Origin of the sequence: Rothia sp. HMSC068E02, assembly GCF_001813565.1 — a bacterium.
Classification (GTDB): Bacteria; Actinomycetota; Actinomycetes; order Actinomycetales; family Micrococcaceae; genus Rothia.
Genome location: NZ_KV812882.1, coordinates 655,100 through 712,770 on the forward strand (window position 1 = coordinate 655,100; position 57,671 = coordinate 712,770).

At 60.3% G+C, this 57,671-nt stretch carries 40 protein-coding genes and 1 tRNA gene; 33 read left to right on the forward strand and 8 right to left on the reverse strand.

Annotation, left to right across the window (positions count from 1 at the left end; all coding sequences use genetic code 11):
- A partial coding sequence (locus tag HMPREF2919_RS04310; protein ID WP_049355181.1) for an LPXTG cell wall anchor domain-containing protein occupies positions 1-755 on the forward strand: 755 nt, incomplete at its 5' end.
- 83 nt (positions 756-838) lie between these two features.
- Positions 839-1,579: a sirohydrochlorin chelatase gene (locus HMPREF2919_RS04315; protein WP_065423850.1), complete on the forward strand. Its 741-nt coding sequence runs from the start codon at positions 839-841 to the stop codon at positions 1,577-1,579.
- A 138-nt stretch (positions 1,580-1,717) separates the two neighbouring features.
- On the opposite strand, the gene nirD is transcribed toward HMPREF2919_RS04315, so the two are convergent.
- A complete protein-coding gene (nirD, locus tag HMPREF2919_RS04320; protein ID WP_060824684.1) occupies positions 1,718-2,044 on the reverse strand; it encodes a nitrite reductase small subunit NirD in 327 nt (108 codons plus the stop codon).
- Between the two features lie 545 nt (positions 2,045-2,589).
- On the opposite strand from nirD, the gene nirB reads away from it, so the two are divergent.
- Together nirB and cobA are read left to right on the forward strand one after the other, a co-directional pair.
- The gene (gene nirB, locus HMPREF2919_RS04325; RefSeq protein WP_070666403.1) at positions 2,590-5,259 is read left to right on the forward strand and encodes a nitrite reductase large subunit NirB; all 2,670 of its coding nucleotides are present in this window, start codon (positions 2,590-2,592) and stop codon (positions 5,257-5,259) included.
- A gap of 1 nt (position 5,260) precedes the next feature.
- Positions 5,261-6,172, forward strand: a complete 912-nt coding sequence (cobA, locus tag HMPREF2919_RS04330) for a uroporphyrinogen-III C-methyltransferase (protein ID WP_049356776.1) — start codon at positions 5,261-5,263, stop codon at positions 6,170-6,172.
- A gap of 307 nt (positions 6,173-6,479) precedes the next feature.
- Here the strand turns inward: cobA and HMPREF2919_RS04335 are convergent, their stop codons facing one another.
- Together HMPREF2919_RS04335 and HMPREF2919_RS04340 are read right to left on the reverse strand one after the other, a co-directional pair.
- A complete protein-coding gene (locus tag HMPREF2919_RS04335) occupies positions 6,480-7,445 on the reverse strand; it encodes a DUF6318 family protein (RefSeq protein WP_070666407.1) in 966 nt (321 codons plus the stop codon).
- Positions 7,446-7,784: 339 nt separating this feature from the next.
- Entirely contained in the window at positions 7,785-8,738 is a 954-nt protein-coding gene (locus HMPREF2919_RS04340; RefSeq protein WP_070666410.1) for a DUF6318 family protein, read from the reverse strand.
- A 1,459-nt stretch (positions 8,739-10,197) separates the two neighbouring features.
- Between HMPREF2919_RS04340 and ileS the strand changes: the two genes are divergently transcribed.
- The 17 genes from ileS to HMPREF2919_RS04430 all read left to right on the forward strand — a co-directional run bounded on the left by ileS (position 10,198) and on the right by HMPREF2919_RS04430 (position 32,791).
- Positions 10,198-13,539: an isoleucine--tRNA ligase gene (gene ileS, locus HMPREF2919_RS04345; protein WP_070633991.1), complete on the forward strand. Its 3,342-nt coding sequence runs from the start codon at positions 10,198-10,200 to the stop codon at positions 13,537-13,539.
- A gap of 118 nt (positions 13,540-13,657) precedes the next feature.
- The gene (locus tag HMPREF2919_RS04350) at positions 13,658-15,328 is read left to right on the forward strand and encodes a bifunctional folylpolyglutamate synthase/dihydrofolate synthase (protein ID WP_070633992.1); all 1,671 of its coding nucleotides are present in this window, start codon (positions 13,658-13,660) and stop codon (positions 15,326-15,328) included.
- A 374-nt stretch (positions 15,329-15,702) separates the two neighbouring features.
- Positions 15,703-16,380, forward strand: coding sequence for a TenA family protein (locus tag HMPREF2919_RS04355; protein WP_049350103.1), 678 nt, complete (start codon positions 15,703-15,705; stop codon positions 16,378-16,380).
- 335 nt (positions 16,381-16,715) lie between these two features.
- Positions 16,716-17,384 (forward strand): vitamin K epoxide reductase family protein, encoded by a 669-nt coding sequence (locus HMPREF2919_RS04360; protein WP_070633993.1) that lies wholly within the window; start codon positions 16,716-16,718, stop codon positions 17,382-17,384.
- Positions 17,385-17,694: 310 nt separating this feature from the next.
- Entirely contained in the window at positions 17,695-17,934 is a 240-nt protein-coding gene (locus HMPREF2919_RS04365; protein WP_005505761.1) for a hypothetical protein, read from the forward strand.
- Positions 17,935-18,514: 580 nt separating this feature from the next.
- Positions 18,515-22,357 carry an Rne/Rng family ribonuclease gene (locus HMPREF2919_RS04375; RefSeq protein WP_070666413.1) on the forward strand — a complete coding sequence of 1,281 codons (3,843 nt, stop codon included), beginning with the start codon at positions 18,515-18,517 and terminating at the stop codon, positions 22,355-22,357.
- Between the two features lie 526 nt (positions 22,358-22,883).
- Positions 22,884-23,195 (forward strand): 50S ribosomal protein L21, encoded by a 312-nt coding sequence (gene rplU, locus HMPREF2919_RS04380; protein WP_005505764.1) that lies wholly within the window; start codon positions 22,884-22,886, stop codon positions 23,193-23,195.
- A 41-nt stretch (positions 23,196-23,236) separates the two neighbouring features.
- A complete protein-coding gene (gene rpmA / locus HMPREF2919_RS04385; protein ID WP_005505766.1) occupies positions 23,237-23,494 on the forward strand; it encodes a 50S ribosomal protein L27 in 258 nt (85 codons plus the stop codon).
- A gap of 194 nt (positions 23,495-23,688) precedes the next feature.
- On the forward strand, positions 23,689-25,296 hold the full coding sequence (gene obgE / locus HMPREF2919_RS04390) for a GTPase ObgE (RefSeq protein ID WP_005507851.1): 1,608 nt from the start codon (positions 23,689-23,691) through the stop codon (positions 25,294-25,296).
- Between the two features lie 380 nt (positions 25,297-25,676).
- Positions 25,677-26,426 (forward strand): nicotinate-nucleotide adenylyltransferase, encoded by a 750-nt coding sequence (gene nadD, locus HMPREF2919_RS04395; RefSeq protein WP_049350106.1) that lies wholly within the window; start codon positions 25,677-25,679, stop codon positions 26,424-26,426.
- A complete protein-coding gene (locus HMPREF2919_RS04400; protein WP_049356787.1) occupies positions 26,419-27,468 on the forward strand; it encodes a hypothetical protein in 1,050 nt (349 codons plus the stop codon). The genes nadD and HMPREF2919_RS04400 overlap by 8 nt, the downstream gene beginning before the upstream one ends.
- A gap of 66 nt (positions 27,469-27,534) precedes the next feature.
- Complete coding sequence (gene rsfS, locus HMPREF2919_RS04405; protein WP_005505774.1) at positions 27,535-27,972, forward strand: ribosome silencing factor; 438 nt, start codon at positions 27,535-27,537, stop codon at positions 27,970-27,972.
- Positions 27,973-28,214: 242 nt separating this feature from the next.
- A tRNA-Ala gene (locus HMPREF2919_RS04410) sits at positions 28,215-28,287 on the forward strand.
- A 129-nt stretch (positions 28,288-28,416) separates the two neighbouring features.
- Positions 28,417-29,376: a cation diffusion facilitator family transporter gene (locus HMPREF2919_RS04415; RefSeq protein WP_070666416.1), complete on the forward strand. Its 960-nt coding sequence runs from the start codon at positions 28,417-28,419 to the stop codon at positions 29,374-29,376.
- 372 nt (positions 29,377-29,748) lie between these two features.
- A complete protein-coding gene (locus HMPREF2919_RS04420; RefSeq protein ID WP_070605326.1) occupies positions 29,749-31,149 on the forward strand; it encodes a glutaminase in 1,401 nt (466 codons plus the stop codon).
- 399 nt (positions 31,150-31,548) lie between these two features.
- Positions 31,549-32,472 carry a polysaccharide deacetylase family protein gene (locus HMPREF2919_RS04425; RefSeq protein ID WP_371326256.1) on the forward strand — a complete coding sequence of 308 codons (924 nt, stop codon included), beginning with the start codon at positions 31,549-31,551 and terminating at the stop codon, positions 32,470-32,472.
- Positions 32,473-32,518: 46 nt separating this feature from the next.
- The gene (locus tag HMPREF2919_RS04430) at positions 32,519-32,791 is read left to right on the forward strand and encodes a hypothetical protein (RefSeq protein WP_239662317.1); all 273 of its coding nucleotides are present in this window, start codon (positions 32,519-32,521) and stop codon (positions 32,789-32,791) included.
- Positions 32,792-32,914: 123 nt separating this feature from the next.
- Here the strand turns inward: HMPREF2919_RS04430 and HMPREF2919_RS09355 are convergent, their stop codons facing one another.
- From HMPREF2919_RS09355 to HMPREF2919_RS04440, 3 genes are all read right to left on the reverse strand, one after another.
- The gene (locus HMPREF2919_RS09355) at positions 32,915-33,406 is read right to left on the reverse strand and encodes an excalibur calcium-binding domain-containing protein (protein WP_080977152.1); all 492 of its coding nucleotides are present in this window, start codon (positions 33,404-33,406) and stop codon (positions 32,915-32,917) included.
- Positions 33,407-33,707: 301 nt separating this feature from the next.
- Complete coding sequence (locus tag HMPREF2919_RS04435; RefSeq protein ID WP_049362743.1) at positions 33,708-34,448, reverse strand: DsbA family oxidoreductase; 741 nt, start codon at positions 34,446-34,448, stop codon at positions 33,708-33,710.
- A 192-nt stretch (positions 34,449-34,640) separates the two neighbouring features.
- Complete coding sequence (locus HMPREF2919_RS04440; protein ID WP_070506153.1) at positions 34,641-35,771, reverse strand: polysaccharide deacetylase family protein; 1,131 nt, start codon at positions 35,769-35,771, stop codon at positions 34,641-34,643.
- 178 nt (positions 35,772-35,949) lie between these two features.
- Between HMPREF2919_RS04440 and HMPREF2919_RS04445 the strand changes: the two genes are divergently transcribed.
- The 10 genes from HMPREF2919_RS04445 to HMPREF2919_RS04490 all read left to right on the forward strand — a co-directional run bounded on the left by HMPREF2919_RS04445 (position 35,950) and on the right by HMPREF2919_RS04490 (position 51,579).
- Positions 35,950-37,059: an App1 family protein gene (locus HMPREF2919_RS04445; RefSeq protein ID WP_060824702.1), complete on the forward strand. Its 1,110-nt coding sequence runs from the start codon at positions 35,950-35,952 to the stop codon at positions 37,057-37,059.
- Positions 37,060-37,833: 774 nt separating this feature from the next.
- Positions 37,834-38,058 (forward strand): glutaredoxin-like protein NrdH, encoded by a 225-nt coding sequence (nrdH, locus tag HMPREF2919_RS04450; protein WP_005505794.1) that lies wholly within the window; start codon positions 37,834-37,836, stop codon positions 38,056-38,058.
- A gap of 74 nt (positions 38,059-38,132) precedes the next feature.
- Positions 38,133-38,663 (forward strand): class Ib ribonucleoside-diphosphate reductase assembly flavoprotein NrdI, encoded by a 531-nt coding sequence (gene nrdI, locus HMPREF2919_RS04455; RefSeq protein WP_049342045.1) that lies wholly within the window; start codon positions 38,133-38,135, stop codon positions 38,661-38,663.
- Entirely contained in the window at positions 38,636-40,816 is a 2,181-nt protein-coding gene (gene nrdE, locus HMPREF2919_RS04460; protein ID WP_049345554.1) for a class 1b ribonucleoside-diphosphate reductase subunit alpha, read from the forward strand. Before nrdI ends, nrdE begins: the two co-directional genes overlap by 28 nt.
- A gap of 147 nt (positions 40,817-40,963) precedes the next feature.
- Entirely contained in the window at positions 40,964-41,941 is a 978-nt protein-coding gene (gene nrdF, locus HMPREF2919_RS04465) for a class 1b ribonucleoside-diphosphate reductase subunit beta (RefSeq protein ID WP_005505797.1), read from the forward strand.
- A 323-nt stretch (positions 41,942-42,264) separates the two neighbouring features.
- Positions 42,265-43,308, forward strand: a complete 1,044-nt coding sequence (locus HMPREF2919_RS04470; protein WP_070666419.1) for a zinc-binding dehydrogenase — start codon at positions 42,265-42,267, stop codon at positions 43,306-43,308.
- A gap of 233 nt (positions 43,309-43,541) precedes the next feature.
- Positions 43,542-45,254 carry a formate--tetrahydrofolate ligase gene (locus HMPREF2919_RS04475; RefSeq protein ID WP_005508799.1) on the forward strand — a complete coding sequence of 571 codons (1,713 nt, stop codon included), beginning with the start codon at positions 43,542-43,544 and terminating at the stop codon, positions 45,252-45,254.
- Between the two features lie 1,348 nt (positions 45,255-46,602).
- Positions 46,603-47,376 carry an MBL fold metallo-hydrolase gene (locus tag HMPREF2919_RS04480; RefSeq protein WP_049350116.1) on the forward strand — a complete coding sequence of 258 codons (774 nt, stop codon included), beginning with the start codon at positions 46,603-46,605 and terminating at the stop codon, positions 47,374-47,376.
- Between the two features lie 140 nt (positions 47,377-47,516).
- Positions 47,517-50,405, forward strand: a complete 2,889-nt coding sequence (uvrA, locus tag HMPREF2919_RS04485; RefSeq protein WP_070642446.1) for an excinuclease ABC subunit UvrA — start codon at positions 47,517-47,519, stop codon at positions 50,403-50,405.
- A gap of 28 nt (positions 50,406-50,433) precedes the next feature.
- The gene (locus tag HMPREF2919_RS04490) at positions 50,434-51,579 is read left to right on the forward strand and encodes a GNAT family N-acetyltransferase (RefSeq protein ID WP_070666422.1); all 1,146 of its coding nucleotides are present in this window, start codon (positions 50,434-50,436) and stop codon (positions 51,577-51,579) included.
- Between the two features lie 186 nt (positions 51,580-51,765).
- Here the strand turns inward: HMPREF2919_RS04490 and HMPREF2919_RS04495 are convergent, their stop codons facing one another.
- Both HMPREF2919_RS04495 and HMPREF2919_RS04500 read right to left on the reverse strand, forming a co-directional pair.
- Positions 51,766-53,247, reverse strand: coding sequence for a glycoside hydrolase family 1 protein (locus tag HMPREF2919_RS04495; protein ID WP_070666425.1), 1,482 nt, complete (start codon positions 53,245-53,247; stop codon positions 51,766-51,768).
- A gap of 193 nt (positions 53,248-53,440) precedes the next feature.
- Entirely contained in the window at positions 53,441-54,922 is a 1,482-nt protein-coding gene (locus HMPREF2919_RS04500; protein WP_070666428.1) for an anion permease, read from the reverse strand.
- 393 nt (positions 54,923-55,315) lie between these two features.
- Between HMPREF2919_RS04500 and HMPREF2919_RS04505 the strand changes: the two genes are divergently transcribed.
- Together HMPREF2919_RS04505 and HMPREF2919_RS04510 are read left to right on the forward strand one after the other, a co-directional pair.
- Positions 55,316-56,014, forward strand: a complete 699-nt coding sequence (locus HMPREF2919_RS04505; protein ID WP_070506180.1) for a lipoate--protein ligase family protein — start codon at positions 55,316-55,318, stop codon at positions 56,012-56,014.
- A gap of 67 nt (positions 56,015-56,081) precedes the next feature.
- Positions 56,082-56,972: a fumarylacetoacetate hydrolase family protein gene (locus tag HMPREF2919_RS04510; protein ID WP_070666431.1), complete on the forward strand. Its 891-nt coding sequence runs from the start codon at positions 56,082-56,084 to the stop codon at positions 56,970-56,972.
- Positions 56,973-57,671 lie beyond the last annotated feature (699 nt).

Sequence of the window (57,671 nt, forward strand, 5' to 3'; positions counted from 1 at the left end):
CTGAGCCGACCGTTGCTCCCACCGCTGAGCCGACTGCGGAGCCTTCTGCTACTGCAGAACCTTCTGTCACCGCAGAACCGACTGCTGAGCCGACCGTGGAACCCTCTGCAACCGCTGAGCCCAGCGTGACCGCAGAACCCACCGCAGCACCTTCGGAAGAGCCCACCTCGCCGTCTCTGCCGACCGCATCCGTGGCTCCTTCTGTAGCCCCGAGTGCTTCTGCAACTCCGAGCGCATCGGTGAGCGCTTCCCCGACCGCGGTTCCGAGCGTTCCCGCTGTGACCCCCTCGGTGAGCGCGTCTGCATCCGCTAGCGCGTCTGCTTCTTCGAGCGCTTCTGCGAGCGCATCGAGCTCCGCAAGCAGCTCCAGCAGCGCATCGGTGACCGCATCGGCTAGCGAGTCTGCATCTGCGAGTGCATCCGCGTCCGCGAGCGCTTCCGCAAGTGAGTCTGCATCCGCGAGCGCTTCTGCTTCTGAGAGCAGCACCGCTGACCAGAACGCAGCCGGCCACAAGGGTGGCTCCAACGGCGGTTCTGACGCAGGTTCCGGCGCCTCCGACAACTTGGGTGTGAGCGGCTCCAACGGCGGTTCCTCTAACGGTGGTTCTTCCGCAGGTGGTTCCTCGACCTCCGGTAGCTCCTCCTCGAAGCTGGCACAGACCGGCGCATCCGGCGCTATGTTCGCAGCAGCAGCTGGTGCTATCACCCTGGCTGCAGGTACCGCACTGGTCGTGGCACGCCGCCGCAAGAGCTAAAATTTAGCCTTCGTGCAACACCCCGTTTCGTCACTCGTGTTCATGAGTGGGGAAGCGGGGTGTTCCTTTCATACAATGGAAATATGACTATTCTGAATGTAATCGCAACCTCGCACGGCACCGACTCGGTCGCCGGTCGCGAGGCTATTACGCTGATTCGTGAGCAGATCAAGTTCCTGCTCGCGCAGCGTAACGACGGCGTGGAGTACCGTATCCACGCCGCATATGTGGATGTGGAATCTCCCAGCGTTGATGATGCCGCAGCCTCTCTGCCCAATGATGAGCCCTGCGTGATCGTGCCGATTCTGCTGTCGACCGGTTTCCACACTCAGGTGGATTTGCGCCGTGCCGCACGCAATAGCGGTATTGAGCGTATTAGTATTGGCGAGTCTCTGGGCCCGGATGCGCGCCTTGCCGCACTGACCCGCGCCCGCTTGGAAGAGGCTGGTTGGACTCCCGGCGACGGCCCTGTTGTGCAGGGTGCTGCGGGTTCTTCTCGTGCTGATGGTCGCGCGGACATGAGCCGTGCCGCTGAGCTGCTGGCTGAGGAACTGAACACCCCGGTGCATCACGGCTTCGTTGCCGCTATCGATCCGAAGTTCCACGAGGTGGTTGCTGAGCATCAGCCTAAGTTTGCTGCAACCTACCTTCTAGCGGAGGGTTTCTTCGCCGGTAAGATGCGCCGTGATGCTGAGTCGACCGGTGTGCCGGTGAAGGTTGCCTCGCCGCTGGTGAACGCGCAGGGTGGTGCTTCTGCTGCCGTGGTGGCGGAGTGCTTTATTGACCGCATGGATGCCGCTATTGCCCAGCTGGATGCCGCCTAGATGACTTAAAATCAGGCTAGTGCGCTCGCTGTTCACTCACCTGATTCGGGGCTTCTGAAAATCCATACAAAAAACCTCGGGACGTTATGTTCCCGAGGTTTTTTGTGTTGCTGTGTTTGAGTTGTGAAGTGTGAGTGTTTAGGCGGTCTTGAGGTAGACGTCGCCGTCGCGGACCTCTACGGGGTAGACCTTGATGGAGTAGGAGGGGTCGGAGAGGCACTCGCCGGTGGTCAGGTCGTAGACCTCCTTGTAGAGGGGGGAGGTGATGGTGGGGTTGCCATTCTTCTCGCCGACGATGCCGCGTGCGAGGACCAGTGCCTGGCTGTGCGGGTCGAGGTGGTCGCTGGCGAAGATGCCGTGCTTGGTCTTGTAGATGGCGTACTGGTAGCCGTCGACCAGGGCGACTTCACCCCAGTTTTCTTCGAGGTCAGATTCGGCGCAGATGCGTACCCAGTTCTCAGCCATGGGGGTTTCCTTTCGAAGTGGTGGTCTGCGCCGCGCGGGGTGCAGGACACAATAGCGGTTCGTGTGTTCTTTGTTTGGAGTTTACCTTATGAAACCCACATTTGGAAATGGGGCACGCGGAGGGTGCTAAAGGTTATTTTTACCCTAAAAGATGATCTCAAATTTCATAGATTAGCCTTACCTAATTTAATTTCAGGTAAGGTAAGAATACCCTATTTCAGCCCGATATTCCGCGGATTTTTTAGAAAATTTTCCCAAAAAATGCGGATTTTCGATGCCTCGACCCCGCGCTAGAGTGTACGATAAAAGTCGTAGTTTAAAACGCCTTTTGACTGCCTGAAGAAAACAACATAATCCCACACAAAAATGTTTCGTAATTTTCAGATGCATTCTAAAGAAGCGGGTGCTTCAACTACTCGGTACGCATCAGGTACGAGCCCAACGGTACGGAAACTAGGAGTTCCAATGCTGGGCACGATCCAGTCGCACACTGAGGGTAGATAAGTGCCATGAACTACCTGCATTACAACTAGGAAGGAAAATCCATGTCGCACACTCCCCGCAACATTCTCGTTGTCGGCGCAGGCCCCGCTGCGTGGCGTTTTGTACGCGCGTACCACGAAGGCGCTGAAGCTGCCGGTCGCGCAGCGGACACCATCACCGTCCTCAACGACGAGCCCTACATCCCCTACGACCGCGTTGCTATCGAGAAGATTTTCAAGGACACCGAGAAGGACCTGACCCTCGGTGATCCCGAACTGTGGAATGCAGAGAACATCAACCTGGTCAACAACTGCCACGCAGAGAAGCTTGACCGCACCCGCCGCGTTGTTACCGACACCGAGGGCAACGAGTACCCCTATGACGTGCTGGTCTTCGCAACCGGTTCCCGCGCGGTTCGTATCCCCATTCTTAACTCGGACGCCGCACACGTCTTCCGCACCATTGACGACGTGAAGAACATGGTCTCCGAGGTCAAGCGCCTGCAGTCCACCCTCGGCCGCGCACCCCGCGGTGTCGTCGTCGGTGGCGGTCTGCTCGGCCTCGAAGCAGCTGAGGGTCTGAAGGACCTGGGCGCAGAGCCCACCATCCTGGACGTGGCACCCTGGCTCCTCTCCGTTGAGGTTGACCAGGGCGGCGGTTACGCCGTGAACGCCCAGATTAAGGCAACCGGCATTGACATTGAGACCGGCGTGTACATCTCCGGTATCAACAAGGACGCTGACGGCAACGTCGTCTCCGTCTCCATCGCAGATTCTCCTTCTGAGGATGCAGAAATCCGCACCCTGCCCGCCGACATGGTGGTCTTCGGTGCCGGTATTCGCCCCAACGACGAGCTGGCACGCGACGCCGACCTGGCACTGGGCGAGCGCGGCGGTATTCTCGTCAACGACGCATGCCACTCCTCCGACGAGCACATTTGGGCTATCGGTGAGGTCGCCTGCGTGCTGGGCCGCACCTGGGGTCTGGTCGCACCGGCTAACGCTATGGCTGATGCTGTGGCAGCTAACCTGCTCAACGACAACGAAGAAGCTCAGGTTGAAGAGTTCGACATCGCAACCAAGCTGAAGTTCTCCGGCGTTCAGGTGGCTGGCTTCGGTGACCGCCGCGGCACCACCGAGGGTTGCCTCGAGGTTCTGTTCGCAGACCCCGCACGCGGCATGTACCAGAAGATCGTGACTAGCGGCGACGCAAAGACCCTGCTCGGTGGCGTGTTCGTCGGTGACACCGCTCCCTTCGACTCCCTTAAGCCCCTGCTCGGCCGCGAACTGCCCGCTGAACCGAACGTTTACCTGACCGCAGCTGGCGGCGGCGACGGCATCCCCGACACCGAACTGCCCGACGACGCAATCCTGTGTTCCTGCAACAACATCAGCTTCGGTGCTGTCCGCGAGGCTATCGTTGACGGCAACCACGATGTTGCATCCCTGAAGTCCTGCACCACCGCGGGTACCCAGTGTGGTTCCTGTGTTCCGATGCTGCAGAAGACTCTGGAACAGCAGATGAAGAAGATGGGTCTGACCGTCTCCAAGGCACTGTGTGAGCACTTCGACTTCTCCCGTGCGGAGCTGGCTGAGGCTGTGCGCCTGACCAACCTGGACGACTTTGACTCCGTTCTGGCACGCTTCGGCCGCGGTGGCGACGGCTGTGCAATCTGTAAGCCGACCGTTGCGTCGATTCTCTCCTCCTTCCGCAACTCCTACGTCCTGGACGCAGGCCGCGGTGGTATTCAGGAGACCAACGACCGCGCACTGGCGAACATGCAGAAGAACGGTACCTACTCCGTCGTTCCGCGTATTCCTGCAGGTGAGATTCCCGCTAAGAAGCTGGGCGTCATCGCAGAGGTCGCTGAAGAGTTCGGTCTGTATGTGAAGATTACCGGTGCGCAGCGTATCGGTATGTTCGGTGCTCGCCTGGAGCAGCTGCCCTACATTTGGGAGCGCCTGGTGGATGCCGGCTTCGAATCCGGTCAGGCATACGGTAAGTCCCTGCGTAACGTGAAGTCCTGCATGGGTTCGACCTGGTGCCGCTTCGGTGTTCAGGACTCTACCGGCATGGCAATCCAGCTGGAGAACCGTTACCGCGGTCTGCGTTCCCCGCACAAGTTCAAGTTCGGCGTTTCCGGTTGTAACCGTGAATGTGCTGAGGCACAGGGCAAGGACGTTGGTCTGATTGCAACCACCAACGGCTGGAACCTGTACCTGGGCGGTAACGGTGGTGCAAACCCCGCTCACGGTCGCCTCTTCGTCAAGGACGCCTCCAGCGAGGACATCATCCGCTACATTGACCGCTACCTGATGTACTACATCCGTACCGCAGACAAGCTGCAGCGTACCGCTCGCTGGCTCGAGGATCTGGATGAGGAGCACGGCGACGGTCTGGCACACCTGCAGTCCGTCCTCATTGAGGACTCCCTGGGCGTGTGCGAGGACCTGGAGCGCGACATGCAGCGTCACGTTGACTCCTACGAGGACGAGTGGGCAGCAACCCTGCGCGACGAGCGCCGTCTGCGCCGCTTCCGCGCCTTCATCAACGAGCCCAACGGCAGCGACGAGGGTTCGCACCTGTATGTGCTGGAGCGCGAGCAGATTCGCCCCGCAACCCCCGAGGAAATTGCGGCGGCAGAAGCTGGCGAGTCCAACACCGTCCTGCTGACCGGTGCCAAGATTCCCGTGGGCAAGCCCAGTGACCTCAACCCGGTCCCGGCAGCGTAGTATGTGCCCGAAGATTCCTCCGTTCCCGCCCCGCGAGTTCGCCACTATTGACGAAATCCTCGCGGGCGGGGCGCCCGGGCACACCCTGGACGATAGCGTGACGGAACGCGGCATTCTTCTGCCCGGCGAGCCTGCTGAGAACCCCGGCAAGGTCTACATTGTGGGTGGCGGCCCCGGTGCCGCTGACCTGCTGACCCTGCGTGCGGCGCGTGCCCTGAGCGAGGCGGACGTGGTCCTTCTGGATCACCTCGCCCCGCAGGAGTACGGCGAGTACGCGCCGAACGCCCTCATCGTTGATGTGGGCAAGGTTCCCGGTAAGCACGCTGTTCCGCAGTCCCGCATTCAGCAGCTCATGATTGATTACGCGCTCTCGGGTAAGACCGTGGTGCGTTTGAAGGGCGGCGACCCGTACGTGTACGGTCGCGGCGCTGAAGAGCTGGATGCGTGCATCGCCGCTGGCCTGGAGGCCGAGGTTATCCCCGGCATTACCAGCGCTATTGCGGTTCCTGCGCGTGCGGCGATTCCGGTGACCCTGCGTAAGGTGTCCTCGATTTTCACCGTCATTTCTGGTCACTCCGGCCTGTCGGAGACCGAAGTTTCGGCGGTTGAGGCGACCCTGCGTGCACAGGGCACTGTGGTGCTGCTGATGGGCGTTCGCACTCTGCCCGATACGGTGGCGTCTCTGCTCTCTCGTGGGATTGAGGCTGACACGCCGCTGGCAACCATCGAGAACGGTTTCTCGGAGAAGGAGCGTGTGACTGTCACGACCCTTGAGAACGCTCAGGTGGATTGCGCATCGGTTAAGGCACCGGCTATTACCGTCATCGGTGAGGTCGTGCATTATGCTCGCGATAATCAGAACCGCTTTGTGAGCGAGGTTCACGAGCGTCTGCGTGAGCGTTCCACCTCCTAGAAGGCGGCGCGCCAGGTAGCTATGCGCTAGATAGTCCAGCTACGCGCCAGATAGTATTGCACAGCCCCGCATCCTTGGTTTTCCTAGTTGCCAAGGAGCGGGGCTGTTGCTGTGCCTGCTGGTATTGCTGTGCTGTAGTTGCCACCTGCCGGGCGCTGAGGCGCTCGCTGGCGCAGTAGCGGGGGAGCGCTGCGGTACAGAAGCACAGGAACATACGAAAGCGGGGCGGGTATCAGTTGATACCCGCCCCGCTTTCATCAGGGGCGCTGCGCTCAAATCCTAATCTTGGAGCTTAGAATCTCAGAGCCTAGACCTTGAAATCGCTGCTGCTACCGGAGCTAGAGCCACCGGAGCTGCCGGAGCCGCCACCGCTAGACTTGCTTGCAGAAGCAGAGGGACCCTCAAAGACCTTGCGGAATTGGTCGCTGTACTCCGACACGAAGTACTCGCGGCTGGTCACGCGCCACTTGCCCTCGGCGTACACCACGTAGATCACGACATCCAGGGTGCTTGCCTTCTGAACCTCACCCGTGCCCTTCTGGTAGATGGTGTATTCCTTGACGACATCCCGGCAGGGGAACGCCACAACAGCCAAATCGGAAGAGGCAAGAGCCTTCGCATCGAGATCGTCACGGATGCTCAGCTTACTCTCGTAGTCCTTAGTCCAACCACCCGCAGCGTAGAGCTTAGCAATAGCCTTCAGATTGTTGACCAGACCGCTGTCAGCGCCGTGGACCAGACCCTTGAGGTACTGCAGGTCGCCGTTGTACATCGCAGCAATGTACGCGCTCTGGTAAGCAGCCAGGGTCTTGTAGGCGCCCTCGAGACTGACGGTACGCTGAGCCACCGTATCAATGACCGGGATCGGGACGTTCTTCGCGGGGGAGGTGTCGGTCGGCTCAACATAGTGCGCAATGGCGGGCTTGTACTCGTACTTGACGTCGCCAATGTACTTCTTATAGTCCTTCAAGAACTCGTCGGACGGAATAATCTTCGCGCTACTACGGCTTGACGAGGACGAAGACGAAGCGGAGGCCGAAGCCGAGGCAGACTCAGAAGGCGAAGCCGACACAGACGCCGAGGGGGAGGCGGAGGCGCTCGGGGAGCCGGAGAAAGTGTCGCCGCTACCGGTGGGGCGAATATCCTTGTTGAAGGCGCATCCTGCCAGGGCGAAAGCGCCGGCGGTCAGACCGCCCAAGAGCGCGGCGCGGCGGGTCAATCCGTTTCGGTCGTTAGCAGAGAAGCTGGTGTGTGCACTCGGCCGGAAGGACATGGTATCTCCTGAAAGTGGTTGATCGAGGTAGCTCGCTTCACAACGCTGTGATGCGTACGAAAGGATCCGCCTCATCGTTTTTGTATTGTGTGCGGTACAGGGGGGGTACCGGGATACGGGTGTGCCGGAGCGTGAACTGCGGCGGTATGAAGTATCCACTTCTTACTATAGAAGACTGGTTTTAAAACTTCGTCAAAAAACCCTGAACATTGTCTTTAAGACGCAATAACCCAAAGTCGGTGAGGTGCAGGGGGTGTACCGTCACGACTTTGGGCTAGTGCGTATGAAATTGATGAAACGGGGCTAGTTTAGACCGCGCCGGACTATGCGCATGCAGATTTAGACCTTAGTGGAGCCTCGGCCCGAGGACGAAGAACCGCTAGAACCTGCGGAACTGGAACCTCCGGAGCCAGAAGAGTCGGAAGAGCCCTTGCCGCCATTCAGACGCTCGTTCAGATAATCGTTGCCGATTCGCCACCACTTACCCTCGGTGTAGAGCATCACGTGCGGAATGGCTACCTGAGTAATCGCCGGTATCTTGCGCTCGGTGCCGTCCGGCTGATGGATGGCGGTGGCAGAATACTTGGCGTCCATCATGATTTCTACGTAGCCGTCACCGTTCTTCAGGGCGGTTCGAGGCTCCGTATTCCGCATGGAAATGCTGCACGTGAAGTCCATGTACCAGCCGTTCTGCTCATACAGTTCCTTGACTGCTTTAACCTCGTCGATGGCGCTCTTGTCTGCCGGGTAGGTCAGCTCAATCGCCTGATCTGCATAGTGGCCATCCTTGAGCGCGGTGATCTGAGCACTGTAGTAGGCACGCAACGTCTCGTAGGCGCCCTGGAAGGTCGGGTCCTCACGGTGCGGAACGGTCTTGAGAGGCTTAGGTACGTTCTTCGCAGGGGAAGAATCCGTTGCGGGCTGGTACTCGCCCATGTATTCGCCGGTCAGCTTCAGAGGGCCGGGGTACTTCTGCCAGCCCTCGACCAGCGCATCCTCGGAGACGGGTACGCGTGCCGCACTGGACGAGCTGCTTGTGGCATTTGCTGAAGCACTTGCCGAAGCGCTCGCGGAGGAAGTAGCGGTAGCAGATGCCGAACTAGATGCAGAAGGTGAAGCGCTCGCGGAAGGGGCGGGGGAGCCTACCTTAGCTTTTGCCTCTTCGCTCAGTGGGCGAATATCGGAGGCGCAACCAGCCATGAGGGAAACCGCGCCACCGAGTAGCAGGGTGCGGCGGCTTAAGAGGCGGGAAGTAGCGGAACGGGTACTCGAAGAGCGGTCGGGTGAGAGCATCGGTGAACTCCTTGATTTTTTCCGAGGCAGGCTCGGGGCACCCGGCGGCGGGCGCGTGGTTGTATGGCGTGTTGGGCGAGGTCGTGAAAGGGGGTGAAACTTCGGGTAGGTGCCGCGGTTTCAGACCCTGTCCGGAAGTGACCTCGGGTGTACCTCACGCCGTGGGCTAGAGGTACTGGTGAACTCATCTTTGAGACTGCTGTGGTCGCGCCCCGGTGAGAGGGTAGATGTTATCGAATCATCATTGATGTGTTACACGATTCATTTTAGACTATTTTGAGCTCAAAATGCACGAAAAAGCACCTTAGTAATCCCTGAGAGCCTATGGGGCATTCAAGATATCAATCACTGTAAAGTATTACGGCTGCCCCCTGCTGGTGAGGAGTTATGTGATGGAGGCGACTACTTGGCGAGGGGGTTGCGCGCATGTCGAGCTAAGTGATTTCGGTCATATTTATGACTTGAAAAATAAAAGAGCTGCGCCTCAGTATTTCCAAAAGGCGGGGGAGAGGAGGGTGTTTAGTTTAATCTTCTGACCGTAAGGAAGTCTTCAATAGTCCAGAAGAAATACCCGATTCAATAAGGGGAAACCCGCTCGGCAATCCCCAAATATGCACTCTATTCACCCGCTATGCATTGCTGAACCATCCGGAAAAACCGGTTCCCACACGGAATACTGAGGGGATGAAAACTTGCAGAGGTGAATATCTAGTGGAATTACATCGGTGTTCACCCCATATCTTGTGGTTGTACCGACACTAATCCCGCAGGCTCCCTTGAAAAAATTGAAACCCACTTAAAGCAACACGCAAGGAATGTAAAAACATACATCCTTAAACACGCCCGAGTGCGGGGTGGGGCAAGACCCCTTAAGCCCCCTACTCGCTCTAGATATCGCCGAACGAAGAACCATTCTGTTTTGCGCCTCCAGTATCGGTGCATTAGAAAAGTGCTGTTCAAACCCACACCCCGCGGGGTTGCATACAGACACAAAAGCCACATAAACTATTAGTGTTTGCAACGACCCGGCCATCACCGGCGAGCAATTCGGAAGAACGGACCGCACCTGCGGACACCCGCCAATCGCTGCGGCGAGGGTGTCTTAGCGGAAGAGATGTAGTCCCAGTAGAACCGGACGGTTAAGCCCGATATAGCTGTAATAAGCGACTGATACCCGCCCAACGCGCCGCTCTTCCGGTGGCTAGGTATCGCGGACATACACCGCGACGCCACGTAGCCCCGGGAGGGTTCGGTGCGTTGAGCTGTTAAATCAGTAAGCAAGGTGGTACCGCGCCGCATCCCGACCCCCGGCACAACCCGGGCAAGTCAGCGATGCCCAGGCGTCCTTGCACCCGTCATGTCAATCCTCACCCGCTGAAACGGTGGGACGACGAGTGCTACGTACCCTGTCGCCCCAACCTCTCAGCGTTGAGAACAACAGATAAGGGCGCACAAACACATGTCCCATGTTTACCCCAAGGCGAGCGCCTTCGAAGCCGCAGGAAGCGGCGTCACCGCATCGCCCAAGTTCCCCGCACTCGAAGAGGCAGTCCTCGACTACTGGAAGAAGGACAACACCTTCTCCGCATCCGTCGAGAACCGCCCCGCAGGCGAAAACGGCGAAAACGAATTCGTCTTCTACGACGGCCCTCCCTTCGCTAACGGCCTGCCCCACTACGGCCACCTGCTCACCGGCTACGCCAAGGACCTCGTCGCGCGCTACCAGACCCAGCGCGGCCACAAGGTAGAACGCCGCTTCGGCTGGGACACCCACGGCCTGCCCGCAGAACTCGAGGCAATGAAGCAGCTCGGCATGACCGACAAGCGCGAAATCCTCGAAATGGGCATCGACAACTTCAACGACGCTGCCCGCGCATCCGTGCTCAAGTACACCAACGAGTGGGAAAAGTACGTCACCCGCCAGGCACGCTGGGTCGACTTCGAAAACGACTACAAGACCCTGAACGTCGAGTACATGGAGTCCGTCATCTGGGCGTTCAAGCGCCTCTACGACAAGGGCCTGACCTACCAGGGCTTCCGCGTGCTGCCCTACTGCTGGAAGGACGAGACTCCCCTCTCCAACCACGAGCTGCGCATGGACGACGACGTGTACAAGGACCGCCAGGACCAGACCGTCACCGTCGCATTCCGCCTCACCGCAGACACCGCCCTCGGCGCTGACGAGAAGGTCGCCGCAGAACTCGACGGCGTCGAAGCACTCGCATGGACCACCACCCCCTGGACCCTGCCCACCAACCAGGCACTCGCCGTCGGACCCGAGATCGAATACTCCGTCGTACCCGGCGCAGGCAAGTTCGAGGGTCGCTCCTTCCTGCTCGCCTCCGAGCTGCTCGGCTCCTACGCCAAGGACCTCGGCTACGAAGGCGACCAGCCCGAAAAGGACGCAGACGCAGCCGTCACCGCACGCTACACCGGCTCCCAGCTCGAGCACGTGCGCTACACCCCGCTCTGGGACTACTTCGCAGACGCCGAAAAGTGGGGCACCGAAACCTCCTGGCAGATCCTCGTCGCCGACTACGTCACCACCGGTGACGGTACCGGCATCGTCCACCAGGCACCCGCCTACGGTGAAGACGACCAGAAGGTCTGTGAAGGTTACGGCATCCCCGTGATCCTCTCCCTCGACGAAGGCGCAAAGTTCCTGAACCTCTTCGCCGAGCCTACCGCCTCCGGCTCCACCGCCTTGGCTGAAATCGCGGGCGTGCAGGCATTCGACGCGAACCGCACCATCATCAACGCCCTCAAGGCAGACGATGTGCTGATCCGCGAGAAGTCCTACGTGCACTCCTACCCGCACTGCTGGCGCTGCCGCACCCCGCTCATCTACCGTGCAATCACCTCCTGGTACGTGAAGGTCACCGACTTCAAGGACCGCATGTACGAGCTGAACAAGCAGATCAACTGGATCCCGGAAAACGTGAAGTACGGCCAGTTCGGCAAGTGGGTTGAGAACGCACGCGACTGGTCCATCTCCCGTAACCGCTTCTGGGGCTCCCCGATCCCCGTGTGGGTTTCGGACGACCCGAACTACCCGCGCATGGACGTGTACGGCTCCCTCGAAGAGCTCAAGGCAGACTTCGGCCGCCTGCCCCTGAACAAGGACGGCGAACCCGACCTGCACCGCCCGTACATTGACGAGCTGACCCGCCCGAACCCAGACGACCCGACCGGTAAGTCCACCATGCGTCGCGTGGAAGACGTGCTCGACGTCTGGTTCGACTCCGGCTCCATGCCCTACGCACAGGTGCACTACCCCTTCGAGAACCAGGAATGGTTCGAGAACCACTACCCGGCAGACTTCATCGTCGAGTACATCGGTCAGACCCGCGGCTGGTTCTACGTGCTGCACGTACTGGCGACCGCACTCTTCGACCGCCCCGCGTTCAAGAACGTCATCAGCCACGGTATTGTGCTCGGCTCGGACGGTCAGAAGATGTCCAAGTCCCTGCGTAACTACCCGGACGTCTCCGAGGTCCTCGACCGCGACGGCTCCGATGCAATGCGCTGGTTCCTGATGTCCTCGCCGATTCTGCGCGGCGGCAACCTGATCGTGACCGAACAGGGCATCCGTGAGGGTGTTCGCCAGGTCATGCTGCCGCTGTGGAACGTCTACCACTTCTTCGCCCTGTACGCTAACGCCGCCAACAACGGCGAAGGCTACAGCGCAAAGCTCAAGTACGACTCGCAGCACGTGATGGACCGCTTCATCCTCGGCAAGACCCGCGAACTCATCGAGCAGGTCACCGCAGCGATGGACTCCTACGACATCTGGAACGCCTGCGAATCCCTGCGCCAATACGCCGACGCACTGACCAACTGGTACGTGCGCCGCTCCCGCGAGCGCTTCTTCAACGAAGATACCGACGCATTCGACACCCTCTACACCGCACTGGTGACCGTGTCGAAGGTCGCCGCATCCCTGCTGCCGCTCAGCAGCGAGGAAATCTACCGCGGCCTCACCGGTGAACGCTCCGTGCACCTGGCTGACTGGCCCGAGGCATCCGCCTTCGCTGACGAGTCCGACCTGCTGGCTCTTATGCAGACCGTGCGTGAGGTCTGCTCCGCCGGTTCGGCACTGCGCAAGGAAAAGAAGATCCGCGTGCGCCAGCCGCTGCAGAAGATGACCGTGGCGATCGCACCCGAGCAGTTCGCAGCCCTGGGCACCGCTTTCGGTGAGAAGGGCGCGGAGTACTTCGCGAACATCGTCGAGGACGAGCTGAACCTGCGCCAGGTGGAGCTGGTCAGCGCCGACACCGTCGACCCCGCCGACTACGGCATCTCCCAGCAGCTGAAGGTCAACGCACGTGCGGCAGGTCCGCGCCTGGGCAAGCAGGTGCAGGTTGCCATTAAGGCATCCAAGTCCGGTGACTGGACCGTGACCGAGGACGGTACCGTCCTGGTCGGCGTGGCAGCTCTGGACGGCGGCCTGGCTCTGGAAGAGGGCGAATACGAGCTGGCAACCGTGGTTGCCGCTGACGCTGAGGGTGCTGAGCACACTGCGGCTGCGGTTCTGCCCGGCGGCTTCCTGGTCCTCAACATTGAGCTGACCGACGAGCTGGTAGCCGAGGGTATCGCCCGCGACACCATCCGCGCTATTCAGCAGGCACGTAAGGACGCCGACCTGAACGTTGCGGACCGCATCAACCTGAGCATCGCGGCACCGGAGGAAACTCTGGCAGCTCTGCGCACCAACGAAGCACTGGTGACCGGTGAAACCCTCGCCGTGTCCCTGCAGCTGAGCGAAGCAGCCGAGCTGAGCATTAGCGTAGCCAAGGCATAAAACGCCTGAACCGTACGGCCGTCCCGTCCCTTGATTGGGCGGGGCGGCCCGTCGTCTATCCCGCCGCACGGCGGAGACTCGGCCGGTGCCGCAACCGGCTATCCCAGTGAGGAGAACAATGAGCGAGAAGAATTACCCCGCAATTCCCGATCCCGAGGGCGTGGAGCGGGTCTACGGCGAGCTGCTGGCGCGCGCCCCCGAAAATAAGATGGCCCCGCGCCTGGACGCTGTGGCGCGCGCCGTCGAAATCCTCGGCGACGTGCACCGTGCCGCGCCGGTCATCCACATCACCGGCACGAACGGTAAGACCAGCACCGCCCGCATGATTGAGGCGCTGCTGCTCGGCCACGACCTGCGTGTGGGCCGCTTTACCAGCCCGCACCTCGAAAGCGTCACCGAACGTATCTGCATTAACGGCGCGCCCGTACCGGACGCCACCTTCGTGCGCATTTGGGAGGAAATTGCCCCCTACCTGCAGATTGTGGACGCGGAGATGACCTCCCGCGGCGAGCCCGCCCTGACCTTCTTCGAGTCCGTTACCGTGCTCGCCTTCGCGATTTTCGCGGATGAGCCGGTGGACGTGGTGGTGCTCGAGGTCGGTATCGGCGGCACCTGGGACTCCACGAACGTTGCCGACGGCGTGGTTTCCGTGGTCACCCCGATCGGTCTGGACCACACCGACATGCTGGGCGAAACCCTCGCCGAGATTGCGACCGAAAAGTCCGGCATTATCAAGCCCGGCGGCTTCTTGATTTCTGCGGTACAGGACCCGGAAGCGGCGGACGTGCTGCTCGCCTCCGCCCGCGAGAAGGAAGCATCCTTCGCCTTTGAGGGCGTGGAGTTCGGCGTTGTCTCCCGTGAGCTTGCGGTCGGCGGTCAGCTGCTGACCCTGCGCGGACTGGCGGGCGAGTACCCGGATGTGCCGCTGTCCCTGCACGGTGCGCATCAGGCGCAGAACGCCGTGGTGGCTCTCGCCGCCGTGGAGGCGTTCTTCGGCGGTCAGCGTCAGCTGCCCGAGGACGTGGTGCGTACCGCGTTTGAGACGGTGCGCTCGCCGGGCCGTCTGGAGGTTGTGCGCACCGAGCCGCTGACCATCCTGGATGCGGGCCACAACCCGCACGGCGTGCGTGCGTCCGCGGCTGCGCTGACCGAGGCGTTCAAGCTGTCGCACCTGCATTCCGTGGTCGGTATTTTGGGTGAGAAGGATGCTCTGGGCATGTTTGAGACCATGCGCGAAGAGTACGTTGACGCTTCTGACGGTACCTTCCGCCTGTACCTGGCGGCGTCGGATTCGCCGCGTGCGATTGCGCCGGAGCGTCTGCACGAGCTGGCGCTGGATGCGGGTCTGGATGAAGACTCGATTGAGGTGTTTGAGCACCTGGACGAGGCGATTGCCACCGCCATGGAGAACGCCCTCTTTGAGCAGGAGTCGGCGGGCGTGCTGATTACCGGTTCGATTACGGTCATTGGTGAGGCGCGTACCCTGCTGGCGGCGCATGAGGAGGCGAAGACCCCCGGCGCTGAGGCTGAAGAGCTGCCGGATGAGCTGGGCGCCGAGGGTGCCTATGCGGGTTCTGCGGGTGCGGCGTCGGCTTCGACTCTGGCTGCCGCGGCGGCTGCGGCTGCCTCTGCTGAGCCGGATGAGCTGCTGGACGGCATCATGGCTGAGCTGGGTGGCGAGTCTGCGGCGGGTTCTTCGCTGGAGGATTCGCTGGGTCTGCCGCTGGGCGATTCGTACACCGATGATTTCTTCGGTGATGATGATTCCGAGGACGATGCGGATCACTAAGGCGACCCGTTGAGGTTGCAGAGATGAGGCGGGGTGCCGCCCTCCGGTTGGTTGTACTGGCTGGGGGAGTGGCACCCCGTTTTTTCGCGCCTCTGCCCTCGTGCTCCCACTCGAACGCATGATTTCTCACGTGTTCCCATGGGCTCTCATCTAACCCCAATCGTGCGAGTTTGACCGGCATCATCCGCTCTCACCCATCCAAAAAATCGAAAAGAACGAAAATTTGTGGGCACCGGGGCGCAAAACCGGGCGCGCCTTGGCGTCACGGTGCTATATTCGCTGAGGCGCCGGCCCCAACGCCTGAGGCCGCACCAACACACCCGCACACATACGCATACCAGCGACGGTATGCCACATAGTGAAAGGCACCCATCATGCCCGCACCCTTCACCGATTTGATTGGCACCGATTCGTTCACCGAGTCCCTACGCCAGGAGAACCTCGACACCTGGCTTGCCGCCACGAATCACCGCTTTGTTGCTGAGCTTTTTGACGGCTCGATTGCCCCGCAGGTCATGGCGGGGTACCTGGTGCAGGACTACCGCTTCCTCGATACCTTCCTCGCCCTGATTGGTGGCGCGATTGCTAACGCTGATACTCTCGCGGGTCGCCTGCGCTTGGCGCAGTTTGCCGGCGAGATTGCGGGCGATGAGAACACTTACTTCCTGCGTTGTTTTGAGACTCTGGGCGTGACCGAACATCAGCGTGACTCCATGCCCGATACGGAGGCGACCACCGGCTTCAAGCGTCTCTTCCTCGACGCGGCGGCTAGCGGCAGCTACGCGGCGATCCTGTCGGTGCTGGTGGTTTGCGAGGGCCTGTACCTGGATTGGGCGTCGAAGGCTCCCGCCAAGCGTCCCGAATCGTTTGTGCACCACGAGTGGATTACCCTGCACGACTACCCGGAGTTCCGTGAGCTGGTTGATTTCCTGCGCCGCGAACTGGACCGTGTGGGCCCGTCGGATGCGCAGCGTGCCCGCGAGTTCTTTAGCCGCGCGGTGGAGCTGGAGCAGCTGTTCTTTGACGAGTCGTACACCCACCCGCTGCCCTAACGCACTGCCCTCACGTGCCGTCTGTGCGCTCCACGGTAGTTGCCGTGGGAGCCGCCGCGCGTCGATGAGGCGAATGCCATAGAAAACATGCGCACCATGCCCCGGAAGGTCCCGCCCGCCGCTACGTTGCGGGCTCCTTCCGGGGCTTTTGTGTTTAAGGTACGTCACAAAAATGCGCCTATTTGCATGATTTGAGGCGTCATATAGTAAATGTAGAAGCTAATGGCGTGCTATTGAGCAATGTGAGAGGCTAGGATAAATGGGGTACTGCTTCCGGGGTGCTGGCTATGCCGCGCCGGTGAGTACCACCGTAAAACACTATCTAAAGGAGTCGTATGAGTACCGCCGCATCGAGTACTACCGAGCCCGTCCACGCTGAGGCTGAGAACGAAGCGCAGCACGGGCATGCGGGAACCCCGGGCGGCTACTCAGACCGACAGCTCGGATTCTGGCTGGTTGGCGCCGGCCTGATTGCACTCATTTCTTCAGCGATTCTGGTGTATGAGCGGCTGCAGATTTACATTGATGCCGGCCACTCCACGGTCTGCGATATTAACGCCCTGCTCAGCTGCGGCACGGTGATGCGCACCCCTCAGGCGGAAGCGTTCGGCTTCCCGAACCCGTTCATTGGTCTGGTGGGCTTTTCGATTGTGGTGACTATCGGTGCCGCGATTATGGCGGGCGCACAGTTTAAGAAGTGGTTCTGGGTGTGCATGAACATTGGTTTGGCGGCGGCGACCGCATTCATTATGTGGCTGTGGTACCAGACGACGTTCCAGATCAACGCCCTGTGCCTGTTCTGCATGATCGTGTGGGTTATGACCATCACGCTTTTTGTGAAGACCACGGTCCGCAATATTTCGGCGGGTGTTATTCCGGCGTCGCAGTCGATGCGTGAGAGCGCGCGCGGCTGGTCGTGGTTTGCGATTAGCCTGTGGCTGATCCTGATTTTCGGCATCATCGTGATCCGCTTCTTTGAGGTCATTGTGAATATGATGCGCTAAGCATTTGAGGGCTGATGCCCCGAACATGCAACGCCCCGGTGCCTGTTGGTGCCGGGGCGTTGTTGCGTCTGCGGGTGGGTGAGGCTGCGCAGAATATGCCGGGCTGGGGCGCTGGGCTGGGGCGCCGGGTAGTGGGGAGGCGCCGGTGACCCGAGCCGTGAAGTCAGCGGGGAGCCGGCGCGGGTGCGTATAATGGTCAGGTATATTCTTGAGCGGCGTCAGCCGCAGCCGTCCGCGGGGTTTGCCTGCGGCGTTGACTGCCTGCCGTTCTGCTGGACACTAGATTCTTGATACCCCTTCGAGGAGAACCGTGAAGACTGCCGGAATTGCCGCAATGGGCGCTGCTGCTGTTATTTTTCTGACTGCCCTGCTGTTGCTGACTGCCGGTCACTTCTCGCTGCTGTGGGTGATTCTGCTGGTTGTTTCTCCGTTTGTTTTCATTCTGGGCGTTCCGTTTGCGACCGGTTCCGGTCCGGAGTACCTGCCGACCGACCCGAAGCTTGCTCAGCAGGCTCGTGAGGCGCGCGATGCGGAACTGGGTCTGGACTAGCCCCTCCTCTGAAAGTTTTTTGAAGCCGGGTGTGCGTAGTGGTACGCCCGGCTTTGCCGTACCCGCTAGACGGCCGCCGCAGTGTGCCCGCAGTAATGTGCCCACGCATCCGGCTGGGGAGGAGTGGTACCCAGATAGGGTGCCGGGGTGGCTTAGAGGTACCCTCTACCGGGTATAATGGAACACGGTGTCTTGTGCGCCCCGCACGCGCATAAAGATCCCCACCAACGCATCGAGGGAGAGTACCCGAAGAGCGCCGGCTATAAGCCGCGGAGCATAACTGTCGCACCGCGCGGGCCGCCCGCCTCGGCGAAGAAACCCGAAGACCGGCAGGGCACCCAGGAAGGGTGTGAGCGTGCCGTGCTCGAGAGCGAGGTGGCTGTGACCGTCGCGGCGCGCTCTGCGTTCCGCCCGCTCGCCCCCTACGGCAGAAGCACTGAACGAGATAGTGCCCGGTAGCGCCGATGAACGCGTGCCGTAGGGTGAGGCTTGAGCCGCGGTGACAGCAACTAGGCTTTGCGCTGTATGCGCGCTGTTAAAATCCTTGCGGTGCGGAGCAGGGTGTAACGAAAGAAGATTAATGTCTGACGAGAAGAACGTCGAACTTGGGGTTTTTGAGGCGCTGAACGCCCTCGCGGAGGAGAAGAACGCCTCTGCAGAGACCCGTGAAACTCTGCGTAAGAATGTTCGTGAGAGCTCTGACGCCCAGCAGGGTACTGAGCGCCGCCGTCCGGGTCGCCCGAAGAAGGAGAAGGCTCCTGAGGTTCCCCTGGATGAGGCGATTGCTACTGGCCTGACCAACCTGCGTAACGCTAAGGCTAAGCACGCGCCGGCACCGAAGGTTGCGGCTCCCGCTGTATCTGAGACCGAGGTTGCTTCTACTCTGAATAGCCTGTTTGAGGTTGCTGAGAAGAAGGCGGCTGAGCCTGCTGTCGTGGAGAAGGCCGCTAAGGTCGAGACCGTTGAGAAGACCGCGAAGGTGGAGGAAGTTGTTGCCCCCGCCGCTGAGTCTGCTGAGCCGGTTGCTGAGAAGAAGGTGGCTGAGCCCACTGCCGAGTCTGCCGTTGAGGTGAAGGAAGAGACCGCCAAGGTTGAGGTCGTAACCCCCGCAAAGGCTGAGGAAGCTGAGAAGACCGAGGCTGCCGTTGAAGCTCCTGTTGCTGAAGATACTGAGCAGAAGGCTGAAGAGGCTGCCGCTGAGCAGCCCGCTGAGGCTACTGCGGTTGCTGAGGAATCCGCATCCGAAGAAGCTGCACCTGAGGCTTCCGCCACAGAAGAGCCCGCAGCTGAGGAACCCACCGCCGAGGAGCCCGAAGTAGCTCCCGAACCCGTCAAGACCATTAGCGACCTGCAGCGCGAGAAGCTGCAGGAGCTGCGCTCGCGTACCCCCATGGGTGCGATGCCGCTGTTCATGGCACCCGAGCCGGAGGAGCTGAGCGAGCTCGCTGTTGCCGCCAAGCTGGAGCGTGAGGCACGCCGCGCCGCTGCCGAGGAGCAGAAGCGTAAGGAGCGTATGGAGCGCCGCCGCGAGGAGGCTGCCGCTGAGGCTGAGGTGACGAGCCACCGTCGCCGTCGCCGTCGCCGCGGTACCGAAGATATTGAGATTGAGGGCGGCGTTGATGACGACGTTGAGACCGTCACCAAGGTGCGTGCGCCGCGCCTGGCTGACTCTCACGCATCCAACACTGTGACCGGTGTGCGCGGTTCTACCCGCCTGGAGGCGAAGCGTGTGCGCCGCCGCGAGTCCCGCTCCCTGGGCCGCCGCCGCCACATCGTGACTGAGGCTGAGTTCCTGGCTCGCCGCGAGTCTGTGGACCGGCAGATGCTGGTTCGTCAGAAGGACGGCCGCATCCAGATTGGTGTGCTTGAGGACGGCGTGCTGGCTGAGCACTTCGTGTCCAAGACCCAGCAGGATTCGCTGATTGGCAACGTATACCTGGGTAAGGTTCAGAACGTCCTGCCGTCCATGGAAGCTGCGTTCGTTGACATTGGACGCGGCCGCAACGCTGTGCTGTACGCGGGCGAGGTCAACTGGGATGTCACCGGTCTGGACGGTGCGCCCCGCAAGATTGAGAACGCCCTGAAGCCCGGTGATTCGGTTCTGGTGCAGGTCACCAAGGACCCGATCGGTCACAAGGGTGCCCGCCTGACCAGCCAGGTTTCTCTGCCCGGCCGCTTCCTGGTGTATGTGCCGGGTGGTTCGATGACCGGTATTTCCCGTAAGCTGCCCGACACCGAGCGTGCTCGCCTGAAGAAGATTCTGAAGGACAAGCTGCCCGAGGGTGCTGGCGTGATTGTTCGTACCGCGGCGGAGGGTGCTTCTGAGGAGGAGCTGACCCACGACATTAACCGTCTGCGTGCGCAGTGGGAAGAGATTCAGGAGAAGGCTAACTCCCGCAAGGTGCTGGCTCCGGAGATGCTCTACCAGGAGCCCGACCTGATGATTAAGACCGTGCGTGACGTCTTCAACGAGGACTTCACCGCGATGATCGTTCAGGGCGAGAACGCGTGGGATTCCATCGAGGCGTACGTGACGTACGTGGCGCCGGACTTGGTCTCCCGCCTGCAGCAGTGGGACGGCGATGACGACCTCTTCGACCACTACCGCATCAACGAGCAGCTGGCGAAGGCACTGGACCGTAAGGTGTACCTGCCTTCGGGTGGTTCGCTGGTGATTGACCGTACTGAAGCCATGACCGTGGTGGATGTGAACACCGGTAAGTTCACCGGTAGCGGCGGCAACCTTGAAGAGACTGTCACCAAGAACAACCTGGAAGCTGCTGAGGAGATTGTCCGTCAGCTGCGTCTGCGCGATATCGGCGGCATTATCGTCATTGACTTCATTGACATGGTGCTTGAGTCGAACCGTGACCTGGTTCTGCGTCGCCTGATTGAGTGCCTGGGCCGTGACCGTACCAAGCATCAGGTGGCTGAGGTGACTTCGCTGGGTCTGGTTCAGATGACCCGTAAGCGCCTGGGTACCGGTCTGCTTGAGGTCTTCTCGGAGCCCTGTGAGCATTGTGCCGGTCGTGGCCTGGTGGTTCACGATCAGCCGCTGAGCGGTCGTAGCGGTGGCGCGTCGGATTACATCCACCGCCATGAGCGTAATGACCGTAAGCGTAGCCGTGCCGCTGCCCGCGAGGATTCTCGTGACCAGCAGAAGCAGGATGCTCTGGAGTCGAAGAAGGCTGAGCGCCGTAACGCTATGGCTGCGGTGGCTGCCGCATCCGCTCAGAGCGAGGACGTTTCGGAGGAGACTGCTTCGACCCGCAAGAAGCGTAAGCGCCGCAAGCGTTCGCGCCGCGCAGAGACCGCTGAGCTTTCGCTTGAGCAGGAGATTCAGGGTATTGCTGAGGCTGCCAGCGAGCAGGCTCACGCGGAGGTTGCTCAGCGTGAGGACAAGGTCGCTGAGGTCACCGAGGGCAACTGGATCGGCGAGCAGGGCGGCTTCTCCCTGGAGCAGCTGGCGAGCGCGTTTGACCGCGTGGAAGAGTCCGCTGAGGATTCCTCGAAGGACTCTGAACAGGAGCGTTCGGAGGATCGTTCTGAGGAGCGTCGTTCGTCCAAGCGTGGCGAGAAGAAGTCTTCTCGTAACCGTAAGCGCCGCGAGCTGACCGATGCGGATATCGCCGCTGTGGAGGATTCCGGCGCGGGTGCGCTGGAGGACGAGCACCACGTTGACCCGGAGCTTGACCCGCGCTTTAGCCGCTCCTCGGATCGTTTTGAGGCGATTCGCGCCGGTGAGGCGAAGGCTCGTGCTTCTCAGAAGGCTGGCCGTCTTGCCCGCGCTGAGGGTGAGTCGTTCCGTTCGGGCCGTGAGGATCGTTCGGAGGAGCGTCGTTCGTCCAAGCGCCAGGACCGCGAGCAGCAGAACGCTGAGGTAAACTCGGGTGTGCAGAAGGCTCAGGAGTCCAAGCGTGTTGAGCGTGAGGACCTGCGCATTGAGGATGTTCGCGAGACTCCGCGTGCGTCCCGCCGCCGTGCTCGTCGCGCCGCTGATGAGAAGCGCGCCGAGAAGGCAGCTGAGCAGAGCGTGGCATCCGAGCAGGCACCCGCAAAGGCTGATAAGATTGAGAAGTCTGAGTCTCGCCCGGTTGTGACCGGCGTGATTGGTGCTCCGGCGGTGACCGGTGTGGTGGGCGCAGCTCCCGCAGCGGTTGAGGCTCCGGTTGAGGATCAGACGCCTGCGGCTCAGGTGCCCGGTTCGACCCCGCGTAAGCGTCGCACTCGCCGTGCGGCTTCGAGCGCCGGTGCCGGTGCTCAGGTCGTGACCGTGGACGCTTCCGAGCGTGCTGAGGGTTCCGTGGTTGCTTCCGCTTCTGTTGCGGATGTGGCTCCGGTGGCTGATGACGCTTCGGCTCCTGTCTTGTTCGGCATTGGCGTTGCTGCTGCCGACATTAAGCGTGAAGGTAAGGACGATTAGTCTTTAGCTTCCGATCATCGGAATTCCGATGGTGTGTGTATATGAGATAGCCTCGGTAGGGCGAGCCGGAACTTCCCTACCGAGGCTATTTTTTTCTGTGCGTGTGCTGCGTCATTTTAAAGGCGCTACTAAGAGTGCGGTGCAGTATTAGAGGAGCATCACGTGGTGTCTGCGGATAATCCGTGAAACTATCTATTGCGCGGCGCGTAGATCATGCCGTATCCTTAAGGACTGGTGTTTATCTCAGTGAAGCCCTATCGACGCAGGGCCAGCGGGAGACACCGCTCCCACCCGCATCGTCTTCGGCGTGGTCGAATAATCGGCTGAGTCGAAACGTGCGGGAGAGAGACACCACCGGTGAGCCTCGCGTGTTGGCTTCGGCGGGCAATCCCGTCGGAACTCACGGGCCGTTCCTCCTTGCTCGCGGTCATTCGACCGGCGGGGGAGGGCGCACAGCAATGAAAGCGCAGGCTGCTCATTCGTGTGAGATCCAAGAAGCAAGTTGTCGAGAAAAGTGAGTCCCATAGTGGCATACGCGATTGTACGCGCTGGCGGCCGCCAGGAGAAGGTTTCCGTAGGCGACCTCGTTACCCTTGACCGTGTTGCAGGCGAGCCCGGCAGCACCATCGAGCTGCCCGTGCTGCTGCTCGTCGACGGTGACAAGGTCACCGCTGATGCAAAGTCCCTGGCTTCCGCCAAGGTTGTTGCTGAGAAGGTTGAGGACCTGCGCGGTCCGAAGATCGTTATTCAGAAGTACAAGAACAAGACCGGTTACAAGAAGCGTCAGGGCTTCCGCGCCGAGCTGACCACCGTCAAGATTACCGCTATCAACGCGTAATCGAAACGACCGGAATTCAAACCCTAAGGTAGGAATACAGAATGGCACACAAGAAGGGCGCAAGCTCCACCCGTAACGGCCGTGACTCGAACCCCCAGTACCTCGGTGTTAAGCGCTACGGCGGCCAGTCCGTCAACGCAGGCGAGATTCTCGTTCGCCAGCGCGGCACCCACTTCCACCCCGGCCTGAACGTTGGCCGCGGTGGCGACGACACCCTGTTCGCTCTGGCAGCAGGCACCGTCGAATTCGGTACCCGCAAGGGCCGCAAGGTCGTTAACATCCTGGCAGCAGCTGAGTAATACTCACCGCTAGGGCAGAGGGGGTAGGCGTTAGTCTACCCCCTCTCGCTATGACCTCGAATGCCGTGGACGCCTGTGCTGGGCTCCACGATGAGGCGCACCCCAACCCGGTCGCGCCTGCCGCCGCATCCGCAGCATGATTGGTGTGTGCCGTGCGGTGGCGAAGTGAAGATTTTCCAAGATAAGGAGAACCCGTGGCAGAATTCGTGGACCGCGTGGTCTTGCATGTATCTGGCGGTCGCGGAGGTAACGGCTGCGTCTCCGTGCGACGTGAAAAGTTTAAGCCCCTGGGCGGCCCTAACGGCGGTAACGGTGGTAATGGTGGCGCGGTGATTCTGCGCGTGGATAACCAGACCACGACCCTGCTGGAGTACCACCACAGCCCGCACCAGCACGCCCCGAATGGCGATATTGGTCGTGGCGATATGCACCACGGCTTTAACGGTGAGGACCTGGTTCTGACCGTGCCGCAGGGTACTGTGGTGAAGGACCGCGAGGGTAATGTTTTGGCTGACCTGCTGCGTGTGGGCGACGAGTATGTTGCTGCCCGTGGCGGTATGGGCGGTCTGGGTAACGCTGCGTTGGCTTCGGCTAAGCGTAAGGCTCCCGGTTTTGCTCTGCTGGGCACCCCCGGTGAAGAGGCTGATATTGTTCTGGAGCTCAAGTCCATTGCGGATGTGGCTCTGGTGGGTTACCCGTCGGCGGGTAAGTCTTCGTTGATTGCTGCGATTTCTGCGGCGCGTCCGAAGATTGCTGACTACCCGTTCACCACTTTGATCCCGAACCTGGGTGTGGTGCAGGCGGGCGATGTTCGCTACACCGTTGCGGATGTTCCGGGTCTGATTGAGGGCGCTTCGGAGGGCCGCGGTCTGGGTCACCGCTTCCTGCGCCATGTGGAGCGTTCTTCGGCTCTGGTGCATGTGATTGACTGCGCTACTTTGGAGCCGGGCCGCGACCCGATCAGTGACTTTGAGGTAATCCGTGGCGAGCTGCAGAACTACGAGGTTGACCCGACTGCGGGTGTGACCGTGCCGCTGCATGAGCGTCCGCAGATTGTGGTGCTCAATAAGATTGACGTTCCTGAGGCTCGTGAGCTGGCTGAGTTTGTTCGCCCCGAGTTTGAGGAGATGGGCTTCAAGGTCTTCGAGATTTCGACTGCTTCCCATGAGGGTCTGAAGTCCCTGATCTTTGCGATGGCAAAGCTCGTGGAGGAGGACCGCGTGGCTCGTGCCGCTGCCGAGAAGGAAGCGGAGCGCGTGGTCGTTGAGGCTCCTGTGGTTCGCCCGAAGGGCTTCCGCGGTAAGAAGAAGCAGGAGTTCACTATTCGCCGCGAGGAACGTAACCTTGAGCCGCTGTTCCGCGTGATTGGTGAGAAGCCTGAGCGTTGGATTCAGCAGACTGACTTCAATAATGATGAGGCTGTCGGCTACCTGGCGGACCGTCTGGCGCGCCTGGGCGTTGAGGATGAGCTGTTCAAGGCTGGTGCTCGTGCCGGTGACGCCGTGGTGATTGGCGAGAACGACAACTCGGTGATCTTCGATTGGGAGCCGACCATGGTCGGTGGCGCTGAGCTGCTGTCCTCCCCGCGTGGTACGGACGCTCGTCTGGAAGAGATTATTCGCCCGACTCGTGCGCAGAAGCGTGTGGAGTACAAGGAGCGTATGGATGCGAAGGCGGAGGCTCGTGCCGAGCTGGAGTCCGAGCGTGTTGCAGGCGTATGGACCGAGTCGGTTGAGTACCGTAAGAAGTTGAAGGAAGGCAAGGTCGACGAGAATATCGACATGCCGAACATTGACGACTAGTAGCTGAAGCGTAGCTGTTGCCTAGACAGCTGTTTCATAGACAGTGAATGGTGCCGCGTACCGGGGTTCGCTCCGGTGCGCGGCGCTTTCTTGTGTGCGGTGCTTTCTCGTAGGTTCTGTGGTTGCCGCTCGCGCCGGATGTGCGTGTCGGAACACGCGGGTGAGCCTGCGGTCGGGCGTGCTGGCTGGGTATTCCACTGGCGGCTTAGCTCACCCCCGTCATTTCGGTTTTTTTGACCGTAAGCAGGTAGCATAGAGGGGAATGTACGCGGGCACCATTTTCGGTGTTGCGTGCCTTCTGTGTACCTGCCCGCATCCGCGCCTGTAGTGGCTTTTTAGCTGCCGTGGTGCGGTCTCTGTCCCCAGCAAGGACGGCATTTGTGACTGACCAGTCTGTTCACCTTGATTTTGGTGCTCCGAGCACCGAGTCGATTCCCCCGCGCATTCCCGGTCGGGTGCGTCTGGGCGTGATGGGTGGAACCTTCGACCCGATTCACCACGGACACCTGGTGGCAGCTAGTGAAGTTGCCGCCGTGTTCGACCTGGACGAGGTCGTGTTCGTTCCGACCGGTCAGCCCTGGCAGAAGGTGGGGGAGCGGCACGTGAGCGACGCTGAGCATCGCTACCTGATGACGGTGATTGCGACCGCGTCGAACCCGCGTTTTACGGTGAGCCGTATTGATATTGACCGTGGCGGCGCCACCTACACCTTTGATACGCTTAACGAGCTGCGCGCCCTGCGCCCGGATGCTGACCTGTTCTTCATTACCGGCGCGGACGCGATTAGCCAGATTATGACCTGGCGCAATGCCCATAAGCTGTGGGATTTGGCGACTTTTGTGGGTGTGACCCGCCCCGATCACGATCTGGATCCGCCGCTGGCAGAGGGTCGTCATATTACGACCCTGAAGATTCCTGCGATGGCGATCTCTTCGACCGATATTCGTCGCCGCGCAGCTGAAGATGCCCCCATCTGGTACCTGGTGCCGGATGGTGTGGTGCAGTACATTGCTAAGTACGGCCTGTACAAGAAGGACGCTTTGACGGCGTACCGTGACGGCTTGCCTCACGTGAAAGATGAGTCTGGGCAGGCACCCCAATCGACGAATAATGAGGGAACACATGAGTGAAGCTACGGGTTCGAAGCCCTATAGCGAGGACGAAGCGTACCTCTACGAGACGTACGTGACCGAGGACGGCATTGAGGTGCCGCCGCCTACTAAGGTGATGGGTCCGCGCCGTCTTGCCCGCTACCGTGAAGAAGTTGCCGAGTACCTGCGTGCAGCCCGCCGCGGTGAGCCCGCGAAGCCTGTTGCGAATATGGGCTCCGTGATTCATGCGGACGCTATTGACCCGCAGGTTCTGGCTGTTCAGCGTCGTTTTGCGGCGCTGGCGGCGCAGGGCAAGATTGACACTGAGGCGAACGATGAGGAGAAGCTGCACGAGCCTGCTCCTCTGACCAGTAGCCTGCGTATTCTGCGTCCCGAAGAGATCGCGCAGAACCGTGTGGATGCGACCAGCCCCTCCGCGGTGGATAACCCGATGACTTCTTCAATCCCTGTCATTGCCGTGGTCAAGGAGGAGAAGCCGGAACCCGAGCTGCACCAGTACCTGGTGCGCGATGAGCCGAAGGTTGAGGAGCTGGACAGCTCTGACGTTGAGGCTGAGCAGACCGAGGTCGCTTCCGTTGAGGAAGAGACCGTTGAGGTTGCTGAGGTTGAAGAGTCTGCTGACGAACTGCCCACCCGCGTGAGCGCAGTGAACGCGCAGGGTCTTGACCTGAGCGTGTTGGATAGCGCCTCCGCAGGGGATACCGTAGATTCGGTGGACGGCGACCCGACTGTTGCTCTGAGCCCGGATGAGGTTGAGGAGCTGCTGCAGCGCATGGTGGATCGTCAGGATCCCGAAGAGGCACTGGTTGAGGAGACTGCCGAAGAGTCTGAAGAGGACTCTGAGGATGAAGAGTCTAAGTCGGCTGAGTCGAAGTCTGCTTCGGCTGCTTCTGCTGAGGCTCCGGAGGAAGCTGAGGAAGAGTCTGCTTCTGAGAGCGCTGTTGAGAAGGCTGAAGAGGTTCTGCAACCTGCGCAGAAGACCTCCCTGGCGTGGCTGTGGATTGTGCTGCTGCTTGCCCTGGTCGTTGTTGGTCTGATTATGATTTTTGGCCCTAAGTAGGCCGTGAACAATGCACCCCTGTTGCGGGTGCTGCCGGCGGATGTTCTGCCGGCAAGGAAGGAAAATATGACTGCTGCACAGTCCTCGATTGAGGCTCTGCGCATTGCCGCCCGCGCTGCGGAGGAGAAGCAGGGAACTAACCTGTTCGCTGTGGATGCATCCGACGCGATGGGCCTGATTGATGGCTTCCTGGTGGTTTCTGCCCACAATGAGCGCCTCGTGAACGCTGTTGCGGATGAGGTTGAGGACGCTCTGCGTGAGCAGGCTGACCTGAAGCCGGTTCGCCGTGAGGGTCGTTCCTCGGGTCGTTGGATTCTGCTGGACTTCGGCGATATTGTCGTGCATGTTCAGCATGAGGAGGACCGCGAGTTCTACGCTCTGGATCGTCTGTGGGCTGAGGCCCCGCGTATTGAGCTGGGTGTTGAGAATGAGGCTCCCTTCGACATCGAGGGTGAGACTGAGGAAGATGCTGCACGCATCATTCCCGCTCAGGATGAGGCGTAGGCTTCCGCTTGATTTTTAGCTGATGAGGGGTGGGCTCTGCTGGCGCTGTATGGTGCCGCGGGGTCCGCCCCTTTCGGCGTGTTTGACCTGCAGGTCGAGGGTGTTTTTGCTTGCCCGGTTGCCGCTTCTGCTTACCCAGTTGCCCCAGAACTTTTTGGATTTTTGGGTGCGCTGGTTTGCATCGTTGTCCGTGGTGTGTGTAATATATTCATGTTGCCTCGTTGAGGTCACTAACAGAATATGGGGATATGGCGCAGCTGGTAGCGCACCTGCATGGCATGCAGGGGGTCAGGGGTTCGAGTCCCCTTATCTCCACGTTTTCCTCGATTGAGGAGCTTTTCGCCCGGTTCTTGTGAATCGGGCGATTTTGCTATCTGCCGGTAGTTTTCGGTAGCCGACAGTTCTTTAGAGCTGACGGTGTAGTGAGTAGTTAAGGAGTCACTCATGGGAGCGCACGCACATCACGGCCACCACGGGCATGACCATTCGCATGCCCCGAGCCCGGAGGACGCCGCCTCGATGCGTCCGCGACTGCTGATTGCGTTCAGTCTGGCGGTCGTTATTGTGTTGGCGCAGGCGATTGGTTCGTTGGTCACCGGAAGTCTTGCGTTGCTGACTGATACGGCGCACGCTGTTACGGATGCCTCGGGCCTGCTGGTGGCGCTTACGGCGGCTTCGCTCATGACGCGCCCGGCAACGTCCCGCCGCACGTGGGGTTTCCGCCGTATTGAGGTGCTTGCCGCCCTCGGGCAGTCGGTGCTGCTGCTGGCGGTGGGTATCTACACGGCGGTGGAGGGCGTGCATCGCCTGTTCGCCCCGCCGGAGGTGCCCGGCACCGAGCTGCTGATCTTTGGTGTGGTCGGCCTGGTGGCGAACGCTATTGGTATTGCGGTGCTGGCTACGGCGAGGAACGCGAACTTCAATATGCGTGCCGCGTTCCTGGAGGTGCTCAATGACGCCCTGGGCTCGCTGGGCGTGATTGTGGCGGCTATCGTGATTTGGCTGACCGGCTTCTACCAGGCGGATGCCCTGGCGGGTCTATTCATTGCGGCGCTGATTGTGCCGCGTGCAGTACGTTTGATGAAGCAGACCACGGCGGTGCTCATGGAGTTTACCCCGGACGGCCTGGACCTGGACGCGATGCGTGAGCACATGCTCCGCGTTGAGGGCGTGGTGGAGGTGCACGACGTGCACGCCTCGATGGTGGCGACCGGTCTGCCGGTGGTGACCGCGCACGTGGTGGTTGCCGATTCATGCTTCCATGACGGGTCTGCGGTGACGATTCTGGACCATATCCGTTCGTGTGTGGCGAGCCATTTTGAGGTGTCGGTTGAGCACTCGACCTTCCAGCTGGAGACCGCCGAGCTGGGTGGTCGTGAGCCGGACTCGGTTCGCCACCCCTAGGCTGGCTCGCGCAGGTTTTGCCTCGCGTAGATTTTGCCCATGCTTCGCCGGCAGGTCTGCCCGCCGCGGTAGATAGAGCAGAAATAGCAAGCCAGAACAGGTACCAGAACCAGAGATAGCGGGGGAGAAGTGACCGTTATATTTGGTGGCTTCAACACGCAAAAGATACACTCTTTAGGGAGCAAAAGGTGCTCCTCACCCGCACACTTTGACAGGTCCGCTGGCTGGCTCTTTAGCTTGATAGCCGCGGTAGCCTGCAACGATGAGCGCCTCAGCCCAGCTGAAACGGAATAGCTGGAACGCAACAGCCGGCGGGCGCATCCTGGAATTTTTGACGAGAACAACCACGATTAGCAGCAGATACGGAACACTATGCATTCACCTATTGCCACTTACCTGACCGAGACCCTCGAGTCGGTCGCTTCTGATACCTCCGGTGAGTTGGCAAACTACATTCCGGAACTTGCCGCCGTGGACCCGGACAAGCTTGCCGCGTCCATCGTCATGGTTGATGGTGAGCAGTACGCCGCCGGTGACTCCGATGTGGAGTTCACGATCCAGTCGATTTCTAAGCCGTTCGTGTACGCCCTGGCGCTCGCGGACCGCGGCTATGATGACGTGCTTGCGAAGGTGGGCGTGGAGCCTTCCGGTGAGCCGTTCAATGAGCTGTCCCTGGAGGACGGTTCCGGTAAGCCGCTGAACCCGATGATTAACGCCGGCGCGATTACCACCCATTCGCTGGTGGGTCCTCCCGGTGCGACTCAGGGCGAGCGCATGGAGCGCGTCATTTCTGGTCTGTCTGCGTTTGCGGGCCGCCGCCTGTCGGTGAACGAGCGCGTGTACGAGTCTGAGCTGGAGCACGCGCACCGCAACTACGCGATTGCGCACATGCTGCGCGGCCACGGCATCCTGACCGGCGACCCGACCGTGGCGGTGCAGGGTTATACCCGCCAGTGCTCGCTGATGGTGACGGTTAAGGATTTGGCGTTGATGGCGGCGACTTTGGCGAACTATGGTGTGCATCCGGTGACGGGTGAGCAGGTGGTTCCTAAGACTGTGGTGCGTCAGGTGCTGAGCGTCATGTTCACGTGCGGCATGTATAACGCTGCGGGTGACTGGGCAACCCAGGTGGGTGTGCCGGCGAAGAGCGGCGTGGGCGGCGGCATTATTGGTGCGGTGCCCGGTCAGCTGGGTGTGGCGACGTTCTCGCCGCGCCTGGACGGTCACGGTAACAGTGTGCGCGGTGTGGAGCTGTTCGAGCAGTTCTCGGATGACATGGGCATGCACGTGATGAACGTGCCGACCGTGGCTCGTTCGGCGTTGCGCGCGAACTACCAGATCGGTTCGGGCGATGAGTCTATGCGCCTGATCCAGTTGCAGGGCCGTATCCGTTTTGCGGGTGTGGAGCGCGTAATCCGTGAGATTGTGGAATCCCCGATGGAGGGTTCCAAGGTCGCCCTGGACGTGACTCGCGTGTACGCGGTGGATGAGGTCGCTCAGAGCATGCTCCTGGAGCTGATGCGTCGTCTGAGGAATGACGGGTACAAGGTGTACCTGATTGATAATGACGAGACGATTACGAATACGGATGCGCTGCGCAGCATGGGTGTGAAGGTTCTGACGAACCCGACGGCAGTGACTTCTGCTGAGTCGGATGCTGAGCGTGTGGCTGAGGCGGACGCCGAAGAGGCTGCGGAGGCTGCGGCTCTGGAGGCACTGAATGCGCTGGACTCTGCTAAGGCGGAGCAGCCGGAAGCTTCGGAAACTGAGTAGGTTTCTCTCCGCGTACTTGATCGTATCTGCGTACTTGGCAGTACGATTGCGTGAACTTTATATATTGAGGCCCCTTTCCCGGGCGCGTTGTGAACGTGTTCTGGGGGAGGGGCCTCGCTGTACTTACCTAGAGTTGCACCTTGCGCTGTAGCTGGAGCTGTACCTGGATTGCCTGGCGGGGGTAGCTTAGTGCGCTGAGCGTGGTCTTCGGTGAGTGAGGGGACTGAAAGTACGTAGAGGTTCTTTAATGGCGCAGTTGTTAATCATTAAGTAATATTTTGAATTTTTCGATAGCTAACAGTGGTCTCATCATACACTCGTAATATGAACACTGTTCCACACCCAGAAACACCTATCGCTCCTCGTCAATCCGCTATCGTCAACCCCGTTACTGACCACATGGTATCGGGCGCCTCTGCCCGCGCCTCCATGGGGCGACGGGAACTCTTACAACACGTTGGTACCTTTGGCCTGGGCGCGGTGAGCTTCGGCGTGCTGGGTCTTGGCCTCACCGGTTGTACCCCGTCGAACACCCCATCGAGCAGCCCGTCCGGTAGTGCGTCGGCGAGCCCTTCTTCAACCCCTTCGGCAAGCTCGGCGGCTACCCCTTCCGCATCTGGCTCCGCAACGGGTACTGCATCCCCGACCGCCGCGGCATCTAAGACCGATTCTGCGACTGCGACCTCGTCGAACCCGGTTCCCGAAGCTCGTGCCTGGACTGGCCCGCAGACTGGCCTGCCGGGTGAGGGCAAGTATATTGCGTGGACGGTCGATGACGGCGCCGACCCGGAGGTGGTACGCGCCTACGCGGAGTTTTCCCGCCGTACCGGCACGCGCCTCACTTTCTTTATCAACGGTCAGTACCCGGCGTTTAGGCAGCATCGTGACCTGTTGTTGCCGCTGGTGAAGAGCGGTCAGTTGCAGATTGCGAACCATACGTATAGTCATGCGGCGTTGACGAGCCTGACGGATGAGCAGATTGTTCAGGAGTTGACCCGTAATGATGAGGAGATTAGGCGGCTTTTTGGGGTGTCTTCGAAGCCGTATTTCCGCCCGCCGTACGGGTATTATGATGCGCGCGTGTTGGCGGCTGCGGCGTCGTGTGGTTTTACGCGCCCGGTTCTGTGGTACGGGTCGTTGGCGGATTCGTCTAATATTTCTTCGGCTGAGGTGTATGCCTATGCGGAGAAGTATGCGTTGGCTCAGCATATTGTGATTGGGCATTTGAATTATCGGGGTGTGGTGTCTGAGCTGGACCGTATTCGGGCGTTGTTGGATCGGCGCGGGTTGAAGACGGTGACGATTCGCGACTATTACGGGTAGTGCGGGGGAGCCCCGGCGAGGGGTTCCGGTGGGTATACTGGGAGGCATGATGAAGCTTCCTCAGAACCCTATTCTTCGGCAGGTGTACCGCTTCCGTGAGTCGCTGCTGCTTCTGCTGTATTACTCGCTGTCTTTTCTGGGTGTGCGGTGGATGCGCACGGGGCATCCGCGTGTGGCGGCGGTGTGGTCTGTGGGTTTGTGGCTGAATTTGGTGCTGCGTGGCATGGGCCAGGTGGTGCGTATGCTGGTGCCGGTCCTGCAGGATGCGGAGGCGCGCCGTGCTCGTGCTGAGCGTGCCCGCGCCTACCAGCCGCGCTAACCTCACCGGCTGAGCTGACAGACTAGGCTGATATGACGAAGCCCCCTTGTACCGGTTCACGCAGAACCAGGACAAGGGGGCTTCGCTTTTAACGTTAGTTTGGTTTCTTCGTCGCTGGGATTTCTATTTCTTCGTTTTGCCAGTCCATTCGCAGGCGATGCCATCATCGTCTCTATCCAACTCAGCCCGATATCCAGGTTCACCCCGGTGTATGGGTGCGGCACCTGCGGCTCGGGCTTCAGCACAGTTCTTGTAATAGACGCTGGATTGCGCCGGTGCTTCCCGGGCAGGAGCTTCCTGAGTAGGCACCCTCTGAGCGGGGGCAACTGCCGCAGGCTCCTGAACTGGAGCCTGCGTTGCCACGCGAGTAGGCCTTGGTTTCGTGGCTCGTGGAGTAGGAGTATATGTCTCCCACGGAGCTACAGAAGGACTGGGAGTTGGTGAAGGCGAAGGAGTTCGTTTAGGACGTTTAGTTTTACTAGGCTTGGGTGAAGGGGTCTTTGAAGCAGAGTCTTTAGCAGGTACAGTTTTCTGTTCAGAGGTCTCCGTCGAGCAACCGGTCAACAACAGAGCACCCGCAAGAACACCAGCGGTCGCGGCGTGAATTTTCAACACAATATTCCTTTAGAAGTGAGTGGACAAGCGTGTTCACCGTAGAACACACACTCCAGTGTAAAGGAAAACAGCCCCACCCGCAGACAACATCGAGCCGCCCACAAAGAGCCCGACAAGGAAAGACACAGTGTGCGGGCATGGCAAAGCCCCCTCGCACCGGTTCGCACAGAACCGGCACAAGGGGGCTTCGCTATATCTGTTGCTTCGCCATATCTGGGGCTGTATGAGCCGGGGAGAGCTAGGGGAGTAGTCCCCGCCGGGACAGCTCTAGCCAGAACCGCTAGCTCTAGCCGGGCTGAGGCTAGGAGCAGTTGCCGTTCACATCGCAGGACGGACCCGCCTCCGCAGCATTGTTACCTGCCGCGTCACCAGCCGCGCCCGCCAGCGGGTTCAGGAACTCAACCTGATGAGTCTGCTCCCACACCTGACGCAGCGCCTGCACCAGCGCCTCCGCAGGCTGCGCACCACTGACCGCCCACTTCGACTCAATCAAGAAGAACGGCACACCATTAATGCCCAGCTGGTGCGCCAACTGCTCATCAGCGCGCACATCCACCGCGTAACGGTCGCTCTTCAGAACAGCCTCAACCTCGGCGGTGTCCAGGCCAATCTCAGAGGCGATATCCAGAATCGACTCGTGATCCTGCACCGAACGGCCCTGCGTGAAGTACGCCTTCTTAAACGCCTCCTGCGCCGCCGATGCCAAACCCTGCTCCGCCGCATAATGAATCACACGGTGCGCATCAAACGTGTTACCGTAGCGTGCCTGCCGCCAATTGAAATCCAAACCCACCTCGCGGGCACGCTCCGCCAATGACTCCTGGCTCGCAATCGCCTGCTCCAACGACATCTGATACTTGCCAGCAATCATCTCAGGCAACGAACCTGCCGGATGCTCCGTAGCCGACGGGTCCAGCTCAAAACTATGCCACACCACCTCAACCTCGTCACGGTGCTCAAACTCGGCGAGCGCCTGCTCCAGGTTACGCTTGCCCACGTAGCAGAAGGGGCACACAATATCGGACCAAATATCAATACGCATGGTGTCTATTCCTCTCACACTCGGATGGGGCAACTGCCGCAACTGTACGATCACCTAACGCCCCGGTTGCCGCGTTTATTCCCCAGCCTTTATTCCCGCGCGTTTATTCTCGCCGGGTACGGCAAAGCCCCCTCGTACCGGTCCGTAGGGGAACCGGGTCAAGGGGGCTTAGCACACGCGATATACGCGAGCCTATCGGCGGGCAGCTGCCGGAGCGGTAGTGGCAGTAGCTGCGGGTGCCGTCGTTGCCGCCGGCGCAGTGGTCGCACGAGCAGGCGGAGCCGTAGTGGGTGCCGCCGCAGGTGCAGTCGTAGCCTGCTGATTAGCCGCTGCCTCATCCTCATAGCGGGTAGTCGGTGCCTGAGTCGGAGCCTCAGTAGTCGGCTCCGGGGTAGGGGCCGGCGCCTCCGTAGTCGCCTCGGGGGAGGGGGTGTTCTCCTCCGGGGTGGGGGTCGGCGAAGGAGCCGCCGCCTTAATCTCTTCCTCGGATGCGTCACCGTAGTAGTCACGAACCGTCACCGCAGTCAGGCCGCGGTCATCAATCAGGCCCTTCACCTTATCCAGGATCGGGATGATCGTCTCGTAGTTCAGGTGACCCAGCACAATCTGCTGCGGCAACATGTAGCGGATGCAGCGCATGTAAATCACGCGGGAGCTGGTCTTCGCCTCGTCACCGGTAGTGCCGTTCCACATGACCGGGCGGGTAAAACCAATCTCACCGGCAGCCTTCAGCACCGCATCGTTGTAGCGGCCGTAGGGCGGGCGGAAGTACGGCTTCGACGAGACACCGAACATGCTCATAATCTCGTCTTCGTTACGCTGTAGCTCTTCCTTCACACCCTCAGCATCCAGGGTGGTCAGATCAGCGTGGCTGTAGGTATGGTTCGCAACCTGAATCTGGCCGCTCTGAACCAGCGGACGCAGCAACGACACATGCTCCTTAAAACCGGTGTAAGAAGCGTTAATGAAGAACGTCAGGCGAGTATTCGTACGCTTCGAGAACTCAGCGTAGCCGCGAATCGCCTCCGGGCTTGCGCCGTCATCAACAGTCCACGCAACATACTTGCCGTCACCAACGAGGGAATTGCCAACGCCGGGCCATTCGCGCGGCTTATCAACCGGGTTGCCAGCAGCGGCAACCGTCGGCGAATTCGTAGGTGCGGGGCGAGTAGCAGCAGCAGAGGTCTCGCCGCCAGCCTGATACGGAGTGAAATTACCGCTGGTGCCGTCGTAGTCATTCGACTTCTTCGAGCAGGCAGCAATCAGCGGAAGCATAGCAGTGCCGAGCACAAAAAGTCGGCGGTTAGGCTGTGAGTGGGTCATACTCTCCAGGATAACGCCCCCACCTGCAAGGAACGAATCTGAACAGCGAATACACCCCTAAATAATGCGCACATCACACCCCGCGCTCAGCACCACAGTATTAATAGGTATAAAAACTAGGTATAAGAACACAAAATCCTAAAGCCGCAAGCCGGTAACGCTCCGCTAAACTAGTGGGATGGAGAATTTGGGCACTCACGAACTGCGCAACCTTGTGAACGATGCTGCCGACGAGGCAGTCAACATCGGCTACCGTGTTGCAGACAGGCTGCACCGCTGGCGTGAAAAGCGCGCCATCGCTGCCGGTCGCGAGCCTATCCTCGTGCCCACCGAAGGCTACGGCCGTGCCGCCTCCGAAGGAAACCCCGGCTGGGTTCGCATCATCGCCCGCGCACTCTACAAGACGGTCAACCTCGAACGCCTGCTGCAGGTTGTAGAAGGCACCCAAGACACCGCCAACCCCATGCGCGGCTGGCGCTCTTTCACCGCAACCGCAATGTCCGATGCACCCGTCACCATCGTCATCGACGGCACCAAATATGAGGCGTACACCGACCGCGGCGGCGTGCTCGACGTCAAACTCAGCATCGACCTGGACCCCGGCATGCACGAAGTCATCATGTACGTGCCCGGCTCCCGCGCCGTAGCAACCAGCGTCTACATCGTTCCCGAAAGCCAGAAGCTCGGCGTCATCATGGACGTCGACGACACCGTCATGGTCACCATGCTGCCGCGCCCCCTCGTCGCCGCCTGGAACTCCTTCATTCTCGACGAGCACGCACGCATCCCCACCCCCGGCATGGCGGTCATGACCGACCGTATCCGCCGCAGCCACCCGGATGCGCCGTTCATGTACCTATCCACCGGCGCCTGGAACATCACCCCGACCCTGCGCCGCTTCCTCAGCCGCAACGGCTACCCGCGCGGCACGTTCCTGCTCACCGACTGGGGCCCCACCCCCGACCGCTGGTTCCGCTCCGGAACCAACCACAAGGTCGAGTCCCTGCGCCGACTCGCCGAGGAATTCCCGCAGATGAAGTGGATCCTCGTCGGCGACGACGGGCAGCGCGACCCGTACATCTACAACGGCTTCGCGGTACGCTACCCGGACAACGTGGCGGCAATCGTCATCCGCAACCTGACCGTGGGGGAGACCATGCTCGCCTCCGGCCGCGTGTGGAGCGACTACCGCGCCGAACAGATGATGCGCTCGCCGCTGTGGATTGAAGCCACCGACGGCGTAACGCTGAGCAAGAAGCTGCGCGAGCTGGGCCTGATTGATTTCTAAGCGGTTACTGCTCGCCGGTTGCTAAAACCAGCGCTGATACCCAGTAAACCCACCGCAGATACCGCGAAATGCCGGTATATGCGGTGGGTTTTGGTGTTTCAGCGGAATTAACCAACTTAAACCCACGACACACCGGCTCACCAAAAAGAGTTAAAAATCTTTTCTACAGCTTTAATCACATAGCTTAAAGCCGCTCGAAGGGGGTTAACCCTCGTCTTTAAGAAAGTCCGTTCTGCTTTAAAACCGCGCCGTTCCGCGCAAGAACGCGTGAGAGCGAAGATCTCTTTAAAATCAAGCCCGAATCTGCCGGGTTTTATGCCCCCGAAAGCATACATGAGGTTAACTAAACCTCAACTCAGCGGGCGAATGAACCCTTAAAAATCCTGCCCAACTTAAACCCCACCTGTGGATAACCCGGCGCACCCCGCGAAAATACGGCGAACTAGCCCCGCGGCAGGGTGTGGATAAGCTGTAGACACCCCCTCTTAAGTGGGTTCAACTGTGGGTTTATCGAACGAAACACGACCCTCGCACCACATCATCTTGTGGTGCAGAAAAATCTCGACACTAGATGTAGTATTAATACTCGGTTCCACCACTACGGCACTTTTGGGCGCCCTGCCCCAGAGCAGGAAACCGCCACGCCCCACTAGGAGGGGGCAGTGGACGGCACAGCGCCCGCCGTAAACAACACGTGGTGAACCACAAACGAAACACGCCAGATTCATTCACGAGATAAGCCCGCCCGAGCGGGAGAAAGTAAGAGGCACTCCCATGGTAGTGACCGTGTACACCAAGCCCCAGTGCGTCCAGTGCAACATGACCTACCGCGCCCTCGACGCGAAGGGTATCAGCTACACCAAGGTTGATATCACCGAAGACGCTCAGGCCCTCGAAATGGTCAAGTCCCTCGGCTACATGCAGGCACCCGTCGTCATCGCAGGCGACGAGCACTGGTCCGGCTTCCAGCCCGACAAGATCAACGCTCTGGCAGCGTAACAACCCTGCCGAAACCCGTACAAACGGAAAATCGGCACGGAACCACACCGGCCCACGAGAATAAGGAGTACAGATTGAGTACCGCCCTCACGCCCAACCCCGTCGACGAGCACGCAGAAATCCGCAAGATTCTTATGGATGCACGCAATGCTTCCGAGGGTCGAGCGACCGAGGACGAACTGGACGATACAGCGCCACTCATCGTGTACTTCTCCTCCATCTCCGGTAACACCCACAAGTTCGTGGAGAAGATCCGTGCCCGCCGCCTCCGCCTGCCGCTGCGCACCGGCGAAGACACCCTCATTCTTGATGAGCCGTTCGTGCTCATCGTCCCCACCTACGGCAAGCCCGAAGGCGCCGGTAACGTTCCCCCGCAGGTGGTTAAATTCCTGAACGTGGAGCAGAATCGCCACCACATACTCGGTGTGATTGGCTCCGGCAACACCAACTTTGGTCCGCTCTTCGGTATCGCGGCAGACATTGTCGCCAAGAAGTGCGATGTGCCCGTGCTCTTCAAATTTGAGCTCATGGGCACCGATTCAGATGTAGAAAAAGTCAACGAAGGATTGGAAGCATTTTGGACGCAAAACTGCCCTCAGCACTAGAAACTCTCGGTGCGAGCCACAACGGCAAGAGCGTGCCCGAGAAGTTCAAGGGTATGAGCTACCACGAGCTGAACGCACTGCTGAACCTCTACGATGAGAACGGCCAGATTCAGTTCGATGCAGACCGTCAGGCGGCACGTCAGTACTTCCTGCAGCACGTCAACAACAACACCGTCTTCTTCCACGACCTGGAAGAGAAGATCGAGTACCTGATCGAGAACCAGTACTACGAGCCGGAACTCTTCGACAAGTACAACTTCCAGTTCATTAAGAACCTGTTCAAGCGCGCCTACGCCGTGAAGTTCCGCTTCCCGACCTTCCTGGGTGCCTTCAAGTTCTACACCTCCTACGCGCTCAAGACCTTCGACGGTCAGCGCTACCTGGAGCGTTTCGAAGACCGCGTCTGCATGGTCGCACTGCTGCTGGCAGAAGGCAACGAGAAGCTCGCCGAAGACATCGTCGACGAGATTATCTCCGGCCGTTTCCAGCCGGCAACCCCCACCTTCCTCAACGCAGGTAAGCGTCAGCGCGGCGAGCTCGTCTCCTGCTTCCTGCTGCGCATGGAAGACAACATGGAGTCCATCGGCCGCTCCATCAACTCTGCACTGCAGCTCTCCAAGCGCGGCGGCGGCGTGGCATTCGCCCTGACCAACCTGCGCGAGTCCGGTGCGCCCATTAAGAAGATTGAGAACCAGTCCTCGGGCGTTATCCCCGTCATGAAGCTGCTGGAAGACGCCTTCTCCTACGCAAACCAGCTCGGCGCACGTCAGGGTGCCGGTGCCGTGTACCTGCACGCACACCACCCCGACATCTACGCCTTCCTGGACACCAAGCGTGAGAACGCTGACGAGAAGATCCGCATCAAGACCCTCTCCCTGGGCGTTGTCATCCCCGACATCACCTTCGAGCTGGCGAAGAAGAACGAGGACATGTACCTCTTCTCCCCGTACGATGTGGAACGCATCTACGGCGTGCCCTTCTCCGACATCAACGTCTCCGAGAAGTACTACGAGATGGTCGATGATGCACGCATCACCAAGACCAAGATCAACGCGCGTGAGTTCTTCCAGACCATCGCAGAGATCCAGTTCGAGTCCGGCTACCCGTACGTGATGTTCGAAGACACCGTCAACCGCGCGAACCCCATCGCCGGTAAGATCATCATGTCCAACCTGTGCTCCGAGATCCTGCAGGTTTCTGAGCCGTCCACCTACCACGCTGACCTCGGCTACGAGACCGTCGGTAAGGACATCTCCTGCAACCTCGGCTCGCTGAACATTGCACTGACCATGGACGGCGACGACTTCGGCAAGACCGTGGAAACCGCGATTCGTTCGCTGACCTCCGTCTCCGACCAGTCCGACATCCGCTCCGTACCCTCCATCGAGCGCGGCAACAACATGAGCCACGCCGTGGGTCTGGGCCAGATGAACCTGCACGGCTACCTGGCACGCGAGCACGTCTACTACGGTTCCGAAGAAGCACTGGACTTCACCAACATGTACTTCTACACCGTCGCCTACCACGCAATCCGCGCCTCCATGCAGATTGCTAAGGAACGCGGCCAGCGTTTCGAGGGCTTCGAGAACTCGAAGTACGCATCCGGTGAGTTCTTCGCAAAGTACATTGAGAAGGAATGGGCACCGCAGACCGAGCGTACCCGCGAACTGTTCGCTAAGCACCACATCCCCACCCGTGAAGAGTGGATTCAGCTGGCTGCTGACGTGGCACAGTACGGCATGTACAACCAGAACCTGCAGGCTGTTCCGCCGACCGGCTCCATCTCCTACATCAACGGTTCGACCTCTTCGATTCACCCGATCGCTTCGAAGATTGAGATCCGCAAGGAAGGCAAGCTCGGCCGCGTCTACTACCCGGCACCGTACATGACCAACGAGAACCTGGAGTACTACCAGGACTCCTACGAAATTGGTTACGAGAAGATCATCGACACCTACGCTGTTGCAACCCAGCACGTGGACCAGGGCCTGTCGCTGACCCTCTTCTTCCGCGATACCGCAACCACCCGCGATATCAACCGCGCCCAGATTTACGCATGGCGTAAGGGCATCAAGACCATCTACTACATCCGTCTGCGTCAGATGGCTCTTGAGGGTACCGAGGTTGAAGGCTGCGTATCCTGCATGCTCTAGCCCGAATGCTGTGACGCATTCAGCCTGAGCTGGCACACTATAACTAAAGACTGGAAGGGGCGGTTACGGTAAACACGCAAACCGCCTGCGCGACTGGCTGGCCGCGCGTGGCACCGTAACCGCCCCTTAAGAATCGGAGAATTACTAATGAGCGAAAAGGTGAAGCTCGTCGACCACGTGGTCGAGGCTATCAACTGGAACCGTATTGAGGACGAGAAGGACCTTGAGGTTTGGGATCGTCTGACCGGTAACTTCTGGTTGCCGGAGAAGGTGCCGCTGAGCAACGACGTGCCCTCCTGGAAGACCCTGACCGAGGAAGAGAAGCAGCTGACCATGCGCGTCTTCACCGGTCTGACCCTGCTGGACACCATCCAGGGTACTGTCGGTGCTGTGTCCCTGCTGCCGGACGCTGTGACCGCGCACGAAGAGGCCGTGTACACCAACATTGCGTTCATGGAGTCCGTGCACGCAAAGTCGTACTCCTCGATCTTCTCGACCCTCGCCTCCACCAAGGAGATTGACGAGGCGTTCCGCTGGGCTTCTGAGAATGAGCACCTGCAGAAGAAGGCGAAGATTGTTCTGTCCTACTACACCGGTGACGACCCGCTGAAGAAGAAGGTTGCCTCCACTCTGCTGGAGTCCTTCCTGTTCTACTCGGGCTTCTACCTGCCCATGTACTGGTCTTCGCACGCGAAGCTGACCAACACCGCTGACCTGATTCGTCTGATTATTCGTGACGAGGCAGTGCACGGCTACTACATTGGCTACAAGTTCCAGCGCGGCCTGGCGAAGGAGTCCGCGGAGCGTCAGGCAGAGCTGAAGGAGTACACCTTCAACCTGCTGTACGAACTGTACGAGAACGAGGTGGCGTACACCCACTCCCTGTACGACGGTGTGGGTTGGAGTGAGGACGTTAAGAAGTTCCTGCACTACAACGCTAACAAGGCTCTGATGAACCTGGGCTACGAGCCGATGTTCCCGGCGACCGTGACTAACGTGTCCCCGGCAATCCTCTCGGCACTGTCCCCGAACGCTGATGAGAACCACGACTTCTTCTCCGGTTCCGGCTCTTCCTACGTGATCGGTAAGGCTGTGAACACTGAGGACGAGGACTGGGACTTCTAAGGCGGAGACTTCTATCCTGGGACTTCTAAGCCCCTTCTCGCCTTGAGATATCAGGCTGAGATAAACCGACCCCCGCGTATCCACTGTGGATGCGCGGGGGTTCCGCCGTTTAACCGGGCTATTTAACGTGCCAGGATGCCCAGGCTTCCCCGGTATAACCTGGCGCGGAAGCGGCGGAGAAGCAGGGGAGTAGGAGCGGTCTTTCTGGTTCCGGTTGTCGGAATTTTTACCTTCACCCCGTAGCATAAAAAATTATTGATATATCGGGGTGCGGGGCGTACTCTGATACGACTAACTATCAACGCAGATTTGAAAGGAACATCATGCGTTCAGTTGTTATGGAAGCCCCCGGCAAGGTCGTCGTCAACGAAGTTGAGAAGCCGACCCTGCTCGAACCCACCGACGCCATCATCAAGCTCGCCGCATCCTGCATCTGTGGCTCCGACCTGTGGCCCTACCGCGGCGCACAGCCCGTTGACCACCGGGCAATGGGCCACGAATACATCGGTGAGGTCGTCGAGGTCGGCTCCGAGGTCACCACCGTAGCCCCCGGCGACTTCGTCGTAGGCTCCTTCTGCATCTCCTGCGGCGAATGCGAAACCTGCACCGCAGGCTACCCCTCCCGCTGCCTCAAGGCAATCGCGGCAGGCGACGCCTTCATTGGCGCACGCTCCAACGGCACCCAGGCAGAATACGCCCGCGTACCCTTCGCAGATGGCACCCTCGTCAAGACCCCCGCTGCACCCACCGCAGAGCAGATTCCGCACCTGATGGCGGCATCCGACGTGCTCGGCACCGGCTGGTACGCAGCAGACGCAGCGCAGGCAGGCCCCGGCAAGACCATCGTCGTTGTTGGCGACGGCGCAGTCGGCCTGAGCGCAGTCATCGGCGCTAAGCAGCTCGGCGCGGAGAAGATCATCATCATGTCCCGCAACCCCGAACGTCAGGCGCTCGCTAAGGCATTCGGCGCAGCCCACATCGTGGAAGAGCGCGGCGAAGAGGGCATCGCCAAGGTCATGGAGCTCACCGACGGCGTGGGCGCACACGGCGTCGCGGAGGCTGTTGGCACCCAGCAGTCCTTCGACCAGGCTCTCGGCTGCGTACGCCACGGCGGCTACATCGGCTTCGTGGGCGTTCCGCACGACAGCTCCATCGGCACCGATAAGCTCTTCGGCAAGCAGGTTCACCTGGAAGGTGGCCCCGCCCCCGTACGCAAGTACCTGCCGACCCTCATCGACCTGATTTACAAGGGCGAAATTGAGCCCGGCCGCGTCTTCGACATGGTTCTGCCCATTGACGAGGCGGCTAAGGGTTACGAGGCAATGGACCAGCGTACCGCTACCAAGGTTCTGCTGACTATGCCGTAATAGCCGCTCGTATCGCCGGTTCCTATACCGGCTGCTGTACCCGCAACCCGGCGTATATGCGCTACTAATCCCCGCACCGACCCTGTCGCTCCACGTGAGCGGAGGTCACCGGTTGCGGGGATTAGTGCGTTAAAAATTGGGTTTATTTGCCACCTTCCGGCGAGGTGAGGGACAAATGAGTGAGCCAAGGCATAGAATAAAAGAGCATGATTCGTACAACTCGAAGGATGACAATGACGAAGAAGCCTTTCCCTTCCGACCTCGAAATCGCACTTGCCGCCGATCTTTGGCCTATTAACAAGATCGCAGCAGACAACGGCATCAGCGAAGATCGCCTTGAACCCTACGGCAAGTATGTCGCTAAGGTCCTCCTCGACGAAACCACCAACGCAGAGACCGCCCGCAAGCGCGGCTCCAAGTACATCGTGGTTACCGCAGTCACCCCCACCCCGCTCGGTGAAGGTAAGACCGCAACCTCCGTCTCCCTCGCACAGGGCTTCGCCCAGACCGGCCGCAAGGCAATCCTGGCTCTGCGTCAGCCCGCAATGGGCCCGACCTTCGGCATCAAGGGCGGCGCAGCAGGCGGCGGCTACTCCCAGATTGTTCCGATGGAGAAGCTGAACCTGCACCTGACCGGCGACTTCCACGCCGTCACCGCAGCGCACAACCTGCTTGCCGCCATGATTGACAACCACCTGCACCACGGCAACGAGCTGCGCATCGACCCGCGCGCAATCGAGTGGCGCCGCGTTATCGACATGAACGACCGCTCCCTGCGCAACATCGTCGTGGGCCTGGGCGAACGCATGGACGGCGTGGTCCGCGAGACCGGTTTCGACATCACCAGCGCCTCCGAAATCATGGTGATTCTCTCGCTGGCAACCTCCTTCAAGGACCTGCGCGAGCGCCTGGCAAAGATCGTGATCGGCCTGAACTACGACGGCGAGCCCGTCACCGCAGCCGACCTGAAGGCTGACGGCGCAATGTCCGTCATCCTGGCAGACGCAATCAACCCGAACCTGCTGCAGACCCTGGAGCACACCCCCGCGCTGATTCACGCGGGCCCCTTCGGTAACATCGCAACCGGTAACTCCTCCGTGGTCGCAGACTACGTTGGTCTGGAGTACTCCGACTACGTGATTACCGAGGCTGGCTTCGGTGCCGACATGGGTGCGGAGCGTTTCTTCAACGTCAAGTGCCGCGTTTCCGGCCTGAAGCCGGACGCAGCAGTGCTCGTCGTAACCGTGCGCTCCCTGAAGTCCCACTCCGGCCTGTACAAGATCGTTCCGGGCAAGCCCCTGCCCGAAGGCATGCTGCAGGAAAGCCCCTCCGACGTGGAGAAGGGCGCAGAGAACCTGAAGAAGCACATCGAGATTGTGCGCAACTTCGGTGTTCAGCCGGTCGTGGCAATCAACGCCTTCCCGACCGACTTCGAGTCCGAGCACGAGACCATCCGCCGTATCGCTGAGGAAGCTGGCGCTCGCGTCGCTATCCACCGCGGTGTGGCTGAGGGTGGTAAGGGCACCACCGACCTGGCAGACGTGGTTGCTGAGGCATGTGACGACGTTTCGGATCTGAAGTACACCTACGATCTTGAGGACTCCATCGAGACCAAGATTGAGAAGGTTGCGACCAAGGTCTACGGCGCGGACGGCATTTCGATTGCTCCCGCTGCCGCTAAGCAGCTGAAGCGTTTTGCTGAGCTGGGCTACTCGCACCTGCCCGTGGTTATCGCGAAGACCCATCTGTCCATCTCTTCGGATGCAACTCTGAAGGGCGCACCGACCGGCTGGACCCTGCCCGTGCGCGAGGTTCGCCTGGCTGCAGGTGCCGGTTACGTCTACGCTATCTGCGGCACCATGCGCACCATGCCGGGCCTGAGCAAGAGCCCCGCAGCTGAGCGCATCGGCTTCGACGAGAACGGCGTGATGGTCGGCCTGTCCTAAAGCGGCTGTTCCAGCTGATTTATAGCTAGTGGAGGCGGCGCTCCTTCCCCACAGCGGGGGAGAGGCGCCGCCTTTGCTGTGCCCTATGGTGCTTTTGTAGAGTGCTCTGCCCCAGATACATGGAAGCATGAGGGGCGAATACGAGGTGCGCAACGCTTGAGGGCGAGGGAGCTCTTGAAAACAGAGTGAAACCAGACTGCAACCAAGCTGAAACCTGGCTACAACCAGACTGCAACCAGGGGGAGTGAAGGATCCTGAAACCCCTGGTGGAGGGGTCTTTCAACCTTTCATTGAGGCTTCTAGGGCGCCTGTTTTGAGGGCGGAATTGGTACGTGCTGGTTAATAATTGGGCTCTATTTGTGCTTGAAGGTCAGGTTTTATTAAACAATCTATAGAGGTTGATTTTTTAGTGACACACTGTCTTGCATTTTGTGAAAATACGGCATTGACTAGGTATTTTGCTTTTTGAAAGGGGTTTTAATGGGTGCACTCAGTGAACCTGAAAGTGGGGCTGATGTTATTGTTTTGTAATAAAACCTCTACTTTAGGGGGTACCTACAGGGGTAAAACAGACCAATTGATTTTGCCCTCGCGCGAATAATTGTGCAGATTTTGAACGGTGAGCAGTACATTTTTTCCTGCTCATGAAGTTGCAAGTACTTGAAGATACTTTCACCTTAACCCTCTACTTCCGCAGAATACCGGGCTAAAACTGTGTATTGAACCTTTGGGATTGCCGAGTGTGGAGCTTAAGTTAAAGGTGCACCGAAGTGCCAAAAGAGGGAAATTCTAAAATTATTTTGGGTGAAATAAGTCACGCTAAAACTCGAAAAAAATGAAATTGGTACGTATGGATACCCTAAAAAACACCTGTTTTTATTACAGAATGATTACAATGAGGCGCGGGTCACTAAATCCGGCTCTCCGTACCAAATTGGGTGGTAAAACAGCCCCCAAAAAGTTCGCTACTATTGAGTCATCAAGTAATCGTGAGATTTCCAAAGTCCTCGGGTTGCTTGTGTTTGAGTGAGTGATAGATACCCCTGGGTGTCATGAGAAGCGACTGTGTATCGATGCGCAGTCGCTTCTCTGTTTAACTTTTGAATTTCGGCGGACTTTTGAATTTCACTGAACCCTCAGCCAGGCGGAATCCAGCCGGGACCTAATCCGTGCTGAACCCAATCTGTACTGAGCCTAATCTGTACCGAGCATGCTCCAGAATCTGTTCCCTGTGCATCCCGCACAAGCAACCCGTACATGCATCCCGCACGGTCAACGCCGAATGCGCTGATAGGGGAGCGAACCGCATAGGCGCATGCTGTGCGGTCACAACCCCTACACTGGAACTATGACTACTTACCCCGAACCCACCCTCATCTTTGAGAACCCCGAACTGACCGTCCGTGCGTTCAGCGTCTCCGAGATGGACAACAGCGTCTACCTCATCACCATGCGCGCCACCGGCGAGCAGGTACTCATCGACCCCGCAGACGACGCAGAAGAACTCTACGCCTACACCCTCGACGCGCTCCTGCACGACTGCCCGCAGCTCGAACTGGCAGACGGCGAAGAACGCCGCGTGCGCGTTATGGAGAGGGACGAGGACTTCAACTCCCTCAAGCCCCGCGCAATCGGTCTGACCGGCATCCTGGTCACCCACGGCCACTGGGACCACATCCGTGCCATTAAGGAGCTCGACCGCCTCACCGGTGCCGTCACCTCCGCAGGCGCCGCTGACGCAGCCGCTATTAAGGAGCAGGAAGACTACACCGTCGAAGAGGAGCTGACCGGCGGCGAAAGCTTCGACTTCTACCTCTCTGACACCGTCATCCGCGCCCTGCACGTGCCCGGCCACACCCCCGGATCCATCGTCTACACCCTCAAAACCACCTGGGAAGACGGCACTCCCGCAACCCTGCTGTTCACCGGCGACGCCCTCTTCCCTGGCGGCGTGGGCAAGACCGACTCCCCGCAGCAGTTCGGTGAGCTCTTCTCCAACGTGCTTGAAAAGCTCTTCGGTGGCTTCGACGATGATGCCATCGTGCTGCCCGGCCACGGCCGCTCCACCACCCTCGGCGACGAGCGCCCCCACCTGGAAGAGTGGGGAACCCGCGGCTGGTAAACCGCACGTGATGAATTGCGCCTCCTAGTCCGCCTCATATAAGTACTGCACCCTCATGCCTTCACCGGCCGCATAATCCCGCTGGTGAAAGGCGTGAGGGTGTAGAATTTAAATTCGAAGATAAGACGAAAGGATTTTCGATGACACCCCGCCCGGCACACGGTAGCACCGCACTCAAAGCGAACGACCTGACCAGTATCCGGGTTCAGGGTGCCCGCGAAAACAACCTCAAGAACGTAGACCTCACCATTCCGCGTGATGCGATGGTCGTCTTCACCGGCCTCTCCGGCTCCGGTAAGTCCTCCCTCGCCTTCGACACCATCTTTGCGGAAGGTCAGCGCCGCTACGTCGAGTCGCTGTCCTCATACGCGCGTATGTTCCTCGGACAGGTCGATAAGCCCGACGTAGACTTCATCGAGGGCCTCTCCCCGGCGGTGTCTATCGACCAGAAGTCCACCTCCAAGAACCCGCGCTCAACCGTCGGTACCATCACCGAAATCTATGACTACATGCGTCTGCTCTGGGCGCGCATCGGCCACCCGCACTGCCCCGAATGCGGTGAGGAAATCACCCAGCAGACCCCGCAGCAGATTGTGGACATTCTGCAGGAGTACCCCGAACGCACCCGCCTGCAGATTCTCGCGCCCGTCGTCAGCGCACGTAAGGGCGAGTTTGTGGACCTGTTCAAGGACCTGCTCACCCAGGGCTACTCGCGCGCCCGCGTGGACGGCGAAACCGTGCAGCTCTCCGACCCGCCCAAGCTCGCCAAGCAGTACAAACACACCATCGAGGTGGTCGTCGACCGCATCGTCATTAAGGACGGTATTCACCAGCGCCTGACTGACTCCATCGAAACCGCGCTCAAGCTCGCCGACGGCCGCGTGCTCATCGACTTCGTGGACCGCGAGCAGGACGACCCCGAACGCACCCGCTCCTTCAGTGAAAACCTCGCCTGCCCCAACAACCACCCGCTGCAGATCGACACCATCGAGCCGCGCGCCTTCTCCTTCAACTCGCCGTTCGGCGCGTGTAGCGCCTGCGACGGCATCGGCTCGCGCCTGGAAGTCGACACCGAACTGCTCGTACCCAACCCCGACCTGACCCTCGGTGAGGGCGCTATCGCCCCCTGGTCGCAGGGTAAAGCAACCACCGAATACTGGCTGCGCTTGCTCGCCGGCCTGGGGGAGGAGCTCGGCTTCGACCTGAACACCCCCTTCAAGGACCTGCCCGCCAAGACCCGCGCCGCCATCCTGGACGGCAAGGACTACAAGGTCGAGGTGTCCTACCGCAACCGTTTCGGCCGCGAACGCCGCTACACCTCCGGATTCGAAGGCGTGAAGGCATACATCAAGCGCAAGCACGAAGAAACCGAATCGGACTTCGCCCGCGACCGCTACGAACAGTACATGCGCCAGGTCGCCTGCCCCTCCTGCGGTGGCGCGCGCCTGAACCCGACCATCCTCGGTGTGAAGGTCGGCGGCAAGTCTATCGCAGACATTACCGACCTGTCCCTGGCTGACGCGCTCGCTTTCGTGCGTGGCCTGCAGCTCAGCGCCCGCGAAGCCAAGATTGGCGAGCAGGTCCTCAAGGAAATTGACGCGCGCCTGCAGTTCCTGCTGGACGTGGGCCTGGACTACCTGACCCTCTCACGCTCCGCCGGTACGCTCTCCGGCGGTGAGGCGCAGCGCATCCGCCTCGCAACCCAGATTGGTTCCGGCCTGGTCGGCGTGCTCTACGTGCTCGACGAGCCCTCCATCGGTCTGCACCAGCGCGATAACCGCCGCCTCATCGAAACCCTGACCAAGCTGCGCGATATGGGCAATACGCTTATCGTGGTTGAGCACGACGAAGACACCATGCGTGAAGCTGACTGGATCGTGGACGTAGGACCCGGCGCCGGCGAGCACGGCGGCGAAATCGTGCACTCCGGCAGCTTTGAAGAGTTGCTGAAGAACACCAAGTCCATTACCGGCGACTACATGGCTGGCCGCCGCAGCATTGAGGTGCCCGCATCCCGCCGCCCCGTGGACAAGGAACGTCAGCTAATCGTGCGCGGCGCCCGCGAAAACAACCTCAAGAACGTGACTGTGTCCTTCCCGTTGGGCGTGTTCACCGCGGTGACCGGTGTGTCCGGCTCGGGTAAATCCACCCTCGTCAACGACATTCTGTATACCTCCCTGGCGAACAAGCTCAATGGCGCCAAGCAGGTACCCGGCCGCCACAAGAGCATCGACGGCCTGGAACACCTGGACAAGGTCATTCACGTGGACCAGTCGCCCATCGGTCGTACCCCGCGTTCGAACCCCGCCACCTACACCGGCGTGTTCGACCACATCCGCAAGCTGTTCGCAGAGACCAGCGAAGCGAAAATGCGCGGCTACACCCCGGGTCGATTCTCCTTCAACGTCAAGGGCGGCCGCTGCGAGGACTGCTCCGGCGACGGCACCCTGAAGATTGAAATGAACTTCCTGCCGGACGTGTACGTGCCCTGCGAAACCTGCCACGGCAAGCGCTACAACCGCGAAACCCTCGAAGTGCACTACAAGGGCAAGACCATTGCCGACGTACTCGAAATGCCCGTGGAAGAAGCAGCAGAGTTCTTCGCCGCATTCACCCCGATTGCGCGCCACCTGAACACCCTCGTGGATGTGGGCCTGGGCTACATTCGCCTGGGCCAGCCCGCAACCACCCTCTCCGGCGGTGAAGCGCAGCGCGTGAAGCTCGCAACCGAACTGCAGAAGCGCTCCAACGGCCGCTCCATCTACGTGCTGGACGAGCCGACCACCGGCCTGCACTTTGAAGACATCCGCAAGCTGCTCGCCGTGCTGCAATCGCTGGTCGACAAGGGCAATAGCGTCATCACCATCGAGCACAACCTGGACGTGGTCAAGTGCGCCGACTGGATTATCGACATGGGCCCCGAAGGTGGTAGCGGCGGCGGCACCGTCATCGCCGAAGGCACCCCGGAACAGGTGGCTCAGGTGAAGGGCTCGCACACCGGCGCGTTCCTTGCCGAAATCCTGAGCTAGCCAAGAACTTGACCTAGAGGAAACCTACATGACTGATACTCAAGGAACCGAACCCACTCGGGGAGCTAAGGCAACCCGTGGCGCTGTGAACCGTGGTGCCGTGAATCGTGGTGCTGTGACCACCGCGGACCGTGCGCGGCACATCCTGCACACCCAGCTGGAGGCGGACTTTTGCCAGGCACCCGGCTCGATTAGCCGCGCCCTCGAAGAGCTACGCGACTACCCGGAAGCCGAGAGCCTGCCGCTGCTCGCCACCGTGCAGCCGCCCTCCGAGAAGATGGGTGCCGCACGCCGCCGCAACGACGACATTTGGGAGTTGCGCGTCGCCAACTATGCGAGCGTCGGCATTCTCTGCGCCAAGCATCCGCGCGTGCTCGACAGGGCAATCGACTACATGCTCGGCGATCAGTCGAACTGGCTGGGTGACTACGCGCCGCTGCGCCAGCTCAATGAACTGGTCACCCCCTACACGCTGCAGGTCAGCGGCACGAGCGTCTACTACACGCCCGGCCGCGCCCTGCTGAACTCGGTCGTACCCGAGGGTGTGCAGGCGCAGGAAGTGAAGTGCGCCGTGCCCGGTGTGGGCATGATGCGCCGCGTTGACCCCGCCGAACTGAAGGCGGCGCTGCTTGCCGAAATCACCGGCGAGCGCACCATCCGCAGGGAGGCAAACGCCTCCGCGGGGGCACTTGAGGTTGACCCGGAAGACACGGAGGCGCGCGTAACCCGCCTGCGCGTGGAGCTGCTGGACGCTGAGCAGATTGAGCGTTTCCGCGGGGATAAGCGCTACTCGAACGCGCTGGGCTTTAGCGTGACCCGCCCGGATGTGCTGGTGCTCGCCGCATACCCGGTGGAAGAGGATGCAGCTGATGTACCCGCGGCGGGGGAGAGCGACCCTGCGCTCGCAGACCCTATCGCCCTCGTGGGTGTGAGCGACGATTCGCCGATAATGCGCCAAATCGGTATCGATGTGCTGCCCGCCTGGCGCGGCGCCGGCATCGCCAGCGTGCTGGTGCGTGATGCCGCACGTCTGACCCTGGCGGAAGGGTACCTGCCGTTCTACGGTACGAGCCCCTCGCACATCCTCTCGCAGAGGGTCGCGATGAACGCCGGGCTGGTGCCGACCTGGTGGGAGTACGTCTCGACCAGTCTGAATGACCTGCCCATGGACTAGGTTTGCTTACAGACTAGATTTGCCCGCGCTAGGCATAACGGACATGCGCAAAAGCCCCCGAGATTCAGAGTCTCGGGGGCCTTTTGTCGCTGGTTTCGCGGGGCTCAGGCTTACGAGGGGGCCTGAGTTTCACGCGCCGTGAATTTCGCGTGCTAGTTTCGCGGGGCGGGGGTAGAACCTGACCGGTTACAGCTCCGCGCCGTTGCTGGCAATCACCTCGCGGTACCAGTGGAAGGACTTCTTACGGTAGCGCTCCAGGGTGCCGGAGCCATCGTCGTTGCGGTCCACGTAGATGAACCCGTAGCGCTTGGACATCTGCGCGGTCGAGGCGCTAATCGTGTCGATGCAGCCCCATGTGGTGTAGCCGAGCACGTTCACGCCGTCCTCGATGGCTTCACGCACCGCGCGCAGGTGCTGGCGCAGGTAGTCGATGCGGTAGTCATCCTCCACGGTGAGCTCACCGTTCACCTCAACCAGTTCGTCGCGGGCGCCCAGGCCGTTCTCCACGATGAATAGCGGCTTCTGCCAGCGGTCCCAATACTGGTTGAGGACCACGCGCAGGCCGGTCGGGTCGATCTGCCAGCCCCATTCGCTGGAGGGCAAGGTCGGGTTCGCCACGCCGCCGAGGATGTTGCCCTCGCCGCGCTCGCCTCGTGCCGGGTCGCCGGTCGCGCAGGTGGACATGTAGTAGCTGAACGACACGAAATCCACGGCGTTCTTCAGGTCCTCGCGGTCCTGCTCGGTGACGTTCAGCTCCACGCCCTTCTCACGCAGGGCACGCAGGAAGTAGCCGGGGTATGCGCCGCGCACGTGCACGTCACCGAACGCGAAGTTCGCCTGCTCCGTCTGCATGGCGGCGAGTACGTCGGTGGGGTCGGGGGTGAGCGGGTAGGTGGGCATGGCAAGAATCATGCAACCGACCTGGGCACCCGGTGCCAGTTCGCGTGCCGCAGCGGTGGCGCGTGCGGAGGCGACCAGCTCGTGGTGCATCGCCTGGTACAGGTCTGCGTCGCTGAGCTGATCCGCCGGGGTGTTAATGCCGCCGGACATGAACGGCAGGTGCAGCATCGAGTTGATTTCGTTGAAGGTCAGCCAGTACTTCACGCGCTTGCCGTAGCGGGCGAACACGGTGCGGGCGTAGCGTTCGTAGAAGCCGATGAGTTCGCGGCTGGTCCAGCCGTTGTACTGCTCCACCAGGTGCAGCGGGGTTTCGTAGTGGCTGAGGGTGATGAGCGGCTCCATGCCGTGCTTTTCAAGCTCGTCGAGCACGCGGTCGTAGAAAGCGAGGCCCGCCTCGTTCGGGGTTTCTTCGTCGCCGCGAGGGAAGATACGCGACCAGGCGATGGAGAAGCGGAACACCTTGAAACCCATCTCCGCGAGCAGGGCGATGTCTTCACGGTAGCGGTGGTAGAAGTCGATGCCCTCCAGCTTGAGGTTGTCCTCGGTGGGTTCCGCGGTGCGCGGGTACAGGCCGCCGGCGGGCAGCACATCCTGCAGGCTGGGGCCCTTGCCGTCTTCGTTCCAGGCGCCTTCGAACTGGTTGGCGGCGGTGGCGCCTCCGAAGAGGAAACCGTCAGGGAACGCGCCGAGCGGCTGCGGCTCGGTCAGCGCCGGGTTGTTACCGGTCTGGTTGTTGGGTAGTGCGGTGATGTGCTGGTCCTGATGCACGGCATCCTCCAGGGTGCTTTGGGTCTTGCTTCTACCCTAGCGGAGGGGGTGGGGGATTACTAGGATTTGCGCTGTTTTGGGACGTTAGCGGGCGCGCAAAAGCCCGGTGTTCTCACACGAAAATTCACGTGAGAACACCGGGCTTTTATACAGCGCTTTTACGCTGAGCTAGGCCGCCGCGGGGCCTGCGCTACTAGTTGGCGAAGCCGAGCGCGAACAGCCACGCGGTACCGACTACGCCCCAGACGACGAGGTTCACGATAGCCGCCATGAAGCCGATCTTGAACCATTCGCCCACACTGAAGTAGCCGGAACCGTAGTACACGCCCGCCGGGCCGGAGGCGTAGTGGGTGATGCCGCCAATCAGGTTGCCCATGAAGCCGAGGAACAGCGCCGCGAACATCGGCGGAACACCGGCAGCTACCGCCGCACCGAGGAACACGGCGTACAGTGCCACAACCTGCGCGGTGTTCGAAGCGAACATGTAGTGGATGAAGAAGTACGCCAGAACCAGAATCGCGAACGCCATGGGCCATGCCATGCCGCTGACGCTGTGCGCCGCCTGCTGACCGATCCAGTCGACGACCTTGAGCTTCTTCAGGTGGTCTGCCATGCCGACGAGCACGGCGAAGAAGATGAGGGTGGACCATGCGCTGGAGTTCTTCGCCATGTCCTTCCATGTCAGGACCTTAGTCACCAGCAGAATTGCGATGCCGAAGAATGCGGCGCTGGTGGCGTCAATACCCAGGGCGGTGCCGGTAATCCACAGGACCAGCAGCAGCACGAAAGTGCCGAGCATAATCCATTCCTTGGAGCTCATGGGGCCCATTTCGTGCAGTTCCTGGCGGGCGTGCTCGGGTGCGTCCGGGGTCTTCTTGATGGTCGGCGGGTAAATCTTCGACATGATCCACGGCATGACAATCAGCGCGGCAAGACCGGGAACGATGGCGGCCAGGGCCCAGGTACCCCAGTCGAGGTTGATGTTGTGGTCGTGCGCGAACTTCTGCGCCAGCGGGTTGCCCGCCATTGCGGTCAGGAACATGGCGGAGGTGATGGTGTTGACCTGCGCCTCGGTCATGAGCAGGTAGGAGCCGAGCTTACGGCGTGATTCGGGGGTTTCGTTGGTGGAGCCGTTGACCTCGGAGAGGGAACGGATAATCGGGTAAATCACGCCACCGGCACGCGCGGTGTTGGAGGGGGTGGCGGGGGCGAGAACCAGGTCGGTGATTGCCATACCGTAGGACAGGCCGAGGGAGGACTTGCCGAGCGCACGCACGAACAGCAGTGCGATGCGCTTGCCCAGGCCGGTGATGAGGAATCCGTCGGCGATGAAGAACGCAGCAACAATAATCCAGATGGAGGAGTTACCGAAGCCGGTCAGCGCCTCGTTCTTTGCCGCCATGGTGCCGGTAATCATTGCGGCACCCAGGCCGACGAGCGCCACGGACGGGGTCGGCAGCGGCTGCAGGATCAGGCCGAGGATGGTGCCGACGAAGATGGCGAGCATGTGCATGCCGCGCGGGTCGACGCCTTCGGGGGCGGGAACGAACCAGATGGCGAGGGTCGCTACGAGGATGATGGCAACGTGCAGGATCAGCTTGTTTCGCTGTTTGCGGGCTGCGCTCACCTCCTGGCTGGGGGCAGCGGCTGCTGCTGTGTTGGTGGACTGTGTCATGTCCGTACTCCTTATGTGAAACGTACAGTTTGGTCCGTGGTGGGTGGTTCCGTCACGGTGTGCGCGTTTCTTCTGCGTTGTCATGCTGTGTTGTGTACTTATGGCAATGTGTGGGATGCCACGTAGTCTTTTAATCGTAATGGGTTGGATTCACGGAGTGAAGAAAATCGGCATAAAAAATGTGAATATGGCGGGGCATATTGGCGGCTGGGATTCCGCGGGGTATCGGCGATGATTTTGCACAGATTCAAGGGGGAATCGGTGTGAGGCGTAGCGGGCGAGTGCCGCCTCCTGAGCTGCCTCTGGGTTGCTTCCGGGTTGCCTACAGGTCGCTCCTGAGACGCCCCACCGACCAGGCACCGTAAGTGACGGGCGTAACCGTAAAATAGGAACGTGCAAATTATTCGAGAGACCGGCCCTGATTCCGGCGACATCCTCATTCACCACGACCAGACGGTGCAGATGCTCCGCGAGGTGGCAACCGGCAAGCGCGAAGCCACCTTGCGCATGTATCAGCCGAACCCGACGGTCGCGTTCGGCCGCCGTGACGAACTGAACCCCGGCTTCGCGGAAGCCTCCGCGGCGTGTGCCGAGCACGGCTTTGAGGTGCTGGTGCGCAAGGTCGGTGGGCATGCCGCCGCCTACCATCAGGGGTGCCTGGTCGTGGACCATTTTCAGCCCGCCTCCGACGCCCGCAGCGGCAACACCCTACGCTACGAACTGTTCGGTTCCATGTACGCGCAGGCGCTCCGCGAGGTCGGCGTGGATGCGCGCATGGGCGAGATCCCGGGGGAGTACTGCCCCGGCGAGTATTCGGTGCACGCGCAGCTTCCCGCCTCCGCAGGTGGCGGCCGCATTAAACTGGTCGGCACCGCCCAGCGTGTGGTGACCGGCGGCTGGTGGTTTAGCACCGGCATCGTGGTCTCTGATTCTGCACCCCTGCGGGCGGTCACCGCGGATGTGTACCGTGCCCTCGGCATGGAGCTGGACCCCGCCACGGTCGGCGCGGCGCAGGACGCGAACCCCGCCCTGCTCATGGAAGACCTGGAAGACGCCATCGTTGAGGTGTACGCCCAAAACGGTTTTCACTAGGTTGTTTTATTTCTGACTTTTATCCGTAACTATTCGATATATCCCCACCTGAAGCGAAGGAGCATCCATGCGTTGGGCACAGATCAAAGACTCGAAGGGCAGCCGCGCGGTCTGCTTCTTCGAAGAGACCGTGTACGAGCTTCCGGCGAAGCTCAGCCCGCTACTGAATTTCTACAGCCGGTTCCGCCTGAACTTTGGCGACCCGAAGAACGCCGTGGCGATCCTGAAGGAGAACGGCGCGACCGTCATGGGCCACGGCGAGGAGCTGTGGAACTCCCTACCCTTTATTCGCCCGCTGGATAAGCCCGGCAAGATTGTGTGCGCCGGCCTGAACTACCGCGACCACGCCGCGGAAATGAACCTTGAGGTGCCCGAGCATCCGGCGCTGTTCGCGAAGTTCCCGAACGCGCTGATTGGCCCCGGCGAGCAGATCCGCATGCCCGCCGCCGACGGCACCGGCAGCACGAAGGTCGACTGGGAGGTTGAGCTGTGCCTGGTCGTGGGCGCTCGCCTGCGTAATGCCACGGAGGAGCAGGCGCTTGAGGCTCTGATGGGGTACACGGTCATGAATGATGTGTCGGTGCGTGACTGGCAGGGTCGTTCCTCGGAGTGGTTCCAGGGTAAGAACTGGGATGCGATGACTCCGTTCGGTCCGGTGATTGTGAGCCCCGATGAGGTTGACCCGGTTGCCGGTCTGGAGCTGGTCTGTGAGGTGGATGGTGTGGTGCGTCAGCGCGGCACGACGGCGGATATGGTGTTTACCCCGGTGCAGCTGCTGTCCTATATTTCGCGGTTTATGACCCTGGAGCCGGGTGATCTGGTGGCGACGGGTACTCCCGCCGGGGTTGGTTTATCGCTGCATCCGCGTCAGTGGTTGAAGCCGGGGCAGACGGTGCGCACCCGTATTGAGGGCATTGGTGAGCTGGTGAATGTCTGCTCGGAGGCGGGCGCGCTGTAGCTATCGTGCCCTGTAACTATCGTGCGCCGTAACTATTTTGCGCTGTAGCTAACCCGTGGCACCGTGGTTTCCCCTGGCTCTGTGAGCAACTGCGGATGAACCCACGTGAACCCACGCTGGGGGCTGTCGGCATCTGCTGCGGGGTGTACCCGCGGTAGCTATAGGTGAATATATATGCACTCCGCATGTGTTTTTGAGGCACATGCGGAGTGCTTTTTTGTGTCGGTAAAGCCCCCGGTGGGCGGCTTGGATTCGTTGCTGGGAGCTGCATGCGGCACCCCGTGTGGGGGCGTGGTGCGTTTGCATGGTTACACGCTGACAAACACATAGAAACTTTGAACTTTTACGTGAATTTTAGGGTTTTAGGTGGGTTTTGAGGGGTCTGCGAGGTGAAACGCAGGGTGCTTCTGCTGGGTGGCGGTTGCCAGAAATCGCTCTTTGAGGGGTGGTTGGTGCCCGTCTCAGTGCATGGGGTGCTATCTGCTCTCGGTGCAGAATCTCAGATTGTGGTCACGTGTGAGAAATTCAACAGGAAGTTTTGGCGCGTCTTTCAGGGAAATTCAAGGTTTAAGGTTTAGTTCCCTGTACGCATTTTTCGTTTTCTTCACATCGCCCTCGCTTGACTAGGAGTAAAGCCTAAACACTGCGGTGCAAATTCTGCGTCTTCAAACACCAATAAATGCACGAAGGTGCAAGGAG

Coding starts and splice junctions, on each gene's coding strand:
- HMPREF2919_RS04315 (WP_065423850.1), top strand. CDS start 839: ATGACTATTCTGAATGTAATCGCAACCTCGCACGGCACCGACTCGGTC.
- nirD (WP_060824684.1), bottom strand. CDS start 2,044: ATGGCTGAGAACTGGGTACGCATCTGCGCCGAATCTGACCTCGAAGAA.
- nirB (WP_070666403.1), top strand. CDS start 2,590: ATGTCGCACACTCCCCGCAACATTCTCGTTGTCGGCGCAGGCCCCGCT.
- cobA (WP_049356776.1), top strand. CDS start 5,261: ATGTGCCCGAAGATTCCTCCGTTCCCGCCCCGCGAGTTCGCCACTATT.
- HMPREF2919_RS04335 (WP_070666407.1), bottom strand. CDS start 7,445: ATGTCCTTCCGGCCGAGTGCACACACCAGCTTCTCTGCTAACGACCGA.
- HMPREF2919_RS04340 (WP_070666410.1), bottom strand. CDS start 8,738: ATGCTCTCACCCGACCGCTCTTCGAGTACCCGTTCCGCTACTTCCCGC.
- ileS (WP_070633991.1), top strand. CDS start 10,198: ATGTCCCATGTTTACCCCAAGGCGAGCGCCTTCGAAGCCGCAGGAAGC.
- HMPREF2919_RS04350 (WP_070633992.1), top strand. CDS start 13,658: ATGAGCGAGAAGAATTACCCCGCAATTCCCGATCCCGAGGGCGTGGAG.
- HMPREF2919_RS04355 (WP_049350103.1), top strand. CDS start 15,703: ATGCCCGCACCCTTCACCGATTTGATTGGCACCGATTCGTTCACCGAG.
- HMPREF2919_RS04360 (WP_070633993.1), top strand. CDS start 16,716: ATGAGTACCGCCGCATCGAGTACTACCGAGCCCGTCCACGCTGAGGCT.
- HMPREF2919_RS04375 (WP_070666413.1), top strand. CDS start 18,515: ATGTCTGACGAGAAGAACGTCGAACTTGGGGTTTTTGAGGCGCTGAAC.
- rpmA (WP_005505766.1), top strand. CDS start 23,237: ATGGCACACAAGAAGGGCGCAAGCTCCACCCGTAACGGCCGTGACTCG.
- HMPREF2919_RS04400 (WP_049356787.1), top strand. CDS start 26,419: ATGAGTGAAGCTACGGGTTCGAAGCCCTATAGCGAGGACGAAGCGTAC.
- rsfS (WP_005505774.1), top strand. CDS start 27,535: ATGACTGCTGCACAGTCCTCGATTGAGGCTCTGCGCATTGCCGCCCGC.
- HMPREF2919_RS04415 (WP_070666416.1), top strand. CDS start 28,417: ATGGGAGCGCACGCACATCACGGCCACCACGGGCATGACCATTCGCAT.
- HMPREF2919_RS04420 (WP_070605326.1), top strand. CDS start 29,749: ATGCATTCACCTATTGCCACTTACCTGACCGAGACCCTCGAGTCGGTC.
- HMPREF2919_RS04425 (WP_371326256.1), top strand. CDS start 31,549: ATGGTATCGGGCGCCTCTGCCCGCGCCTCCATGGGGCGACGGGAACTC.
- HMPREF2919_RS04430 (WP_239662317.1), top strand. CDS start 32,519: ATGATGAAGCTTCCTCAGAACCCTATTCTTCGGCAGGTGTACCGCTTC.
- HMPREF2919_RS04435 (WP_049362743.1), bottom strand. CDS start 34,448: ATGCGTATTGATATTTGGTCCGATATTGTGTGCCCCTTCTGCTACGTG.
- HMPREF2919_RS04440 (WP_070506153.1), bottom strand. CDS start 35,771: ATGACCCACTCACAGCCTAACCGCCGACTTTTTGTGCTCGGCACTGCT.
- HMPREF2919_RS04445 (WP_060824702.1), top strand. CDS start 35,950: ATGGAGAATTTGGGCACTCACGAACTGCGCAACCTTGTGAACGATGCT.
- nrdH (WP_005505794.1), top strand. CDS start 37,834: ATGGTAGTGACCGTGTACACCAAGCCCCAGTGCGTCCAGTGCAACATG.
- nrdF (WP_005505797.1), top strand. CDS start 40,964: ATGAGCGAAAAGGTGAAGCTCGTCGACCACGTGGTCGAGGCTATCAAC.
- HMPREF2919_RS04470 (WP_070666419.1), top strand. CDS start 42,265: ATGCGTTCAGTTGTTATGGAAGCCCCCGGCAAGGTCGTCGTCAACGAA.
- HMPREF2919_RS04475 (WP_005508799.1), top strand. CDS start 43,542: ATGACGAAGAAGCCTTTCCCTTCCGACCTCGAAATCGCACTTGCCGCC.
- HMPREF2919_RS04480 (WP_049350116.1), top strand. CDS start 46,603: ATGACTACTTACCCCGAACCCACCCTCATCTTTGAGAACCCCGAACTG.
- uvrA (WP_070642446.1), top strand. CDS start 47,517: ATGACACCCCGCCCGGCACACGGTAGCACCGCACTCAAAGCGAACGAC.
- HMPREF2919_RS04490 (WP_070666422.1), top strand. CDS start 50,434: ATGACTGATACTCAAGGAACCGAACCCACTCGGGGAGCTAAGGCAACC.
- HMPREF2919_RS04500 (WP_070666428.1), bottom strand. CDS start 54,922: ATGACACAGTCCACCAACACAGCAGCAGCCGCTGCCCCCAGCCAGGAG.
- HMPREF2919_RS04510 (WP_070666431.1), top strand. CDS start 56,082: ATGCGTTGGGCACAGATCAAAGACTCGAAGGGCAGCCGCGCGGTCTGC.